General features: G+C 51.1%; 52 protein-coding genes and 1 riboswitch (2 of these 53 cut by a window edge). Of the genes, 27 read left to right on the forward strand and 25 right to left on the reverse strand.

What is annotated here, in order from left to right; genetic code table 11:
• The 4 genes from WDY75_RS27685 to WDY75_RS27700 all read left to right on the forward strand — a co-directional run.
• Window positions 1-527, forward strand: partial view of a TetR/AcrR family transcriptional regulator gene (locus WDY75_RS27685; protein WP_063478487.1) — the 3' portion only. It extends 58 nt beyond the left edge of the window; only the last 527 of its 585 coding nucleotides appear in the window; its start codon lies beyond the left edge, outside the window; its stop codon occupies window positions 525-527.
• Window positions 528-779: 252 nt separating this feature from the next.
• A complete protein-coding gene (locus tag WDY75_RS27690; protein ID WP_006207973.1) occupies window positions 780-1,727 on the forward strand; it encodes a helix-turn-helix domain-containing protein in 948 nt (315 codons plus the stop codon).
• Window positions 1,728-1,878: 151 nt separating this feature from the next.
• Complete coding sequence (locus WDY75_RS27695) at window positions 1,879-2,961, forward strand: Gfo/Idh/MocA family protein (protein ID WP_063478486.1); 1,083 nt, start codon at window positions 1,879-1,881, stop codon at window positions 2,959-2,961.
• A gap of 34 nt (window positions 2,962-2,995) precedes the next feature.
• Window positions 2,996-3,835, forward strand: a complete 840-nt coding sequence (locus WDY75_RS27700; RefSeq protein WP_063478485.1) for a hypothetical protein — start codon at window positions 2,996-2,998, stop codon at window positions 3,833-3,835.
• Window positions 3,836-3,970: 135 nt separating this feature from the next.
• Here WDY75_RS27700 and WDY75_RS27705 read toward each other — a convergent pair whose 3' ends face one another.
• The 6 genes from WDY75_RS27705 to WDY75_RS27730 all read right to left on the reverse strand — a co-directional run bounded on the left by WDY75_RS27705 (window position 3,971) and on the right by WDY75_RS27730 (window position 11,133).
• Window positions 3,971-4,705: an ABC transporter permease gene (locus tag WDY75_RS27705; protein WP_036643816.1), complete on the reverse strand. Its 735-nt coding sequence runs from the start codon at window positions 4,703-4,705 to the stop codon at window positions 3,971-3,973.
• Window positions 4,706-4,707: 2 nt separating this feature from the next.
• A complete protein-coding gene (locus WDY75_RS27710; protein ID WP_063478484.1) occupies window positions 4,708-5,424 on the reverse strand; it encodes an ABC transporter permease in 717 nt (238 codons plus the stop codon).
• Complete coding sequence (locus tag WDY75_RS27715) at window positions 5,421-6,335, reverse strand: ABC transporter ATP-binding protein (protein ID WP_063479733.1); 915 nt, start codon at window positions 6,333-6,335, stop codon at window positions 5,421-5,423. The genes WDY75_RS27710 and WDY75_RS27715 overlap by 4 nt, the downstream gene beginning before the upstream one ends.
• A 736-nt stretch (window positions 6,336-7,071) precedes the next feature.
• Window positions 7,072-8,460, reverse strand: coding sequence for a sensor histidine kinase (locus WDY75_RS27720; RefSeq protein ID WP_063478483.1), 1,389 nt, complete (start codon window positions 8,458-8,460; stop codon window positions 7,072-7,074).
• Window positions 8,457-9,131, reverse strand: coding sequence for a response regulator transcription factor (locus WDY75_RS27725; protein ID WP_063478482.1), 675 nt, complete (start codon window positions 9,129-9,131; stop codon window positions 8,457-8,459). Before WDY75_RS27725 ends, WDY75_RS27720 begins: the two co-directional genes overlap by 4 nt.
• A gap of 307 nt (window positions 9,132-9,438) precedes the next feature.
• Window positions 9,439-11,133 carry an alpha-amylase family glycosyl hydrolase gene (locus WDY75_RS27730; RefSeq protein ID WP_063478481.1) on the reverse strand — a complete coding sequence of 565 codons (1,695 nt, stop codon included), beginning with the start codon at window positions 11,131-11,133 and terminating at the stop codon, window positions 9,439-9,441.
• 589 nt (window positions 11,134-11,722) lie between these two features.
• Between WDY75_RS27730 and WDY75_RS27735 the strand changes: the two genes are divergently transcribed.
• The 3 genes from WDY75_RS27735 (at window position 11,723) to WDY75_RS27745 (ending at window position 15,930) form a co-directional block, all read left to right on the forward strand.
• On the forward strand, window positions 11,723-12,757 hold the full coding sequence (locus tag WDY75_RS27735) for a LacI family DNA-binding transcriptional regulator (protein ID WP_006207964.1): 1,035 nt from the start codon (window positions 11,723-11,725) through the stop codon (window positions 12,755-12,757).
• Window positions 12,758-12,883: 126 nt separating this feature from the next.
• Entirely contained in the window at window positions 12,884-13,534 is a 651-nt protein-coding gene (gene pgmB / locus WDY75_RS27740) for a beta-phosphoglucomutase (protein ID WP_063478480.1), read from the forward strand.
• A 92-nt stretch (window positions 13,535-13,626) separates the two neighbouring features.
• Window positions 13,627-15,930, forward strand: coding sequence for a glycoside hydrolase family 65 protein (locus WDY75_RS27745; protein ID WP_063479732.1), 2,304 nt, complete (start codon window positions 13,627-13,629; stop codon window positions 15,928-15,930).
• Window positions 15,931-16,169: 239 nt separating this feature from the next.
• Here the strand turns inward: WDY75_RS27745 and WDY75_RS27750 are convergent, their stop codons facing one another.
• The gene (locus WDY75_RS27750; RefSeq protein ID WP_063478479.1) at window positions 16,170-17,216 is read right to left on the reverse strand and encodes an EAL domain-containing protein; all 1,047 of its coding nucleotides are present in this window, start codon (window positions 17,214-17,216) and stop codon (window positions 16,170-16,172) included.
• A 209-nt stretch (window positions 17,217-17,425) separates the two neighbouring features.
• Window positions 17,426-18,955, reverse strand: a complete 1,530-nt coding sequence (locus WDY75_RS27755; protein WP_063478478.1) for a GGDEF domain-containing protein — start codon at window positions 18,953-18,955, stop codon at window positions 17,426-17,428.
• A gap of 320 nt (window positions 18,956-19,275) precedes the next feature.
• Between WDY75_RS27755 and WDY75_RS27760 the strand changes: the two genes are divergently transcribed.
• From WDY75_RS27760 to WDY75_RS27785, 6 genes are all read left to right on the forward strand, one after another.
• Window positions 19,276-19,665, forward strand: coding sequence for a VOC family protein (locus WDY75_RS27760; protein ID WP_036644123.1), 390 nt, complete (start codon window positions 19,276-19,278; stop codon window positions 19,663-19,665).
• A 173-nt stretch (window positions 19,666-19,838) separates the two neighbouring features.
• A riboswitch (TPP riboswitch) is annotated at window positions 19,839-19,950 on the forward strand.
• A gap of 113 nt (window positions 19,951-20,063) precedes the next feature.
• Entirely contained in the window at window positions 20,064-21,095 is a 1,032-nt protein-coding gene (locus WDY75_RS27765) for an ABC transporter substrate-binding protein (protein WP_063478477.1), read from the forward strand.
• A gap of 88 nt (window positions 21,096-21,183) precedes the next feature.
• Window positions 21,184-21,477 (forward strand): MTH1187 family thiamine-binding protein, encoded by a 294-nt coding sequence (locus WDY75_RS27770; protein WP_006207956.1) that lies wholly within the window; start codon window positions 21,184-21,186, stop codon window positions 21,475-21,477.
• On the forward strand, window positions 21,474-22,229 hold the full coding sequence (locus WDY75_RS27775; RefSeq protein WP_063478476.1) for an ABC transporter permease: 756 nt from the start codon (window positions 21,474-21,476) through the stop codon (window positions 22,227-22,229). The genes WDY75_RS27770 and WDY75_RS27775 overlap by 4 nt, the downstream gene beginning before the upstream one ends.
• A gap of 58 nt (window positions 22,230-22,287) precedes the next feature.
• Window positions 22,288-23,127, forward strand: coding sequence for an ABC transporter ATP-binding protein (locus WDY75_RS27780; RefSeq protein WP_006207954.1), 840 nt, complete (start codon window positions 22,288-22,290; stop codon window positions 23,125-23,127).
• A 93-nt stretch (window positions 23,128-23,220) separates the two neighbouring features.
• Window positions 23,221-24,036 (forward strand): TatD family hydrolase, encoded by an 816-nt coding sequence (locus tag WDY75_RS27785; protein WP_063478475.1) that lies wholly within the window; start codon window positions 23,221-23,223, stop codon window positions 24,034-24,036.
• Window positions 24,037-24,060: 24 nt separating this feature from the next.
• Here WDY75_RS27785 and WDY75_RS27790 read toward each other — a convergent pair whose 3' ends face one another.
• The 4 genes from WDY75_RS27790 to WDY75_RS27805 all read right to left on the reverse strand — a co-directional run bounded on the left by WDY75_RS27790 (window position 24,061) and on the right by WDY75_RS27805 (window position 27,945).
• The gene (locus WDY75_RS27790) at window positions 24,061-24,237 is read right to left on the reverse strand and encodes an aspartyl-phosphate phosphatase Spo0E family protein (protein ID WP_006207952.1); all 177 of its coding nucleotides are present in this window, start codon (window positions 24,235-24,237) and stop codon (window positions 24,061-24,063) included.
• Between the two features lie 184 nt (window positions 24,238-24,421).
• Complete coding sequence (locus tag WDY75_RS27795; protein WP_006207951.1) at window positions 24,422-25,975, reverse strand: extracellular solute-binding protein; 1,554 nt, start codon at window positions 25,973-25,975, stop codon at window positions 24,422-24,424.
• A gap of 71 nt (window positions 25,976-26,046) precedes the next feature.
• Window positions 26,047-26,931: a carbohydrate ABC transporter permease gene (locus tag WDY75_RS27800; protein WP_006207950.1), complete on the reverse strand. Its 885-nt coding sequence runs from the start codon at window positions 26,929-26,931 to the stop codon at window positions 26,047-26,049.
• Window positions 26,932-26,964: 33 nt separating this feature from the next.
• Complete coding sequence (locus WDY75_RS27805; protein ID WP_036643842.1) at window positions 26,965-27,945, reverse strand: ABC transporter permease; 981 nt, start codon at window positions 27,943-27,945, stop codon at window positions 26,965-26,967.
• Between the two features lie 354 nt (window positions 27,946-28,299).
• Here WDY75_RS27805 and WDY75_RS27810 point away from each other — a divergent pair, with 354 nt between their 5' ends.
• A complete protein-coding gene (locus WDY75_RS27810; RefSeq protein ID WP_063478474.1) occupies window positions 28,300-30,618 on the forward strand; it encodes a helix-turn-helix domain-containing protein in 2,319 nt (772 codons plus the stop codon).
• Window positions 30,619-30,721: 103 nt separating this feature from the next.
• Here WDY75_RS27810 and nfsA read toward each other — a convergent pair whose 3' ends face one another.
• Together nfsA and WDY75_RS27820 are read right to left on the reverse strand one after the other, a co-directional pair.
• On the reverse strand, window positions 30,722-31,462 hold the full coding sequence (nfsA, locus tag WDY75_RS27815; protein WP_063478473.1) for an oxygen-insensitive NADPH nitroreductase: 741 nt from the start codon (window positions 31,460-31,462) through the stop codon (window positions 30,722-30,724).
• Between the two features lie 177 nt (window positions 31,463-31,639).
• The gene (locus WDY75_RS27820) at window positions 31,640-31,843 is read right to left on the reverse strand and encodes a cation transporter (protein WP_006207945.1); all 204 of its coding nucleotides are present in this window, start codon (window positions 31,841-31,843) and stop codon (window positions 31,640-31,642) included.
• A 302-nt stretch (window positions 31,844-32,145) separates the two neighbouring features.
• Here WDY75_RS27820 and WDY75_RS27825 point away from each other — a divergent pair, with 302 nt between their 5' ends.
• The 8 genes from WDY75_RS27825 (at window position 32,146) to WDY75_RS27860 (ending at window position 40,158) form a co-directional block, all read left to right on the forward strand.
• Complete coding sequence (locus tag WDY75_RS27825; RefSeq protein WP_006207944.1) at window positions 32,146-32,763, forward strand: DUF5317 domain-containing protein; 618 nt, start codon at window positions 32,146-32,148, stop codon at window positions 32,761-32,763.
• A gap of 264 nt (window positions 32,764-33,027) precedes the next feature.
• A complete protein-coding gene (locus WDY75_RS27830) occupies window positions 33,028-34,884 on the forward strand; it encodes a diguanylate cyclase (protein ID WP_040680197.1) in 1,857 nt (618 codons plus the stop codon).
• A gap of 129 nt (window positions 34,885-35,013) precedes the next feature.
• Window positions 35,014-35,244 (forward strand): hypothetical protein, encoded by a 231-nt coding sequence (locus WDY75_RS27835; protein WP_006207941.1) that lies wholly within the window; start codon window positions 35,014-35,016, stop codon window positions 35,242-35,244.
• Between the two features lie 139 nt (window positions 35,245-35,383).
• A complete protein-coding gene (locus WDY75_RS27840) occupies window positions 35,384-36,520 on the forward strand; it encodes a glycosyltransferase family 39 protein (protein ID WP_235187488.1) in 1,137 nt (378 codons plus the stop codon).
• Between the two features lie 167 nt (window positions 36,521-36,687).
• Window positions 36,688-37,314: a hypothetical protein gene (locus WDY75_RS27845; RefSeq protein WP_006207939.1), complete on the forward strand. Its 627-nt coding sequence runs from the start codon at window positions 36,688-36,690 to the stop codon at window positions 37,312-37,314.
• A 55-nt stretch (window positions 37,315-37,369) separates the two neighbouring features.
• Window positions 37,370-38,131, forward strand: coding sequence for a stalk domain-containing protein (locus WDY75_RS27850; RefSeq protein ID WP_063478472.1), 762 nt, complete (start codon window positions 37,370-37,372; stop codon window positions 38,129-38,131).
• Window positions 38,132-38,404: 273 nt separating this feature from the next.
• A complete protein-coding gene (locus WDY75_RS27855; RefSeq protein ID WP_006207937.1) occupies window positions 38,405-38,905 on the forward strand; it encodes a sigma-70 family RNA polymerase sigma factor in 501 nt (166 codons plus the stop codon).
• Complete coding sequence (locus tag WDY75_RS27860) at window positions 38,902-40,158, forward strand: anti-sigma factor (protein ID WP_036643856.1); 1,257 nt, start codon at window positions 38,902-38,904, stop codon at window positions 40,156-40,158. Before WDY75_RS27855 ends, WDY75_RS27860 begins: the two co-directional genes overlap by 4 nt.
• A 123-nt stretch (window positions 40,159-40,281) precedes the next feature.
• On the opposite strand, the gene WDY75_RS27865 is transcribed toward WDY75_RS27860, so the two are convergent.
• Window positions 40,282-40,476, reverse strand: a complete 195-nt coding sequence (locus WDY75_RS27865; protein ID WP_036643857.1) for a hypothetical protein — start codon at window positions 40,474-40,476, stop codon at window positions 40,282-40,284.
• A 209-nt stretch (window positions 40,477-40,685) separates the two neighbouring features.
• Between WDY75_RS27865 and WDY75_RS27870 the strand changes: the two genes are divergently transcribed.
• The gene (locus tag WDY75_RS27870) at window positions 40,686-43,145 is read left to right on the forward strand and encodes a UvrD-helicase domain-containing protein (protein WP_063478471.1); all 2,460 of its coding nucleotides are present in this window, start codon (window positions 40,686-40,688) and stop codon (window positions 43,143-43,145) included.
• 94 nt (window positions 43,146-43,239) lie between these two features.
• Here the strand turns inward: WDY75_RS27870 and WDY75_RS27875 are convergent, their stop codons facing one another.
• The gene (locus tag WDY75_RS27875; RefSeq protein WP_338842221.1) at window positions 43,240-43,392 is read right to left on the reverse strand and encodes a hypothetical protein; all 153 of its coding nucleotides are present in this window, start codon (window positions 43,390-43,392) and stop codon (window positions 43,240-43,242) included.
• Between the two features lie 421 nt (window positions 43,393-43,813).
• Here WDY75_RS27875 and WDY75_RS27880 point away from each other — a divergent pair, with 421 nt between their 5' ends.
• From WDY75_RS27880 to WDY75_RS27890, 3 genes are all read left to right on the forward strand, one after another.
• Window positions 43,814-44,221 (forward strand): VOC family protein, encoded by a 408-nt coding sequence (locus WDY75_RS27880; RefSeq protein ID WP_063478470.1) that lies wholly within the window; start codon window positions 43,814-43,816, stop codon window positions 44,219-44,221.
• A gap of 287 nt (window positions 44,222-44,508) precedes the next feature.
• The gene (locus WDY75_RS27885) at window positions 44,509-46,011 is read left to right on the forward strand and encodes an MDR family MFS transporter (RefSeq protein ID WP_006207926.1); all 1,503 of its coding nucleotides are present in this window, start codon (window positions 44,509-44,511) and stop codon (window positions 46,009-46,011) included.
• 4 nt (window positions 46,012-46,015) lie between these two features.
• On the forward strand, window positions 46,016-46,621 hold the full coding sequence (locus WDY75_RS27890) for a PadR family transcriptional regulator (RefSeq protein WP_063478469.1): 606 nt from the start codon (window positions 46,016-46,018) through the stop codon (window positions 46,619-46,621).
• 86 nt (window positions 46,622-46,707) lie between these two features.
• Here the strand turns inward: WDY75_RS27890 and WDY75_RS27895 are convergent, their stop codons facing one another.
• The 3 genes from WDY75_RS27895 to WDY75_RS27905 all read right to left on the reverse strand — a co-directional run bounded on the left by WDY75_RS27895 (window position 46,708) and on the right by WDY75_RS27905 (window position 48,841).
• Window positions 46,708-47,538, reverse strand: coding sequence for an aldo/keto reductase (locus WDY75_RS27895; protein WP_063478468.1), 831 nt, complete (start codon window positions 47,536-47,538; stop codon window positions 46,708-46,710).
• Window positions 47,539-47,784: 246 nt separating this feature from the next.
• Window positions 47,785-48,156 carry a hypothetical protein gene (locus WDY75_RS27900; protein WP_006207923.1) on the reverse strand — a complete coding sequence of 124 codons (372 nt, stop codon included), beginning with the start codon at window positions 48,154-48,156 and terminating at the stop codon, window positions 47,785-47,787.
• A 100-nt stretch (window positions 48,157-48,256) separates the two neighbouring features.
• The gene (locus WDY75_RS27905) at window positions 48,257-48,841 is read right to left on the reverse strand and encodes a nitroreductase (protein WP_063478467.1); all 585 of its coding nucleotides are present in this window, start codon (window positions 48,839-48,841) and stop codon (window positions 48,257-48,259) included.
• Window positions 48,842-49,168: 327 nt separating this feature from the next.
• Here WDY75_RS27905 and WDY75_RS27910 point away from each other — a divergent pair, with 327 nt between their 5' ends.
• Window positions 49,169-51,169: an alpha/beta hydrolase family protein gene (locus tag WDY75_RS27910; protein WP_063478466.1), complete on the forward strand. Its 2,001-nt coding sequence runs from the start codon at window positions 49,169-49,171 to the stop codon at window positions 51,167-51,169.
• A gap of 242 nt (window positions 51,170-51,411) precedes the next feature.
• On the opposite strand, the gene WDY75_RS27915 is transcribed toward WDY75_RS27910, so the two are convergent.
• The 6 genes from WDY75_RS27915 to WDY75_RS27940 all read right to left on the reverse strand — a co-directional run.
• Window positions 51,412-52,572, reverse strand: a complete 1,161-nt coding sequence (locus WDY75_RS27915; RefSeq protein WP_063478465.1) for an N-acetylglucosamine-6-phosphate deacetylase — start codon at window positions 52,570-52,572, stop codon at window positions 51,412-51,414.
• A gap of 97 nt (window positions 52,573-52,669) precedes the next feature.
• Entirely contained in the window at window positions 52,670-52,792 is a 123-nt protein-coding gene (locus tag WDY75_RS27920) for a hypothetical protein (protein ID WP_006207919.1), read from the reverse strand.
• 88 nt (window positions 52,793-52,880) lie between these two features.
• The gene (locus tag WDY75_RS27925) at window positions 52,881-53,618 is read right to left on the reverse strand and encodes a glucosamine-6-phosphate deaminase (RefSeq protein WP_006207918.1); all 738 of its coding nucleotides are present in this window, start codon (window positions 53,616-53,618) and stop codon (window positions 52,881-52,883) included.
• Window positions 53,619-53,648: 30 nt separating this feature from the next.
• Window positions 53,649-54,923 carry a Gfo/Idh/MocA family protein gene (locus WDY75_RS27930; protein ID WP_063478464.1) on the reverse strand — a complete coding sequence of 425 codons (1,275 nt, stop codon included), beginning with the start codon at window positions 54,921-54,923 and terminating at the stop codon, window positions 53,649-53,651.
• Entirely contained in the window at window positions 54,916-57,036 is a 2,121-nt protein-coding gene (locus WDY75_RS27935; protein WP_063478463.1) for an alpha/beta hydrolase family protein, read from the reverse strand. The genes WDY75_RS27930 and WDY75_RS27935 overlap by 8 nt, the downstream gene beginning before the upstream one ends.
• Window positions 57,033-57,671 carry the 3' portion of a Gfo/Idh/MocA family protein gene (locus WDY75_RS27940; RefSeq protein WP_063478462.1) on the reverse strand. The gene runs 603 nt beyond the window's last position, so the window shows 639 of its 1,242 coding nt (coding positions 604-1,242); its start codon lies beyond the right edge, outside the window; its stop codon occupies window positions 57,033-57,035. Before WDY75_RS27940 ends, WDY75_RS27935 begins: the two co-directional genes overlap by 4 nt.

The raw sequence follows: 57,671 nt of genomic DNA on the forward strand, positions 1-57,671 counted from the left end.
AGGAAGCCGCCATGGATTTATTCATACATCAAGGCTACCATGCGACTTCCATCAGCGATGTAGCCAAACATGCGGCAATATCCAAGGGACTGCTCTATAACTATTTTTCAGGAAAGGAAGCGCTGCTGGCCGCCATGGTTGAGGATCGCGTTGCAGGTGTGGCCAAGGTTATGGAGGATGCCGCTTCGCTTAAAACTCCTGCAGAACAGCTGAGGTTCATCATTGAGCATGCGATCGACAACGTCTATCAGCAGCCGGAAGTCTTCCGATTCTACCTGCATCTTCAAACCCAGCCCGAGGCCGACCAAGAGTTGATACCTTACGGCAAGCGTCTTGTGGAAGAAGCCGCCCGGCAATTTGAGATTCAATGCGGAATCTTCCAGATGCTAAGGGTCCCCGAGCCGCGTAAACGTTCCATGTATTTTTCTTCTACACTTCAAGGCATTATGCTCATGATATCCACCTATCCCCAGCAATTCCCTATAGAAGAAGTGAAGGAGCAGATGCTGAAGGAGTTTTGCTCGTAAAGGAAAAGAGCCGCGGATTTCCCGTATTTTTGGAATCCGGGCTCTTTATCATGAAGCTATAGCTCCTCATCTACTTTCGCCAGCCCACACTTTCTCAAAATCCTCATCGTATCCTCACCTCTAAACATTCAGACGCATCACTCTGACCACAGGAATCCGCTAACTTTTTCAACTTTTCCTCTTCCTTCATGTAATGAATCAGTTATGCTATGAATAACAGGATCTTACACGAGCGCGGGGAGGGAACGAATCATGGCTATTCACTGGCTGGAACCGGATATCGCCGAATGTACCCGGAAAGGTATCGCCTACTTTACATCGGAGCTGGAAATGACAAACGGCCTGCCTTGCAAAATGTACCGAATTACCGAGAAGTTCGGGAGTTTGTCCGATCATATGCACGATTATCTCCAGATCTGGTATGTCAGCAAAGGTGAATTCATCCACACCCTCTATGGACAGAAATACCGAATGGTCCAGGGAAACATATTCGTTCTTCCTCCATATAGCGTCCATCGCGTGGAGATGATACCGGGGAAAGAGCTGGAGGTGCTCGGCTGCGAATTCATGCCTGCCTTCATTAATGAACGACTCGACGGGAAGCCAGCTGAGCCGAATCTGTTTGACCTCTCCTTCATCGAGCGTTTTATAACTACGGAAGACAGCGTTCCGCTCAAGATTACCTTGACCGGCAGCAGCGATCTGGCCGTGAAGGAACTGCTTACCGAAATGCTGGCCGAGTACGGAAGCCGGGGTCCATTCTTTGATATTTTGCTAAAAGCCAATCTGCTGAAGCTGCTGGCGATCTTGAACCGCGAGCATGCCGACCAGGGCAAGCTTAAATCGTCAAGCTCGAGCAGCGACCCGTACCGGGAGCCCATCCTGGAATCGGTCCAGTATATTCATGACCATTATGACCAGCCCCTGTGGCTGGAGGAACTGTGTGCCCGGACGATGATGTCCCGGACGAATTTTTGTCGCCGGTTCAAGGAAGTTACCGGCCGGACCTTCAGTCAGTACCTGGCCAATTACCGGATACGAATGGCGATGCGGCTGCTGACGGAGCCCGAACTGACGATAACCGATGTATGTTTCAAGGTCGGTTTTAACGAGCTTTCCTACTTCTGCCGCATTTTCAAGAAGTATACGGGAACGACTCCTGCTTACTACAAAAAGAACGCATTTAAAACCGTTGACTAGCGCCCTCGGTACGATAATCCAATAAATAAACACGATAGTGAAATCGAATAGATCGTTCCCATGCTATACTCTGGGCAAGCAAGAACGAAGAATCGAGTGACAAGTCCCTGTAATCACTGCATCATCAATCCACGATTTTGGAGGAGAACCGATGAACAAAATTACAATTGCCGTGATTGGCTGCGGTACGATTGCAAACAGCGCCCATATTCCCGCCTACATAGCCAACAAAGACGCCGAAATCAAGTATTTCTGCGATATCGCGAAGGAACGGGCCGATGCTGCCGTAACGAAATACGAGTGCGGCCAGGCCATTGAGGATTACAACCAGATCCTGAATGATCCCGAAGTGGATGCCGTATCGATCTGTACGCCGAATGATGTGCATGCATCCATCACCATGGATTGTCTGCGGGCAGGCAAACATGTGTTATGCGAAAAGCCCGCCGCCCGTACCTACAACGAAGCTCTGGAAATGCAAAAGGTTCAGCACGAAACCGGCAAAACCCTCAATATTGGGGTGGTCAACCGCTACAATGAAAGCGTAAACAGAATCAAGAAAATGATTCAGAACGGTGATCTCGGCGAGCTGTATCACGTATATGCCAGCTTCCGCTCCCACCGCTCGATTCCGGGTCTCGGCGGGGCCTTCACAACCAAGGCCATCGCCGGCGGCGGCGCGCTGATCGATTGGGGCGTTCACTTCCTCGATGTCGTGATGTACTGCACAGGCGACCCGAAGCCGAAGACCGTGTCCGGGCAGGCTTACTGCAAGCTGGGCAAGGATATGGAGAACTACACCTTCCTTAAAATGTGGGCAGGTCCTCCGAAATATGAAGGCACCTATGATGTCGACGATTTTGTCACCGCTCTGGTCCGCACCGAGGGCCCAACCATTTCCCTGAACGGCGCATGGGCGCAAAACATCGGCGCCGAAGAGATGTTCATCGACTTCCTCGGGGACAAAGGCGGCATACGGCTGAAGTATGGCGCAGACTTTACCTTCTACACTACGGAGGACGGTGCCTTGATTGAGACAACGCCAAAATTCAACCTCGGCAGCATGTTCCAGAATGAGATCGATAGCTTCATTCAGTGCATTCAAACCGGGGAAAAACAGCCGTCGCATATCGATACCGTCATCCTGTCCTCCCAGATTATCCAGGCGATCTACGATTCGTCCGACCAAGGGGCGGAAGTTTCGCTGCAACCCGTAGCCCAGAACAGCCATTAACCTATAGTTCGAAGCCAGGGAGGCCTATTTTACCATGAAAAAAATCGGATTCATCGACCTGCATCTGGACCAATTCCATGCGAATAAATATCCTGGATGGATCGATCAGGCTACAGGAAGTGCCATGAAGGTCGTTTACGCTTACGGCAAAAGAGATAAAGAGAACGGGCTCACAAACGCAGCCTGGTGCAAGGAGAATGAAATTGAGCTGCTGCCCGCTATCGAGGACGTGGTGGAGCGCAGTGATTACCTGATCGTGCTGTCCCCGGATAACCCGGAGTTCCATGAGGAGCTGTCCCGGCTTCCGCTGCAATCCGGCAAACCGACCTATATCGATAAAACGTTCGCTCCTGACCGAGAGACAGCGATCCGAATGTTCGATCTGGCCACAGCCCACGGAACGCCGATGTATTCAACGTCTGCCCTTCGTTTTGCCAGTGAGTACACGGAGCTGGACCGGAGCGGCATTCAGACCATTAGCAGCTGGGGGCCCGGCGGATTCGCCAACTATTCGATCCATCAAATCGAACCCGTGGTCCGTTTGATGGGAGCAGATCCGAAGAGGGTCATGTTCGTTGGTACACCGGACTCTCCTGCCCTGCTCATCGATTACGGTAACGGACGACAAGCTGCCGTGAATCATCTTGGGGAGAATTGCCCTTTTACTCTAGGCATTAAAAATGAAGATGGCAGCTTCAAGCAGGTCACCGCCAATTCAAATTTCTTTGCCTTGTTCATCGAGAATCTGGTAAATTTCTTCGAAACGGGCAAGCCTGCCGTTGACCCGGCTGAAACCATTGCCGTCATTACCATCATCGAATACGGATTAAAGGCAGCCGCCAACCCTTATGCGTGGGTAGAGCTGCCGAATTAGCAAGGGTTCGCTTCAACCATAGCAAGATAGCGTAAAGAGCTGCTCCAGCAGGCCATCAAGGACCTGGGGCAGCTCTTTTATCATTGGTGAACGCTTCTTCTCGGAATGCATCCGCTGCACTCCGGTTAGGAGTAATCACACTTCCTTGCGCTGAAAATAGATGAATCCTCCGAGGAAAAATAACAGAAACCCGCCAACAATCACGATCATAAGGCTCTCAAACGGAATATTGAAGGCGCCGAAATCGGCTTGACCCGCTGGCATCATCGCAAGAAACGGCTGCGTCCACGGATAATAAGGGGCATACGTCTGCGAGTTAGCCACCAAGATGTTCGGGATGGTGAATACAACGTTTAGTGCCAGCGGTGCGGCAAAGCTGCTCCAGGCCGTGGAAACACCAAGCTGAAGCGCGGCAAGCGGCAGACAAGCAACCCAGCCACCCACCAGGCTGCGCAGCAGCATCTCCCAAGGAATCGGAGCCTCGATCCTATGGAACCATCCAGCTCCCATGACAGCCACCAGAAACAGTACTTGCACGGCAGCAAGCAAGATAGCCACCACCGTGAATTTGGCAGAATAGACGACGCCACGCGACACCGGCAGGACCAGCAGCTGCTTCCATCCCCCACCGGTATGCTCGTAGCGGCACACCATTGCACTGAAAATCCCGGTCATGATCGGGAGCAGCAGCATCGCATGCAGAAAACACATCATGGATAGCAAATACTCCCATGGGGCTCCCTGGATCGGATTGCCACCTAGAATCCCCAGCATCAAAACCAGTACCCCATTCAGCAGAATCTGCGGCCATAATTTGGACTTCGACAGCTTGAGCCACTCTGCGGATATTGCTCTTGTATAAGACGCCATCTCTAGTCCACGTCCTTCCGGTTGAAATGTATGAGTCCAACTGCAGCAATGACGGCCCCAAGCAGTAAACCCGCTCCTATAAATGTCGCTTTTTCAGGACCGCTGTAAGCGAGCAGCGGCCATTTCAGCGGCACCCAATCCGGAAACTCCATGGCAAACATGGATACTACCGAAGCGGTAATGCCTATCGCCGAGGATATCCCTTGATTCTTGAGTGTCAGGCTTAGCCATAACTGAAAAGCCAAGACCGGCAGCGAGGCGAACATAGGCAAGAACCCAATACGCATCAGATCCATATACGGCATGCGATCCGCACCCATTCCTAGCAGCATGCCAAGCACGGCGACACTTACCGTCAGCAGGGTACAGGATACGCAGAGTATCAAGAAGGCCTGCACGAATTTTGCACTGAATACAGCGGTTCTTGAAATGGGTAATGCCAGCAGCTGCTTCCACGAGCTGAGCTGATGCTCCACGTTGGCCATCAGCGAGCAGATCAGCGTAATGCCCAGGAACAGGGCGATGGGAACAAAAAACGCAACATTCTCCAGCAGCCCGCCCCAGGGATCTGCCGCATACGATTTCATCAGATAATCATACCGAAGTCCAAAGTTCAGCCCTTGCATCGCCGCCAGTCCGATGGGACCGAGCGCCGCGAGAAACCAGATGCCTTTGCCCCTTATTTTCAGCCAATCGGCGGACAGCGCACGGAACATCATATCCGGCTTCCCTCCCCTACGATCTGCATGAAAATATCCTCGAGTGACCTCCGCTGCTCCTCGACACGGTACACGGCATGCTGATTCTCAACGAGCCGCTTCACGAGCAGGGCGACCTTGGCATCCTGCATACTTTCCAGCTCCAGCACATGGTCTCGCAGCACCCCTTGGCAGCCCAGGTCCAGCGCCAGTCCGAGCGCAGCCTCCGGCTCCGATACCGACAATCGGAACCCGCTGGATGCGGTGGATACCAGATGGTCGATGGTATCCTGGAACACCATCCGGCCGTCACGGATGATGCCGACTTTATCGGCCATCTGCTCCACCTCGCCCAGCAGGTGACTGGATACCAGCACGGTAATGCCGTATTGACGCGGCATGTTTTTGATCAGCTCCCGGATTTCATGAATGCCGGATGGATCAAGACCGTTGGTCGGCTCATCCAGGATAAGCAGCTCCGGATTGTTGAACAAAGCGGCTGCAATGCCAAGACGCTGCTTCATCCCAAGGGAGTATCCCTTGACCGGTCGCTTGGCTTCCTTCGTCAGGGAGACAATCTCCAGTACTTCCGCGATGCGGGACTTCGGCCCGCCGGTGATCCGGCGAATCGCCTCCAGATTCTCAATGGCCGTCAGATGACCGTAATAGGATGGGTATTCCACGAGAGATCCTGTCCGCTGCAAAATGTTCATTTTCTCGCGCTTCAAATCCTTGCCAAACAAATGAATCGCCCCGCGCGTGGGCTGGATCAGTCCAAGCAGCATGCGAATGGTCGTTGTTTTCCCTGCGCCATTCGGTCCCAGGAAGCCGTAGATATCGCCGCGGGCAATCTCCAGGTTCAAATCCACGACTGCCGCGCGTTTTTTATATATTTTATATAAGCCTTTCGTTTGAATGACGAGTTCCGTCACGTTCATCACCTCAGGTATACATCCTACATGGCCAAGGTTAAATGCCGGTCGACCTGAAGTTTAAATTTAATTTAAAAAAAGTTATGCATGAGTGATTGCGTGCTGTTCAAACCGCTCCGGGACCGGACCGCTGTTAAATCCGGGAAGCTGAGTTTGTCCAGAGGGGGTTTACCGGATTTAAAGGCGAACGCTTCGCTTCTCCAGCAACAATTCCGTTCCCTACGCCGATGCTTTTGCGCTTTTGCACGAATACAAGAGGCACTTCACTAAGCAGCGCTCATTAGTAATCCTGCATCCATGCCCATCGACTCGGAAATACTATCAGCGAGTGCCCGAATATGATATAATCACTTTGCCGAAACGCTGATTGCGTCCGTACAGGGGGGCTACCTGACGCTGATGATGGCATGCCAATCACTCTGCTCTCTCATAGGTAGATTAATCGTTACGATGGGGGCGTGGTTAACTATGGATATGAATGTACTGGTACATGTGGATCTCAAAATGGACTTCTCTCTCAGTCTAGCAACTGTAGCCTGCCTTGCTTATGAACCAAGTTCACTGACGAGCTCGTGAAACTCGAGCGAAAAGCAATTGTGCGAAGACACCCTGGAAGGGTGTCTTTCTTGTTAGTAACGCAAAAAAGAACCAGCCAACACGCCGGTTCCCCATTTTCAATTTGCCTACACCCTTTCACCATCCGAGCACGATTCTTATATCCTCGATACCTGAAACCTCACCGCCTCCAGATGCTGATCCTCGTGCCTTCATCCGAGCTTTCCACATGGCAGCCCAGGCCCATTTCCCTTGTCAAGTGATCCACGATAGCCAGGCCAATGCCCGTGCCTTTGTTCTGTGAGTCGCTTCCGACTCCCGGTCCGCGATCCGAAATGACAAGCATGCCCTCAAGCCCTTCTCTCTCTTCCGTATGAATACCGATATACTGTCCTGACTTGGCGTGACGGACGACATTTTGGAACAGATTATCCAGAAGCCTGCGGAACCACAGCACATCCACATTCCAATTGAGCGGCTCGTCGCGCACTTGGATATCGGGCTCGATTCCCGCCTTCTCCCATACCGGATACCAAGCAGCTGCACTTTCCTTGACCGTCCGCAGAACGTCCGTCGGTTCCATGTTCAGTTTCACTTTGCCGCTGGCCAGCAGATTGTAGGACAACATATTATCGATCAGTCCGCCCAAGTCCGCGATTTTCGACTCGATGAGGGACAATGATTCCTTCCCTTTCTCACTCAGCGGCTCCCGCTCCATGGAGAAAATATGGCTTCGAATCACCGTCAGCGGCGTTCTCAGATCATGTGACAGATTAGCAATCAGCGACTTGCGCAGCTCCTCCTCCTCACGCTGGCGGCGCTGCCCCTCCTCTAACTGGATGACCATATGGTTATAGCCCTCTTCCAGCTGCCCGATCTCGTCAAGCTTGGTTAAGGCGACCGGCTGCGGTAAACCTGTCACGGTGTGAGGGGAGGTCATAGCAGAACGAAGTCGCAGCAGCCGCTCGCGGATGCGCACGAAGAACAGCCAGGAGACCACAATAAACAGAACCGACATCAAGGTTATAAACAGGCCATACATCGCCGTTTCGCTGGCGATTGGCTGCTGGACACTGATATATTTTCTCGGTATTTGCATCACTATGAAGCCTTCCCCCGATGCCTCTCCACCGATAAAGGCCACCGAAGTGAACGGGTCTCCGTCCACGGCATTCTTCATGAATTGAACGGTGTAGGGTGCGCTCCATACCTCGGGGAGGCTTGGCTGCACCGGCATCTGCAGCCTCATCTCATTGCTGCCGTCCACCCAGAACATCGAGATCTCCGGATACTCCAGCTGAATGGAATGCAGCCTTCGCTCTATGGCTTCTGGCGAAGCCCCGCTTAATGTTGCTGCCTCCTCGTGCCACATCTTCTCTAACACAGCACCGCTTGTATACTTCTCGACAGGTACAGCCGGTTTCTCCGAGAACGTATCGTTCACGAACCAGTAGAGAATCGAGGCTAACGGAAACATAATCGGCATGAAAATCATGGCCAGCGAGATTAACAGCAAATACCGGTTGGTCAACGATTTGCGGAACCTTCCTCTGTTCCTTCTCCATCTCATGCTCTCACCCGATAGCCCAGCCCGCGCACAGTCTCAATAATCTCCGGTGTGGCGGGGTCCCGCTCCAGCTTCTCGCGAAGATAGCGGATGTGAACCATCAGCGTTTTATCCCCTTCGATATAGGACTCGCCCCAGACCGATTCATAAATCTGCTCCTTGGTCATCACACGCCCCTGATGCTGGAGCAGGTACATAAATATCTGATACTGTTTACCGGTCAGGAGTGTCTCCTCGCCGGTATCCTCGTTCACAACCCGATTCTCGGCCTCATACACGGATAAGTGCTTCACTCTCAAAGGCTCTGCAGACTTGACGACGGACCGCCGAAGCAGCACCTCAAGACGGGCAGCCAGCTCGTCCGGATGGAAAGGCTTCGTCAGATAGTCATCGGCAAATTCCAGCCCCTGCAGCTTATCGTCAATGGCAGTTCTGGCCGAGAGCATCAGGATAGGCAGACCGGGATATGCCTTCTTGATTCGCTGTCCGATCGTAAAGCCGTCAAGTCCCGGAAGCATGACGTCCAGAATGACGACGGCACATGCCGCCGCTTCCTCTACAGCCTTCTCCCCGCTGAGCTGCCACCGCACCTCATAACCCTTGTCTTTAAGAAATTCACTGACCCAACCGCCGATTTCATGGTCGTCCTCGATATATAGAATGCTTGCGCTCATCGTAATCTTCCTTTCGATGCAAATGTTCAATGTCTGCCAGGTGCTGCAACAGCCGCAAAAAGTGATTGCAGTCCATTGTATGCATGCACTGTGCTCCATCATTTGTCATTCATTGTAACACGGGATATCCGAAGTTCGGATAACGGATTGGGTATCCTCGTTCCAGTCAGCATCCTGCCTCATCACCATAAGGCACCTGTCCCCTCCCGACCTCATGAAAGTCCCTTCCCCAAAAAAGGACCCCGAGCACGCCTCCTTCCAGGGGCTCGGGGTCCTTGTTATGTTTCACTATAGGAATGAACGCAGCCTACTCCATTACAACGGTTGTATACGGCGGCAGCGTTAAGCTGCTGCCGTTTAATGCCGCACTGTCGTCCGTTGTTCTCGACAGTGACGAGAACCCGCTCTCTCCATTCCTCGATGCCACATCCACCGTCTGTTCCTTGCCGGACAGATTATGGACCACAAGCGCTTGGTTGTCGTTGGTACGGCGGACGTAAGCCATGACCTGAGCATTTCCGGAAGCATAGGATTCAATGGTTCCGTTCTGAAGCGCAGGCATTTCATTGCGCCAGCTGATTAGCGTGCGGTAACGGGACAGCAGGGAATTCGCATCCCCCATCTGCTGCTCCACACCCTGCACGGCATCCCCCCGGTTATGCTTCAAGGGCTCCCATGTCGTCTGCCCCTTATCACTGCCCGTGTTGGACCAGATCATCGGCTCCCGGATCTGCTCATCCGGCTTCGCCCCCTTCATGCCGATCTCTTCCCCATAATAGATAAATGGATTGCCCGGCATCGTCAGCAGGATGCCAGCAGCCATTTTGGCATGATTCTCATCATTGTTCAGCTGAGACATCACACGATTCATATCATGGTTTGTCAGGAATGTCGCATCCGTGAACTTGCCACCGGATACTTGACTGAATAAGCCGTACATCCGCTCCAGCGTGAAGGCAAGGTTGTTATCCTTCTCGTTGAGCGCTGCACCCACGATGCTCTCGCCCAATCCAAAGTTGAAGCCGGAATCGAAGGCGTTATCCAGGTACGGCGCAATAACGGCAGCGGAGTTATCCCAAATCTCACCCACGATATAAGCGTCCGGGTCCACCTCATTCATGCTGGTGCGGAATTCCTGCCACCAGGCCGTATTCTTTGCCGTGGTTGCCTCACCCTTGTCAGACATCAGATCCTCGTAGATATGCTTGGCGGCATCAATCCGGAAACCATCCACGCCGAGCTCCAGCCAAAACTTGCCGATATCCTTCATCTCCTCGCGAACCTTGGGGTTATCGAAGTTCAGATCCGGCATTCCGCCCCAGAACGTGCCCATGTAATGGGCACCGTTCATCTCGTGCCACGGGGAGCCGCTGCCGGCTGCGCTGGAACCGGAAGGTGCTTTACCCTGATCCTCAGCCCAGATATACCAATCCCGAATCGGGGAAGCTTGATCAGCCGCGGACTCTTTGAACCACGGGTGCTCCGTGCTTGTGTGATTGACAACCAAATCCATGATAATCTTGATTCCACGCTTATCCGCTTCCGCAAGCAGCGTCTTAAAGTCCTCCAGCGTCCCGTAATCCGGATGTATGGAGCGATAGTCCGTTACATCATAGCCATGATAGCTTGGTGAAGGATTAATGGGCATCAGCCAAATACCGGTCACGCCAAGATCATCCGATGTATCCGGATTTCCGTCATTCAGGTAATCCAGCTTCTCGATGACACCCTTCAAATCACCGATTCCATCTCCATCGGAATCATAGAATGAACGTACAAAGATTTCGTAATAAACATCGGATGGCTGCTCGCCCACCTTGTTTTCCTGCGGAGCAGGTGCCGGGATGTCAGGCTGCTTGGTTTCCTGTGTGGCCTTCGGCACAGCTTCCTCTTGAGGTGGAGTCGCGCCGCCGCTGCAGCCGGCAAGCAAACCTCCCGCAAGCGCGAAACTTGCCAGCCATAGAGGCACAGCCTTACGTGTACTCCTTTTTTTATGCACCATACCTATTTCCCCCTGTTGGATATATATTAAGTTCACTGAAATCCGCCTTGCTATGCTTGTAATTCGCCATCATCAGCGCAAACGTTTGAATAATATTAAACGAAATTTAGAAATAAAACGGTTACATAATACAGCATGTCTTGAATTCCATCTCAGATTCCCGGTATCCCTGGTTATTTAACCCAACTATATCATAACCCACTCTTCCATTTTGTTAAATCGTTTGCACAAGGCCGTATTAAGTTATTTTCCGGTTTTTTCACGTGATAATACCTGCCTTTCTCCTGATTTCTAATCCTTTCTTCTTTTTTAGTGCATTTGTGAATAATTGCGCTCAGCTGACTTGGATACGTATTTACAAGCATTTCGATAAACGTTAATATAGCAGTGTGAAACCGTTTAACATACTGTACCTATATAGCTTTAGATCTGCCTGTATCAAGTATACTCGGGGCCTGACAGACCCACAATTAAATAAAGAACAACGGACCGCGCTCTAGCGGAAGTTATTCTGGTGAAATAAGGGAGACTCCAGTAGTCGCTTTCTTATTTTCAAAAAAACGCAAACGGTTCCACTGGAGGTCCTACTATGTCTGTAACGATTAAAGATGTCGCAAAACGAGCGGGCGTATCCCCCTCCACCGTCTCACGGGTGCTTTCCAATCATCCGAGAATCAGCCGCGAAACCTCGCGCAAAGTGAAAGAGATTATGGAGGAAATGGGCTACCATCCCAATATTATGGCCAAGAGCCTGGTTTCCAAAACGACAGAAAGCATATGCGTCATCCTGCCAAAACCAGCGGAAGAGCTGTTCCTCAACTTGTTCTTCATGGAGCTGATCCGCGGTATTGTCACACAGGCGAACCGTTCCGGATACGATGTGTTAATCAGCTCGGGCGGCAACGAGAAGGAAGAGGTCGAAGCCGTATCCAGGCTTCTTAACGGTCGGCGTGTCGATGGTGCAATCTTGCTGTACTCCAGGCAGGATGACCAGGTCGTCGATTTTCTCAAGTCTAACAACTACCCGTTCGTGCTTGTCGGCCGAAGTGAGAAATATCCTGACTTGTTATCCGTCGATACCGATAATGTGCAGGCAGCCTATGACGCAACCAAGCATTTGATCTCCCTCGGGCATAAACGAATCGGCTTTGTCAGCGGTCCGCCTAACCTGATCGTGTCACAGGACCGGATGAAGGGTTATGGAAAAGCACTCGCCGATGCGGGGCTTGAGATGAGAAAAGAATGGATCGTCGAAGGTGAATTCCTTCAGGAAAGCGGCTATCGCGCCATGTCCTTTTTCATGAACCTGCCCGAGCGCCCGACTGCACTCGTCATTGTAGATGATATTGTATCCTTCGGCGTGCTGCGCGGACTTCACGAGCTCGGTTACAAGGTACCCGAAGACGTATCCATTATCAGCTTCAACAACATCTCGCTGACCGAACTGTCGACCCCGCCGCTAAGCAGTGTGGACATCGGCATTTACAACCTGGGTTACACTGCTTCCCAAGCACTGATCCAGACTGTTCGTAACGATGACAAGACGGTACTGCCGCACCGTTACATCATTCCGCACCGGTTGATGATCCGCGAATCCTCGATGTATTCGCTGCCCAAATCCTAGACTCGCCTGGTGGAATGAAAATGATAACGACGCGAAGTACTTCAAAATAAAGAAGCATCGTGGTGCTTCCTTTATTTTTGCTGCTTGGTTCAAACGTTTGCACTAATATTCTTAAGGAGGATTATCATGTCATCCATAACTGCTTGTTTATTCGATCTTGACGGCGTTCTGGTGGATACCGCCAAGTATCACTACATTGCATGGAAACGTCTTGCCGGGGAGCTTGGTTTTGATTTCACCGAGCAGGATAATGAACGCTTGAAGGGAGTCAGCCGGATGGCTTCCCTCGATATTCTGCTTGAAATCGGCGGAATGACGCTTGATGAAGAAGCGAAGCTGGCACTTGCGGAGAAGAAAAACGCCTGGTACGTCGAGTATATTTCCAAAATGGATGAATCCGAGATTTTGCCCGGAGCCCTCGACTTTATCCAGGCTCTCAAAGCCCGCGGTATTAAGGTTGCTCTGGGCTCGGCCAGCAAGAACGCCATGCTGATCTTGAACAATACCGGCCTCACCCCTTATTTCGATGCCATTATCGACGGAACGAAGACCAGCCAAGCGAAGCCGGATCCGGAGGTTTTCACCATGGGGGCCCATGAACTTGGCGTTCAGCCTGATACCTGTGTCGTATTCGAGGATGCAGAAGCCGGAATCGAAGCTGCCACTCGCGCCGGTATGCGCAGTGTCGGCATTGGATCCCCTGAAACCTTGGGACGCGCCAGCATCGTTCTATCCTCCCTGGAAGAGTTCACGGTGGACCGTCTGCTGGAATTGTAGAAGCATGAGTTCATACGCTTTGGGCAACTCTAGCAGCATCATCCCATATAGATATGCAACCATTTTCCCTACTTATAAAGGAGCCGATGATTGTGAAACAATATTTAAAGCTAGATGAATGGTCAATTATTGAAGAGGGCTTTGATCCTCATACGCATGAAATCTCGGAAAGTGTATTCAGTATCGGTAACGGATTTATGGGCCAGCGTGCCAACTTTGAGGAAGCCTACAGCGGTTCATCGCTGCAAGGCAGCTACATGGCCGGTGTCTACTATCCGGACAAAACCCGTGTAGGCTGGTGGAAGAACGGTTACCCTGAATATTTTGCCAAAGTGCTGAACAGCACCAACTGGATTGGCATTGGCATCGAAATCAACGGCGCGCCGCTTGATTTGGCGAAATGCACAGTGAAGAACTTTGTCCGTGAGCTGAATATGAAGGAAGGTTATCTCTCTCGCAGCTTTACCGCTGTCATGGAAGACGGTAAGGAGCTCAAAGTCGAAGCCATCCGCTTTGTGAGCATTGTGCGCCATGAGATCGGAGCCATCCGTTATGTTGTGACCCCTCTTAATTTCGGTGGTGAGCTGACCATCACGCCTTATCTTGATGGCGATGTGAAGAACAAAGACTCCAACTATGACGAGAAGTTCTGGCTGGAAGTGTTCAAGGAAGCGGCTCAAGGATCAGCTTCCTTAACTGTAAAAACCAAGAAACTCGATTTTCATGTGACGTCCGTGATGTCCTACAACATCGTGAAGAACGGCGAAAAGCTTGATGTGCAAGCAGAGCTGATAGAACAAGAGAAATATGCCGCCAACCGTGCAAGTGTATCCGTATCGGAAGGTGAGGTCATCACCGTCTATAAATATGTCGCCAACGTCACTTCCCGCAATCATGGCCTGGGCGAACTGGTGAACGCAGCGCGTGCGGTGCTGGAGCCGGCCGTCGAAACCGGATTTGAGCTGCTCTTGAAGGAGCAAGCTGCAGCTTGGGGCGACAAATGGAAGGAAAGCGATATCGTTATCGAAGGCGATGTGGCAGCCCAGCAGGCGATCCGCTTCAACATTTTCCAGCTCAACCAGACTTACAGCGGCGAGGACGACCGCCTGAACATCGGACCGAAGGGCTTTACCGGGGAGAAATACGGCGGCAGCACCTATTGGGACACCGAGGCTTACTGCTTGCCATTCTACCTGAGCACCGCGGATGCCAGCATCTCCCGCAACCTGCTCATCTACCGCTATAAACACCTGGAAAAAGCGAAGGAAAATGCCAGGAAGCTTGGTTTCACCAAAGGTGCGCTCTACCCTATGGTGACGATGAACGGTGAGGAATGCCATAACGAATGGGAAATTACGTTCGAAGAAATTCACCGTAACGGCGCCATTGCGTACGCCATCTATAACTATGTTAACTATACCGGCGATTTCTCTTATCTTGGTCAATACGGACTGGAAGTGCTCGTGGAAATTTCCCGTTTCTGGGAAGAGCGCGTGAATTACGTCCCCGCGAAGGATCAGTATATGATGCTGGGTGTAACCGGACCGAACGAGTACGAGAACAATGTGAACAATAACTGGTATACCAACCGGATTGCCAGCTGGACGATGGAATACACCCTTGATGTGCTGGAATATTTGAAAGAGAACGAGGATTCCCGCTATGCAGAGCTTACGGCGAAGCTCGAGCTGCAAGAGGTAGAAACGGACAAGTGGCAGGATATCATCAGCAAAATGTACTATCCGGAAGATGCGGAGCTCGGCGTATTCCTGCAGCAGGATGGTTTCCTCAACAAGGAACTTGTTCCCGTTAAGGAATTGGACCCTGTACATCTGCCGCTGAATCAGAACTGGTCCTGGGACCGCATTCTGCGTTCGGTATATATCAAACAGGCTGACGTATTGCAAGGATTGTTCTTCCTGGGCGACCAGTTCGATCTGGCAACGAAAAAACGCAACTTCGACTTCTATGAACCGTTCACGGTACATGAGTCCTCCCTCTCTCCTTGCGTACACTCCATTCTCGCATGCGAGCTTGGATATCAGGAGAAAGCGTACGAGATGTACCTTCGTACAGCTCGCCTGGACCTCGACAACTATAACAACGATACCGAGGACGGCTGTCATACAACCAGCATGGCAGGAACCTGGATGTCCGTTGTGCACGGCTTCGGCGGCCTGCGTGTAAAAGACGGCGTATTGCACCTGAATCCGTTCATTCCGGGTCACTGGTCTTCCTTCTCCTTCAAGGTCATGTTCCGTGGATCCCGACTGAAGGTCAACGTGAAAGGCAGCGAGACCATCATCGTGAACGAGACGGATACACCTGCTGTCCTGAACGTGAACGGCAAAGAATACAGTATTAGCGGACTTGGAGAGGTAAAAGCTGCAAGATAAGCGGTACGGGGACAACGGGGACATCATGTCCCTTCCCCTCCCATAAACAAGAGCCCTGGATATTATTCCAGGGCTCTTGTTTGTATATAGAGAATGGGCCCCTCAAGCATCCCTTCTCATTATGAAGGGGCCCATTCTCATCCTTGGCAGGTATCTGTATTTGCAGGGTCCAGCCAAGGCTTCACCAATCAGCTGCGAGCTTCATTCTCACTTTGGCAGGTATTTACCGATTATGTAGGCTATGAATAGATCAGTTGAGAATGCGGATCACGCGGAGGGCGCTCGGATGGTTTACCGAACAGATACCCCTGCGAGAGCTCGATCCCGATATCTCGGCAAAAATGAAACTCCTCCCGTCTCTCAATGCCTTCAGCCAGCACCATAGCCCCGAAATCATGAGCCATGTTCGTGATCATTTCAAGCTGCTTCTGCTGGGCGGCATTTCGATCGCAATGGTCGATAAGACTCCGGTCGATCTTCACATAATCCGGCTTAAGCCTGATCATCTGCTCCAACGTGGAATAGCCCGCCCCTACGTCGTCCATGGCTACCGAGATCCCGTGACTGCGATAAACCTCGAATATCGATTGGAGGTGCTTCACATCATCGATCTTCTCGGTCTCCACAACCTCAAACACGAAATCCCTCGGATCCAAATGGAGCCTGTCGATGGTATTAAAAGTATGACTGAGACACATCTGAGGATCATATATCGACGATGGCAGGAAGTTTACGAAACGTTTCACACCTAAAGGAAGCCACTCTGCGCTGGTTTCAATTGCACAGGTTCGTGCCGCTCGGTCCAGAAAAGAATGCAGTCCGGTTTTTCGGGCGGTCTCAAACAGCTCATACGGTTGGAACGCGACTCCCCCCTCTATCGGACGAAGCAAAAACTCATATGCAACGATCTGCTCAAAGTGATCTACAATGGGCTGCATATAGCTCGTAAACTGCTTATGTAAAATGACATTGACCATATCGTAATGCTCCATCTGCAGCTCGAACTTCTGCATAGGGGTCCACGTATGCCGGATCTGTGGAGCTTCTCCACCGGTAACACAGAAGGACAGCTCTTGACGAATCTTCAGCGGAAGGGGTTGCAGACACTTTATCATGGAGATTAGTTCCGCAAGTTCCTTATAGTTCACAGCACAACCCTCATTGTTCTTTTGTACCGTGTAGCCGTTCAGTGCAAGCAAGCCAATAAGCTCACCGCTTGCAGGCTTCATATGAACGGTCCCCTGGTCCTCAATCGGTTCAAAGGTGCTGCAATTGTCGCAAATCATGTTCGTCCTCCTTGGCAAGCTAGCTCTCACTATGCTTCTTATCGGCATTTTGAATATGATTTCTTTGCATTTTATGGATTTTATATCGAAGTTATGACCTGTTTTATGAGAAATGCGCAAGATTCGTGCAATGATAGGGTTTTAATCTACAAAAATCGACTTATATTGCTTTTAACAACGCATTGTCGATATTTCTGGTTATCCATCCCTTATTCAATCTTCTGATCCAAAAGCTGCAGCTGCATCGTCCGGTCCACATCGAAGTGCCAGCGGGCATTCCGCTCCTTCGCGGCATACATCGCTGCATCCGCACGGCCAATGAGCTCCTGATCGTTCCGGGCATGATCGGGATACACGGCAATACCGATACTCGGCGACGTTCTAACTTCATATCCCTCCAGTTCATAAGGCTCGCTGAGCAGCATCCAAATCTCCTCCGCCATCCAGATCAGCTCCTGATCCTCCCCGGCCGACTGGATCATCACGGTGAATTCATCTCCCCCTAGACGGGACACCAGAATCCCTTTGGATTCCAGCGACTGAAGGCGGCATGCAACCTTGCGGATCAACAGATCTCCGGCACGGTGGCCATAACGATCATTCACCTTTTTGAAACGATTCATGTCCATGTAGAGAAGCCCTACCCGCGATCCTGTCCGATCGGCCTCTAACAAGGAGCTGGACAGTCTTGCGTTGAAGTAACGACGATTATACAATCCCGTCAGATCATCCCGGTGAGCAAGCGATTCGCTCTGCCTCAGACTTTCATGCAGTCGATGTAACAAGCGGTCATTCTCATACTGGATCAGGATCTGGCGGAACAGAATCAGAATGACGCACAGGGATAGACCGGTAAACAGACCGTTCCAGCCACCGAACCGCTGCGCCATGAGGGCAAACATTCCGCCCAGCACGCCATATGGAAGCAAATATCTGACAATCAAGGTTCCTACAGGACGCGGTTCCCTCTCTTTCACCGTTTGATTTCCGGTATCGGGAGCGGGCTGTGCACCTGCAGAAGCAATGAAAAACACAGATAACGTATGTAAAGGATCAAGATATGCACGAACTTCGAGATTCACGAAATGGACGAGATAAAAGTGCAGTGCATCACCCATAATATAAGCGCTTCCGCCAAGACTTAATGAAATGACCGCCCATTTCCCTAATTGCCTGGTATTAAAATACAACACCACGGTAAATAAAATAAGTACCATTCCGCACAGCGGAAACAGCATATCCACCCATACGCTTCCCGTCCCCCCCGAATACGTACTGTCCTGAAGTTCGGGCTTGATTAAATACTCCCAGCCCACCGTCATGAACGTTACGCCAACGATGACGATATCCAGCATAAACCGCAGCCCCCTAAGCGGGCCTTGAACATGCCGGAACAAATAAATGAGGCAGCTGGCGAACAGGATCACTTCCAGTCCCCAGAAATAGCTGGATATCTGGAAAGCGCTCTCTTTCCCGAACCCGAAAAAAAAGGAGGAGACGATCCGGGCCGCTGCATCGGCCATCAGTCCGATACTTACCATAAACCAAAACCTGCGAAGATGTGCCTTATAACGCCGGCTGACCCGGATTAAATACACGGAGGCGGCCATAGGAGCAATAATGACTAGCACACGCTGAAGCGATAAAGCATCAGGCATCCACAGAACAGTCATTATCTGAATAAATGCATATATAATGGCGAGTCGAATCCACAGATGATCTGCTGGAGTTGGACTCATAAGCACTCCCCCTTGGCAAAAAGGTAAGCTTGTACACGATGGATGATTTAGGTCTTTTGAATTAAGCTCTCTATTCCTCATGATACTTTTTACCCATCCAAAAGTAAAGACGAGGAAATCAAAGAAAAATCATCTATCCGGCACATTGCTAGAAGATCTATATAATGAAGTTTTTCTACTGGACGGGTGTACTTCAAATGCAAGGACTACACTCAATTAAACACGTGAAAACCTGAAAAGTTTCTATATCAATCACCTACTTGACGTATAGGAATCATATGATATTATTCTTCATATCTTATACGAACCGGAAAGGGTGTATGGCAGTGTCACAGAAACGATTGGATCATGTTGGTATTGTAGTCCGAAACCTGGAAGCCACGATAGCGTTTTACACGTCGGTAGTCGGCCTTGAACTAAAGAATCGCCTGACTCATACCAATGGGGTCATTCAACTCGCGTTCCTCGGATTTAATGGAAGTGACGAAACGGAAGTCGAACTTATCCAGGGTTACAGCGACTCGCTGCCTTCGGAAGGAACGGTGCACCATTTTGCAGTCAGTACGGATGATATTGAAGAAGAGTATGCACGCGTCCAAGGACTTGAAGTTCCTCATCTGGACGAGGAAATCGTCACTCTCCCGAACGGCTATCGTTATTTCTTCGTGCATGGTCCCGAAGGGGAATGGATCGAGTTCTTCCAGCGTTAACCCGCACGCAGCACGGTATCCAACATTTCATCTCTTAAAATGTTCATATGCTGAACTCTTGGGCTGCCTAAACGCGGTTCCCTACATAAGGCCTGTCCTGTTCATGACCTTTTTCGAAAACTAGACAGGTCTTGGTGTTAGGACTATAATAACGGATGTACTGATCGAAACTTCATAAATATCGGGGGAGCTGGAATTTAGCCGGCTGAGAGTGTATCCGCTTTGATACTGACCCTTACACCTGATCTGGGTAATGCCAGCGTAGGAAGCCAATGTTTGCGGCAGCCATATTTGCCGTACTATACACTTACGCCGTCATGCGTCCTGAGATTATCGGGGCGTTTTTTTTGTGGAGTTACGAGGTAATAGAAATAGAACTCATAAGGAGAGAAGACACGATGAAGAAGGGAAGATGGGTCCCCCTGCTTCTCGCTTGTGTCCTGCTGATGGTTGCGGCCGGATGCGGTACAGGCGGACAGAACAAGAACACAGGCGCTGAAGGAGAAGACGCCAAGAGTCCTGGGAAACTCCGTGACGTGCAGCTGATGCTCGATTGGTCCGCCAATACCAATCACACGGGTCTGTATGCAGCGAAGGAGCTCGGATATTATGAGGAGGAAGGGCTCAACGTCCAGATCGTCCAGCCGGGAGCCGGTGGAACGGATACGCTGGTCGCATCCGGTAACGTGCCGTTCGGCATCAGCTATCAGGAAGGGGTAACCCTCGCCAGAACGCAAGGCTTGCCGCTCGTCTCCATTGCGGCGATCATTCAGCATAATACATCCGGCTTTGCCGCTCCCAAGGACAAAGGGATCGTGAAGGCTGGAGATTTCGAAGGTAAATCCTATGGCGGCTGGGGCTCCCCCGTTGAGGAAGCTGTCATGAAATCCATCATGGAGATCGACGGTGCCGATGTCAGCAAAGTCAATATGGTCAACATGGGCGATGCCGATTATTTTACTGCCGTCAAACGCGACATTGATTTCGCCTGGATATTCTACGCCTGGACGGGCATCGAAGCCGAGCTCCGCAATGAGCCGCTTGATATGATCTATGTGAAGGACTACTCTGACCAGCTCGATTATTACACGCCGGTCATCGTGACCAACGAGAAGCTGATCCAAGAGGACCCTGAGCTTGTCAGAGCCTTCATGCGGGCTACTTCCAAAGGATACAACCATGCTATTGAGCATCCTGAGGATGCAGCAGCGCTGCTCTCGAAGGCCGTGCCTGATCTGGATGCCGAGCTGGTTCTGGCCAGCCAGAAATGGCTGAGTCCCCGCTATCAGGATGATGCGCCTCGTTGGGGTGAACAGAAAGCCGAAGTATGGTCGGGGTATGCCGACTGGATGTTTGAGCGCAAACTGCTGGAGAAAGAGCTTGATGCAGACCGCGCGTTCACCAATGATTTTTTACCGGAACAACCATAAGGTCTTTTTCTATCAAGAAGAGAGTCGGCCTGACAGCAGGCTGTCTCTCTTTCATAATCATATCGCTGCACGAAAGGATGGATTATATATGGCGAACACCCTCTTGAGCATTCAAGTGATACCCCGGACGCCGGGTGGACGGGACAGCATCCCTTATGTGGATGAAGCGATCAAGGTTATTGAGGATTCGGGTGTGAAGTACGAGGTCCATGCACTGGAGACAACCATGGAAGGAGAACTCTCCGAGCTGCTAAAGATCGTCGAGCGCATGCATGAGGCGCTGGTGAATGCGGGAAGTCCCAGCATCATATCCCAGGTCAAAATCGCACATCATCCGAGCGGCATCAGCATGGATAAGCTGACTGAGAAATATCGTCCATGAGAAGCTGGTGGAGCTCCGTCTGGCCGCCTGTTGTGGCGGTCCTCTTCTTTTTGCTGGTATGGCAGGCGGCGGTATCGATCTTCGATATCGAAAAATTTATTCTGCCTGCGCCAACGGCGATCGGATCCGAGGCAGTTACCGGTGCTGCCGGTCTTTTCCAGCATACATTAGCCACCCTGCAGCTAACCTTGATCGGGTTTATCATCGGAACAACAATCGGACTTGTGATTTCACTGGCTCTGCATATGGTGCCTTTTCTCAAAACAGCTCTTTATCCGCTTCTGATTCTTAGCCAGAATGTACCGACTATCGCCCTTGCGCCGCTCCTCATGATCTGGTTCGGCTTCGGCATGCTGCCCAAGGTTATTGTGATTACCCTGGTCTGCTTCTTCCCGGTGGCCGTTGCGGCTCTGGACGGGCTCGCCCGAACCGATCGCACCATGATGAATTACATGCAGATGGCGGGGGCTACATCATGGCAAATCTTTACCAAGCTGGAGCTGCCTCATGCCCTTCCCTCCATCTTCTCCGGGATTCGGATCGCGGCCACCTATTCCGTCATGGGTGCGGTCATCGGAGAATGGATCGGCTCCGACCGGGGAATCGGTTACTACATGATGCTGCAAAAATCCGGCTACCGCACGGATCGGGTATTCGTTGCGATTCTGGTCATCGTCCTGCTCAGCCTGCTGATGGTTCTGCTTATCACCCTGCTGGAGAAACGGCTGATCCGTTGGAACCGGAAAAGCTAATGCCCAGCAGTCATGGGCCAATACACGATCATCCTTAATGAAGGAGGTATTTCGCGATATGACACAACAAGTTGCTCCGCCGGTCCAGGGTGGGCTTAATCCCCCCTCCGTGGAAGCCTCTCGGACGCCTGCGCTGGAGGTACGAAACCTTCGGAAAACCTTCCGCGACCGACGCAGCGAGGTTCATGTGCTGGATGACCTTGCGCTTCAGGTACAGCCCGGTGAATTCGTCTCGATTATCGGGCCGTCAGGCAGCGGAAAAAGCACACTTTTCCACATCATCGGTGGCTTAACGGCTCCTGATTCCGGCTCAGTCTTCATGGATGGTCGTGACGTAACGGGAAAAAAAGGGCTCATTGCCTACATGCCTCAGCAGCCTGCCCTGTTCCCTTGGCGAACGGTGGAGGACAACGTGCTGCTTCCCGAGGAGCTCAGAGGAACCCAGAAGGCCGTCGCCAGGGCAAATGCCCGGCGCTGGATGGAACGGGCCGGACTTGCCGGCTTCGAGAAGGCGTATCCGCATACCCTCTCAGGAGGGATGCAGCAGCGGGCCGCCTTCCTGCGCGCATTGATGAGCCCGCAGGAAGTGATGTGTCTGGATGAGCCCTTCAGCGCACTCGATGCACTGACACGCAGTGATATGCAGCGCTGGCTGCTCGATATATGGGAGGAGACGCGCCGTTCGGTGCTGATGATTACCCATCATATTGAGGAAGCACTTCTGCTCTCCGACAGCATCTATATTCTGTCGGCGCGGCCTGGGGCCATTTTAAAACGAATCGAGGTCCCGTTCCCCCGTCCACGCCGTGAGGAAATTCTGCTGGATCCATCCTTCATCACGCTGAAAACCGAAATATCCGCCATGATGCGGGAGGAGCAGCAAGAACGCGGACAGTAACAACGTTAACCGTAAACAGAATAATCATTCATCATCCAGCTTCCATCAATGCCACAGAGCTTCGAGAAAGCTTGGTAGAAAGGGTATGTAACGATGAAATCACTAACGCAAACAGGGGCCGGAGCTCCACTGTTAGACACCCACATTCATCTGGACCGTTATTCGTTATCCGATCAGGAAGCGATTGTGGCGGATATCCGGCATAGCGAGGTTCAGAGCATCATCTCTGTCTCTATGGATCTGGCTTCCTGCAAACGGAATCTGGAGCTGTCCCGGCTGTACGGAACAATGGTACGGGCTGCATTCGGATATCATCCGGAGCAGCCTGTCCCCTCCTCTGCTGAAACGAAGGCGATGCTGGACTGGATGGAAGAACATGCCGATGACATGATTGCCGTCGGTGAGGTGGGTCTCCCCTATTATGCAAAATTAGAAGCTGAATCCGAGGGCCGTTCGTGGGATAACCGTCCATATGAATATCTACTGGAACAATTTATTCTTTTTGCGAAAAAGCATCATAAACCTGTGATTCTGCATGCTGTATATGAAGATGCGGAAACCGCATGTCGCTTGCTCGAAAAATATGGCGTCACCCGTGCCCATTTCCATTGGTTTAAGGGCTCTCGTGACACCTTGCTGCGGATGGCGGGTAACGGATATTATATCTCCTTTACGCCTGATATCCTGTATGAAGATGAAATTCGTAAAATTGCTCGCCTGTACCCCGATCATCTTGTTATGACCGAGACCGATGGACCTTGGCCGTTCGAAGGTCCCTTTGCCGGGCAGATGACCCACCCTCGGATGACCTCCGCCGTTGCCGCTGCCTGGGCAGAGCTTCAAGGGGTATCCGTGCTTGCGGCGCGGGAGCGGTTATACGAGAATGCCGTACGCTTATACGGCCTATAAGAAAACCTACGCCAAGTCGATTGTTCAAGCAATCGGCTTGTTCTCTCTAAGGACTCGATTATATTGATTAATCAGTTCGTCGAGCACAATCGATTGTCTGAGGACTTTGGGATGATTAAAATCACGATACCGCTGCTTTATCTTGTGAAGCTTGTGCCGCTCTCGCTCGATATCAAACTTTATGCCTTCCTTCGTTTCCATGACTTTATGTCCTCCCCTCATGTAATATTTTATACTTTAATGTAAAATTATAGGATGTATGATATTAGACATCAAAGACTTAACATGAGGGGCTGTTTTCGATATTCATGCCTCTAGAAAAACATCCGCGAAAAACCCCGCAATGCGTGAATTCACACGCATAGCGGGGTTTGGGATCACTCCATTATTTTGCAAACTTCTCTTGATATACCTTCGTCATCTCTTCCGTAATTTCCGCCATTTTCGGATCATTTTTTATCGTCTCAATCAATTTATCGTACGACTCAACCGGTTCTTTCCCGGTGATGACCATGACACGCATATCCTCCACTTTCTTGGAGATTTCTGGATAGTATTTGTTATAGGCTTCCGAATACAACTCTCCCGAAGGATTCGGAACCTGCACCGTCTTGCGCTCCGTGACGATGTCTACGTTCCGTGTGTATACTTCATCCGGCATCCCTACCGCGTTGATGGCCATGTCGTCACTTACAAGGTGAATGAAATTGTTCAGGTTGCCGTCACCTGTCTTATCCTTGACGGCCTGCGGCGTTGCAACCTTCTTCCCGTTCTCGACCGTGTAATGGACGCCTTCAATCCCGTAGGTCAGCATCTCATTTCCTTCCGGGCTGTAGCCATAGTCGAAGAGCTCCAGAATTTTTTTCACTTTTGCCTCCGGCACTTTCTTCGGAATCAGGTACACTCCATAGTACGGAGATCCTGAAGGCGTATACTTCACTCCGTTTGGATTCTCCAAGTAGGCAAGCGGCATCAAATCAGCCTTGGGATCCACATTTTTCACCGCTTCGCCAGTTACCCACGCATGGTTCATGGACATGCCGCCTACCCCTGCCTTGGCACTTCGCATCGTATCCATCACCTGCGAGAACTTCATGATCGCAAAATCTTTGGGGAACAATCCTTCTTCATAGGCCTTTTTGATCCACAACATGGCCTCCTTGGACTCGTCCGACGTAAGGATAGGAGACAGCGTATTATCGGCCTCCAGCTTCCATGCCCCTTGTGTTTCATTAAAGAGATTATAAATGTAAGCAAGTGCGCCGGGATTCGCCGCATATGGAATTTCATCAGCCTGTCCGTTACCATTCGGGTCCTGCTCTTTGAAAGCTTTTAACACATTATGAAACTCATCCAGTGTCTTGGGCGTTTCCAGCTGAAGGGCATCCAGCCAGTCCTTACGGATCATCGGGAACACACCGCCGCCATAGCTTGGATAGTATCGCGGAATGACAATGTTCTTGCCGTCCACCTTGGTGATCTCCCACATGTCCTTCAACTCTTCGCGATTTAAATTCGGGTAGTCTTTGAGAAAAGGCGTCAAATCCCAGAACACCCCCTGCTTCAGCATCTTCTGAAGCTGAGGGTTCTGCATCGTTTCCACAAAAGTAACCTCTGGAAGATCACCGGATGCGAGCATGACATTGATCTTCTCTTCAGCCGTGGATGGGGACAGCCACGTAATGTTCAGTTTGGTATTGGTGTGTTTCTCCAGCTCCTTCCAAAGCGGATTGGTGTTGTCAATAAATTCGGTGGCATAGTTCAAGGTCTGGATCGTAATGCTGGTAGGTTCACTGCTGTCTGTTCCTCCCCCGTTATCGCTCGAGGCGCTACCAGCCCCGCTGCCGCAAGCACTAAGCAAGAGCGAACTTGCCAAGAGCAGCAGCCCTGTCATTTTTAAAAACGGCTTACCTGACTTTGGTTCCATGTTGTTCATCATTAGACCTTCTCCCTTATTTAGAATTATTCGACCTGATTGATCATGGTGGCAAAAACAGACCGTATATCGACTCATTCCTTGACGGAGCCCACCATCGCCCCTTTGGCGAAGTGTTTCTGCAGGAATGGATACACTAACATGATTGGAACGGTTGCAATAACAACCGCTGCCATCTTCAACGTTTCCGTTGGAACGGGGCGGTTCACTTGGAAGGCGAATCCTCCGCCACTGCCCGAACCCATTGTGGTTGGATCTACAAGCATATTCTGCAGCAGCACCTGCAGCGGCCACATTTTCTGGTCATTAATAAACATCAGTGCGTTGAAGTAGGTGTTCCAATAACCGACCGCAAAGAACAACCCGAAGGCTACCAGCGCAGGCAGCGACAACGGCAGGATAATCCGCCAAAATACCCCGATATCATTGGAGCCGTCGATCATCGCGGCTTCCTCCAGACTTTCCGGGATGCTGTCGAAGAATCCCTTCATGAGCAGCACGTACCACGCACTGGTCAAGCTGGGCAGGATAAGCGACCAAATGCTGTCAATGAGTCCCACGTTACGGACGACCAGGTACAGCGGAACCAGCCCTGGCGTAAAGAGAAAGGTGATTAACACCATAACCATCATGGCCTTGCGAAACCGAAGGCGTTTACGGGACACCGCGTAAGCCAGGCCCCCGGTCACGAGCAGGCTGAGCAGCGTGCCCACCGTAGCCAGAAACACGCTAACGGAGATCGAAGTGACAAACAAGCCGTTGGACAGCAGATGCTTATAAGCATCCAGCGTCCAAACGCGCGGCCACAGAATCAGGCTTCGTTGATAATACTCCACGGGATCGGTAAACGACAAAATAACGGTATAGTAAATGGGAAATATCGTTGCCAAACCGATGATCAGCAGTAGACTGTTATTTACAAGACCAAACAGCCTTGTTTTCCATCCTTTCTCATGCATGCTTTTCTCCTCCTTGTCTTCGCCGATCTGTTGTTAGTACAAGCTTTCTTGACCGTATCGCCTTGCCAATCGGTTGGCCGTAACCACCATAATGACACCGACAATCGATTTGAATAATCCGATAGCTGTACTGTAACTGAACTCACCCTGACGAATCCCGACCCGGTACACATAAGTATCGAACACTTCGGCTACATTGGTGACAGGTGCATTCATCATCAGATAGATCTGTTCGAATCCCGTATCGAGGATCGTGCCCAGGCGCAGAATCAACAGAATCAGGATCACGTTACGCATCGCGGGCAGGGTAATGTGCCACATCCGTCTCATCCGTCCCGCACCGTCCATGACCGACGCTTCATATAATTGCGGATCCACTCCGGCAATGGCGGCGAGGAAGATGATCGTTCCCCATCCAATCTCCTTCCAGATGGACTGCGCCGTCAGCATGCCCCAGAAGTAGTTCGGGTTGGAGAGAATATCAACCGTCTGCCAGTCCATGGAGATTAACCACTTATTGAACAGGCCCTCCGATTGCGAGAACATCAGGTAGGTCAGGCCATAGATCAATACCCACGACAAAAAGTGGGGGATATACACCAGAGATTGAATGGTCCTCTTATAGATGGAGCTTCGTACTTCGTTCAGCATCAAGGATAGAATGATCGGTGCCGGAAAAAAGAAAATCAGGCTCAGGAAGCTGATCGCTAACGTATTTCGCAGCAGCATCCAGAAGTCATGATTGGAGAAAAACCGGGTGAAATGCTCAAACCCTACCCAAGGGCTTCCGAACACCCCAAAGTAGGGAGAATACTCTTGGAAGGCTATGACGAGATTCGTAATCGGAATATATTTGAAAATGATAAAAAAGATAAGGCCCGGCAAAGCCAGCACATACAAATACTTGTCACGCGCAACATCCGACCATATTCGTCCCCATTTTGTTTTGGATTTCAATGGAATGGGCGGCCTCCTGTTTCCTTTTGCCGACCGAACGGTTTCTTGTGCTTTCATCGTTACTCCCTCACTTTCAGCCTTGTCGTGTCGTCCAACATACCGTTCTCGGAACGTAACCTTAATGTAAACGGTTGCAAAATTACCTGCAATTCTACTTTTTTTCCGCAGGACCTTGAATCCGGCTCCGGTCGATACAGTGCACGGCGAGTGCTGATTCTGCAAGGCATCTCTTATGTTCCATTTCCTTGGATTGCACTTTTTTTCCTGGGTGAATAAACAGCTTCTCACCAACACCAATAGGAAAATATGATCTTTTCAACCAATCCGCTCATTCGCTATGATAGTATTTAATCATTTCCGGCTTTCTACGATTTAGCCTTGAATTGTCTATGCCAACAGGGGGTTAAAGTAATGAGGCAGCAGAATCTTGAATCCGGTTTCAAAGGTATTATGTATTGGAGAAGCATCGCGCTTGCCGTGCTGTTGACATGCCTCCCCATCTCAGCCATAACCGCCGTTTACCTGTATGTGGGGAACCAGCATATGATCAACCAGTATCAGCAGCGCAACGAGGAAGCTCTGGTTGACACCGCGAGACAAGTGGACGAGCAATTCACCCAGTTGGTCCATTATGCGCTCAATATGGTCGTGAAGCCGCATTTTAAGCCCTCCTTGTCCGACATGGACTTTGTATCGAATATCGAGGAGACAAACGAGCTGTTTAATACACTGAACCTCGTGGAAAACGCCGATCCCCTGGTGGATCAGGTCTATCTCTACATCAAAAAACAAAATAAAATCATGGAGCCCGACCTCGGGCTTCGAACGCTGGATCAGGCTCAGGATGCGTTAAACTTTAACAAACTCATGGAAGGGGATTCGGATATGTTCTGGGTCCATGACCTGGAGCGGCCTTTCAATAAGGAGAGGTCCTCACACGCACTCGTCATGAGACTTCCGTTCAACGGTCATACACCCTACGGCGCGATTGTCATCTACATCGATCCGTCGAAGCTGCATGTGATCCGCAATAGCGAGAATCTCTCGTTCCTGCTGGATGACCAGGGCCATATCATCGGGGAATCCGGAATGAGCCGCAATATGCCAAAGGCGATGAGCGCGATTCTGGAACAGCTGAAGCTGCCTCAGAATGCCCAACACACAAATCATTTGCGGATGAAGGTGCCAGTCGATCAGGATGTACTGCTGGTGAATACCGTTCAATTTGAAAAAATGCAGCAGAATTGGACCTATGTGTCCGGAACACCGCAATCCAACATCATCGCTCCCACGAAGCCTTATACCCATATCATTCTGATCTGTTTTGCCTTTGCGCTTGCGGCTTCCCTGGGCGCAAGCTGGTTCGCCTCCAAGAGCATGTACCGTCCGATCCGCAAGATGCTGAATATCGTTGGCGGCGATCAGAGCAAGCAGAACTCGCGATACAATGAACTGGATTATATTGAACACGAGTGGAAACAGTACCGATTCTCGCATGATACACTGCAAAATCAATGGAAGCGATCCTTGCCCTCGATCAGAGAGGCTTATATCAATCAATTTCTGAGCGGACAAGCCTCTCACCTGACGGAGCCCGAGTATGTGGTCAAGCTGCAAGAGATGGAGCTTGATATTACCCATAAACATTTCTCCGCGATGGTGCTGCAGCAGCATACTCACGGGGAGGATCGCGCGCCTCTAACGGAAAACGATCAGCATCTACTTACCTATGCCGCATTGAACGTCATCCAGGAGCTGGCCGAGGACATAAGCGCGTATATGCATCCCATCAATTTCTTCGACGGCTCCTTCGGTGTCATCTTGATCGTTCCAGACTCCCACACAGCCGACGAGCAGATGCACAGGATGAAGCTGCTGTGCGATCAGATCATACGGGCACTGCGCGATACACTCCGCATGTCGGCAACCATCGTATTAGGGGGACCGAGCTCAACCTGGACCGATGTTCCTCATATTCTCGAGCAGGCCAAAAGGGCGCTGCATTACCGCTCCTTCGATGCAGGCAGCCAGCTGCTGGAAGCAGACACGGTGCTTTCCCAGAAAAATGACTGGATCGACTATCCGCTGGAATTGGAGCAGGATTTCATTCATGCCTTGAATCTCGGACTTCAGAGGGATGCGCTTCGATCCCTAAGCCGCTTCGTAACGTCGCTTCAGGCCGGAGGAGGCTCGGAGTGGCATGTCCATCATGGGCTCATGCGTTTAATCACAAGCGTTCACCGGTCTATGCTGCAGGCCGGTTTAAATCCGTATCAGGTGTATAATTTCTCCAATCTGCAGGAACAGATGTCCCTGCTTCGGGACCCGAAGGCTTGTGTGGACTGGTTCCAACGCGAAATCATCGGGCCCTACCTCGAGCAGCTGACCAAGAACTTCAGCAGCTCCATGAAATCGCTAGTCGAAAACGTGCTGGAGCAAATCGAGCAGAACGGGATGCAGGACCTCTCCCTGGATGTCATGGCGATGGAGGCCGGCGTCAGCGCATCCCAATTGAGCAAAGCATTCAAGCAGATGACGGGCACCAATTATATCGACTATCTGACAACGTTCCGAATGAACCGCTGCAAAGAGCTGCTGCTGACCACGGATCTTCGCATTCATGAGATTGCGGAAGCCGCGGGGTATCAGCCCCCTTATTTCAATCGGATGTTCAAAAAACTCGAAGGAATCACGCCTGGCCAATACCGTCAGCAGGGAATTGGCAAATGATATGGCACAGGCATTATGAAGAACCGCTCTCCATATAGGGAAACATTGAAAAAGCCGCTTTAGGGTTGCGGGAAGCAACCCTAAAGCGGCTCTGTTCATTATACTAACGCTTCATAAAACCCTTCCCGTTTAGAAAGTCCTTCATGTGCAGTCTTACCGGCTCCGCCAAGCGTTTGGCCATAAGTTCAGACCACGGCGTGCTGTTCTTGCCTGCTGTCCGCTTGGATAGATAATCCGCGGAAACCTGATCATAACTTCTTACTTCCTCAATGGCTCCCGGATTGTAGCTGTCCCGGTGCAGGAGCGCTTCTACCGGAAGGCGTGGACGAAGCCCCGGATCCTGGTCCGGGTAGCCGAGGCACATGCCAAATACCGGATAGACCAGGTCCGGCAGCTCCAATGCCTCGGAGAAATCAGCTATCGAGTTGCGGACCCCTCCGATGTACACAATGCCAAGACCCAGCGATTCCGCAGCAATCGCGGCATTCTGCGCAGCCAAAGCGGCATCCACGGTGGCCACAATGAAATTCTCGGTGGAATCTTCATACGTCTCCTTGTCACCCGAATGCGCCTCAGTACTTTTTTTCAAACGATACAGATCTGCGCACCACACAAGGAATACGGGGCACTCTATAATATAAGCCTGATTACCGGCCAAGCCGGCCAGCCGCCGCTTCTTCTCCTGATCGGTAACCGCAATGATGCTGTAGGCTTGAACATTACTGGATGTGGATGCCATCTGGCCTGCTGCCACAACGGCCCTAAGCTGCTCCTCCGACACCGGCTTGTCCAAGTATTTGCGAATCGATCGATGATTCATCAGCAGTGACAATGTATCATTCATCGGGTACTCACTCCTTCATGTTCTATAAGAATGGTTCCATTTATTATGAAACTTCAAATCTGGCTGCGCAAGCTCACACAGCCTGTGACTTTACAGCAAAAAAACCGGAATACCAGTATCCGGCATCCGGTTTCATATACAGCCAAGGCTCTCAGCTTTGGAATTTAACGGGCTCCATCAGGATACGATATCATACCCTTGCTCTTCAATCGCTTCTTTCAGTGCTTCAAGGCTAATCTTGCTCTCGTCATATTCGACAGCCACTGTATTGGATGCAAGATCGACCTTGCCTGACGCTCCCGCACTCTTCAGCGCGCCTTCAACCGAGTTCACGCAATGATTGCAAGACATGCCCTCCACTGTCAATGTCACCTGTTTCATGATGTTGTCCTCCTATTTACATGAAATTCGTTACACTTTAACTGTACTATACCCCCCATAGGTATGTAAAGTTCATGAATTTGCTTCTTTCTGCAATAGAAACACGAAAAAAGTAGGAAGATTTATCCTTTTAATCTGTTATAATGTATATAAACTCTTAGATTCAAACATAAAGGGACAAGCTTTTTAAATGATTCTCCGAAATTTTTCCATAAAATTTGAATCTGGTTGCAGGAATTACCACTTCGCTGTCGAACTATCTTATTACAGAGATACTGAACTATGAAAGTAGGAATTCTATCATGGTATTTGACGGCATTATACTAGGGTTAATTGTCGGACTGATACGAGGCGGACTCCGCCACGGACTGCTGCAATTCAGCAAGATACGTCTGAAGGGCGGCTTAATCTTCCCAATTCTCCTGATCGTACAGCTGCTCATATTCCGTTTTCAAGAGAATTCTGATTGGCTGGCAGCCGCAAGTGGATATATTTTTATGCTCATCTATGTTGCCGGCATGATCTTCCTCTGGATGAACCGGGATCAGAAAGGTTTCGGCAGTATATTAGCCGGTGTCTTCCTCAACTTTCTCGTCATGGCGGTCAATGGTGGCAGAATGCCCGTATCCATGAGTGCCGCTTCTGTTCTTGATCCAATATACGTGGACATGCTCATGGATGCGACAGCTACAACCAAACATTATTTAATGGATGCTTCCACTCGCCTGTCTCTTCTTGGTGATATCATACCGTTATCCCCACCCTATCCAAGAACGCAGGTAATCAGTATCGGCGATATTATTATGAACATTGGTATTTTTCTCTACATCGTGCATCTCATGACTTCCGGCAAGAATACCACCGTTCAAAATATAATTCGAAAATCCGATACTACTGAACAAGTTGAACCACAAAATTAATAATACATCATACCATCTGGAAAGGAGGGAGAACTATGAAGAAAACTGATAAAATCAAGTATAACCGCATCGTTTTGAATGCAATCATCGTTGCTTCCGTTGTTGTCGCTCTGACTTCCGGTTATAGATTGGGATAATAAGACTTATTTCAAAAAAACAGGCTGAGAACTCCAGCCTGTTTTTTTATATCTTTTTCGTTGTTTTGCGACGCATTATATCTTAAAATGTGGAGAATACACCATGCTTTTTTGAGGAGAAACCGTTATGTCCATATTTAAGCGTCCTAAGATTTCTCGAGAACTTCCAGGACAGCTGTATTTTGTGTTTATTTCACTTATGGGCTGTTTAACCTTTCTACTAGTACATCGAGGAGAATTTTTATATTACTCCCCTTCACAGTGGGTATGGGTTTATGCAATGTTAGGTGCCGCCCTAATATTAAATTACTTCACCTTTCAGCTACCGCCTGAGGGTAATTTGCAATCCATGGATTCGTCTGTTTATTTGGCTTGCATTTTCATATACGGAGCACCATTCGCTCTTTCTGTCATTCTGTTTAACACTCTGGCAATAGCACTATATGACAGAAAAATCCCATTCTGGAAGCATTTCGTAAACTTCTCTATATATACACTTATGATCGTCGGATCCTCCCTTGTGTTCAACGCCGCAGGAGGTCAGACAGGACCTATTCTAAACAATCATTTTGGAGCTTACCTCGGCGCCTTGCTCGTATATTTTATAATTAACGTGTTTCTCCTTGGTTTCTACTATTATTTGCTATATCGGGGATCTTTATATGACATCCTTAAATCCTTCATAAAAGACACCCTGCTTGTCTATTTAAGCACGCTCATCCTGTCCATGGTTCTTTCCGTTCTTATCGTTCATAATGGCGTGTTCGGCTTAACTTTGTTCATAGGTTTGAGTATTATGCTCTCCTATTCCTTCAAACAATTATTCTCCATGTACAATGAAGTTCAAGAAAAAGCAATCAAAGACCAGCGAACAGGATTATATAATCACAGCTATTTCGAAAATTTGCTTGAAGACGAAATCAAGAAAGCCAAGGCAAATGATACACCACTGTCTTTGGCCATGATTGATATTGACGATTTCAAGAAGTACAACGATCAGTTCGGGCATTTGAAGGGAGACATGCTCCTTGGTTTCCTTGGCAATTACCTAAAGGTGGAATCCGAAGTGGCAGAGGTAGTAGCCTCTCGCTTCGGCGGTGAAGAATTCACCATCCTCATGCCAGGCTATGATGAGAACAAAGCCCGTTCCTTCATTAACAGACTCCGCAAAAAGCTGAACGATACCTATTTCGAAGGGGTCGAAATTTTCCCGTCCGGTTGTCTCTCCTACTCTGCCGGCATTGCCACGTACCGGATTGACATCCATGACAAGTCACAGCTTGTCGAGCTTGCCGATCAGGCGCTGTACTACGCCAAGAAGCAGGGTAAAAACAACGTGCATGTATACGGCAGCGGTGCCAATAAAGAATCCGAGATTGACTTCGCGGATGACGTCCGCGATATCGAGCAGCAGCTTAAACTCTTTTTGTATAAAGACGTGGATACGTTCAAGCACTCCAAGCGCGTCTTCCGCTACGCCATGGATATGAGTGAAGTGCTCGGACTCGATAGTGTGGAGCGGCGCAATTTCGTACTCGGCGCACTCATTCACGATATTGGCAAGCTTGAAATCCCTTGGGGTATTTTAAACAAACGGGACAAGCTCACTGCCGGGGAATGGGAAACCGTAAAACGACATGTCAGCTGGGGTAAACGGATTGCGGAAACCAACGAGAAGTTCAAGGAACTGGTTCCTTATATTGAATTGCATCATGAACGTTACGACGGCGGCGGATATCCGCACGGGTTCAAGGGCATTCAAATCCCCAAGCTGTGCCGCATGCTGACTATTATTGATTCTTTTGATGCGATGACAACGGAACGCCCATACCAGAAAACCAAAACCTTCGAAGAAGGGATTGAGGAACTGCACCGATGCTCCGGTACACAATTTGATCCGGAACTTGTTGAACTGTTTGTTCATTATCTCAGGCTTAAAGCCGAAACACAGCAGCAGCCCGCAGCTGGTTTGGAGACATCATAAAGTGGATACTTTGAATGATCTCCTGTGATCTCCTGAGTGGACCATCCCCCTCCCTCCGTCATTCCGATGTTTGATGCTTCCTCAAATAAGGTATAAAGGTAGTATCACAATGATAGTGAGGTGAGATCAGTGGCTGATAAAAAGAAGGATCTACCGCTTGATAACGGTCCCGGCAACATGGATCACCCTGAACAATATCCAACGGAAAAAGAAAGCCTGTTCGATAAATTTGAGAGCGAGCAGCATGTGGACCCGATTCCGATGGAAGATGCCAGGCTGGAGCGCCAGGAAGAGAAGCAGCGGGACGGCACATCGAAGAAACGATCTTCCAGCGCCGATAAATATCACAGCGGCTTCTAGAATGGGACAGATCCTGGTTAAATCGAACGTCATTTGAACTTATGGCTCCGTTTTTTGCGGAGCCTTTTTATTTCCTTGAATTTTCTTTAATATATAAGGGTATGTATGTGATTAACCTACAGATTATATAAAGAGTGGAGTGGAGCCTTTGTTTTCCATATGGACGTTAAACCGTGTGCAGCGAAGGTTGCTGCTGATACTGATTGCAGCGGTTCTGGTGATGTCCTGTCTGCTGGTGCTGACTGGCCGACATGAACCCTCACCGAGCATTAGCAGTGTAATCGAAGAACGATATATCCAAAGTGCGGCCATGATCAGCCACCCCGGTGGAGACCTTGAAGACCATTCCTCCAGCGTCATGCCCGGTGTGCCGCTTATGATTGCCGGACTTGCTGCTCTATTCGGCAGCATGGATGCTGCTCTGGTCGCGTACCAGCTGCTCCAATGCATCTTTCATGCCTTTTCCGTTTACTTGGTATTTGTGCTGTCCCGCTACATGTTCAATACGCGAATCGCCTTTCTGTCGTGCTTCATCTATGCTCTGTTCTGGCCGGCTTACGGCGCAGTGCGTCTGATCCTGCCGGATATTACGATGCAAACCTTAATGCTGCTTCTGGCCTGCGCTGTAATTGGAGCGCTTGAATTGAGGCAGGCTGGCTGGTATGCCGCTGCCGGTGCACTTACCGCTCTTATGGCTTGTTACAATCTGCAGGCACTGCTGTACCCGGTATTGTTCATTCCCTTCTGGATCAAGTACCGTAGCCCGGTCAAAATCGTAACCGGAGGCATTATTCTGATTAGTGCCGGTTACTTGCTCATCCTGTCTCCATGGTGGCTGAACATCCCGCTTTTTAATCGGTTGAGGTATATGTCCGGGCCGTGGAACCTCGCCTCACTGTGGCTGGAATCCCGATACATTGAAGGCAACCCCTTGGTTCACCTCTTCCGAAGCATATTTGCCGGCCGCACCTCCAAGTATGCGGCTGCCATAGGTAATGAGGAAGCAAGAAGAGTCGTACAATCCGCATTGGATGCCGTACGCCTCGTTATGCTGTTCGCCGGGGTTGCCGGCGTGATCTGGTCTGTGTGGAAATACCGCCTGAAACGGCAGCTGCCGGTGCTGCTGACACTGCTGTATTTCATTGCCGCCGAATGGTTCGTTCCAAGCCTGGACGGAACCGGCTTTCCTTATTCGGTCTTTCTGCTTCTATACGCTGCATTTCTGGCAGACAAAGCGATCATATACGCGCATAGATCCCGCCTGCTCCGCAAATAGGCATCAATACGAAGCCGATCCTATCACAGCGGCCACCTACGCCTGAAAGCACTTTTGATTTCGTGCCTTCAGGTGTTTTTCCATAGTTTTGCATAACCTTTCCGGTTGATGAAACGTCTATATTAGTATTAAAGCTGCTATTTATTCATGCCAGGAGGATTGACAGCATGAAATTAAACCGTAAATTCATCACCATTCTCAGTGTCGCCGTAGCAAGCGTTCTGACGATAAGCACCATCCTGTGCTTTACCGATGCTTCCGATCGCTCCGGCCAGAAACATCGCATGCGCGAAGACCTGAATGGACAGACGTTGATTCAAGTCGACTCCACCTACATCACGCGTACAGATTTATCCGCCTATAAGAATAACCTCACACAGAGCGACACGCCGCTGCCTGATGACTCCACACTCCTCAAAGAGATGGCAACAAAGGAATTGATGCTGCAGCTGGCTGACGACGAGGGCGTTGCAGCAAGCCTTCAGGATGGAGTTAAAAGAGCAAGGCAGCTTCGAAAGACGCTTGAGAGCCAGCCGCGGCAGGTGCAAGAGCAGCACTTGCGCATGCTGGATACGATGGGCATCAGCGAAGATCAATACTGGGAAGACTACTCCCCGCCTGAATATCGGGATATGTTATCAATCGAACGATTAGTGAATAAACTGACGACGGAGATGAAGACAAACCAGCCTGACACCATTACCAGTAAGGAGCAGCTGAAGGCTGATCTGTTGACAATGGCTTTGGATGAACAGAGAATCGTCGTCTTTGATCCAGACATTCAATTGAGATAATACTGGATTGGTATATAATGGTGTAAAAGTCCATAAACCACCGTGGGAGGATATTATGAAAAAACGTTTCTCTTCTGTTCCTGCTTTTGCACTCGGCGCGATTGTCGGTGTGACGCTGACAGCGGGTACCGCCGTTGGCGCTGCTGTATATCTGAAAGCCGTCCCATCCCCTGCTAAAATTGTCGTGAACAGCTCGGAGGTCAAGCTGTCCGAACCTCCCGTTGTCATTCAGAACAAGCTGTATGTCCCTGTGCGGGACTTCTCGGAAGCGCTTGGGTATCAGGTCGGCTCTGTCGGTACCGAGGGGGTACAAATTATTCCAAAATCCTCGAACGGAGAGGCCATCCCGGTCGGCCCAACTGCACCTTCCGAGTCTGAAGGAGCACCTGCCCAAGAACGCCATTTGGTGAAAAATCTCGGGAAGCTGATCCAGGTCAACGGCGAATTGAATATGCAAAAGATTTATATTGTTATTGCTGCCGGGGAAGCCAGACTGTATTCCCAGGATGAAACAACCGGCAACGGGCTGCTGCACTATTTGATCGTAGACGGCGATTCCTCCCTATACGACCCGTTTGTTCAGATGGATGGGAAAGCCGGAGAGCTTGATTATAACCTGCGAAATTTCGACGGTCAGACACCGCTTCACCTGGCCGTCATCAACAAAAATGACTTTTACATCGACAAGCTGCTGAACCAGCACCATGTGGATGCCTCAATCCAAGATGCGTCCGGTAAAACGGCGCTGGACTATGCCGAAAAGGACAGCAAGCAGTACAAAGCGCTGACAGCTTACCTAGACAAGAACAGTAAGTGATACAAGGCGCTAACTGCTTGCCTAATGATATATGGATGCTGAATATCGCTTGCTTGAGCCCACTGCTTCTGGTGCTCAGGCACACTCCCTTGTCGTACCTACAGTTTGATACAAAGAGCCCGCTCAACTTGGCGGGCTTTTGCTTTTGCTTTTGCTTTTGCTCTTTTGCTTTTACTTTTGCCTTTGCGCTTTTCGAGCTTGAGCCTGCCTCCATTTTTATATCCCTTGTAACTTTTTGCTCCGGTTATACGTGTTTCATATAGAGAGGAGGACATGAAACTGAACAGTCTGGAGTCGATTTATCAACATTATGTGAAAGACGTTTACCGTTACTTGTACTCCCTCTCTTATGACCACCATACGGCAGAGGACCTGGTTCAGGAAACCTTCTACCGGGCTTATCTGTATCTGGAGGATTGGAAGGAAGAACGAATCAAGCCATGGCTATTTCGGGTTGCCCATAATGCTTATGTGGATTATCAACGCAAAGCCAGCCGCAGTACCGTGAAGGAAGCTGTTTTTTTCGAACAGGTGGTTGACCGTGATACGCCGGAGAACACCCTCCTACAGCAAGAAGTCCGGCATGAAATCGGCCAGATGCTGACGGCTATTCCGGAGAATCAGCGCCAGGCGATTATCTTGGTGGATTTTCATCAATTCACCTACCAGGAGGCGGCGGATATTATGGGCATCACCTTATCCCATATCAAGATTTTGCTATTTCGGGCCAGACAGCGGCTGCGAGACATGAAACGAAAGGAAGAGACGTTATGAGCGAAGAATTCAAGCAGCGACTGAAGGATTACGCAGACGGCCGTTTGAGTGACGAGGAAAAATTCGAAGTCGAGCGGGAAATGGAAAAGCTGGAAGAATACCAGGCTTTCCTGGATGAATGGATGGATAATACAGGCTCTAATAATGCTATGCCCAAGCGCCCCGACGATCAAAGCGCCCTCTCCCCCAAAAAAGAAAAGCGGATCGTCCGCCGAGGCAAATGGAGAGCACGGGTCTCCAACACGCTGACGGTATTATCCTTGCTTCTGATTGTTACGGTCATTAGTTCCATTGTAACGGCGCTATTTTATAGTGCTGGCGACCCGGACCGAACCGATAAATACCGGGATGCCATTGCTTCCGCCATCTCGATCTCCAAACCTAACATAGATGTTTCGCTAAGCAGTCAGGGCAAAACCTTCTTCAGTCAGGAAATGTCCGGGGACATGCTCAAACAAGTAGGGAGTGAACGGGTTGCAGTGGGTCAATACACCGTCAACTTCCTGTTTGGACTGCCGTCGGTCGAAATGGATTGGAGAGATGGCAGCTCGGGTTCGTCACAGATTTTCTATCGTCCAAAAGATAGCTCAGAGACTTCTTCTGCAGGCGAAGAGGAAGCTGAACGAGAAAAGCTTGAGGAACCAAAGAGCGGTGACTCTTCCACCAAGAGCGGTGACTGGTCCCGGCTTGAAAAACTGCCGGAGGGTACTGTAGCCGAGGCCTATGTTTCATTTAACCGTTTCTTCACAACCGACGAGCTGCTGAAGCAATTTGAGAACCGGAATATGGAGTCCGTCTGGTTTGCGGTTGACAACGGACCGGATACCCGATTCGGTGGGGAAGACGAAGTAATCTCGAATCCCATCGGCTTCCCGGCTTACCCTGTCTGGCATCATGACGACTTGACCGTGACCTCCTATAAGGAAGAAAAAAGAGGCTGGTTCGGCAAAGTCGTGTCCAGTGGCGGACACTACCCTTCAGTAGAAACCTACGGGGACGGGGAGCTTCGGAATGAGCATTTCAAGAAATCGCTGCGGCTTCTGCAGGAGTACAAACTGATTGCCGAGCGGGTTGCTCCGTTCGTAGACGTAGACGCTTCCTTAGCTTATGTGGAGCAAAACGGCGTTCACCTCTATGGCGCTGTCATAACCGGCCCCGTCAAGGAACTGCTCACCCTCCGGGAGGTCTCCTGGGTGCGTGACCTGCAGGTCGGGGAAGTACAGCTGTGGAATTGGAACGATTCACGTGAATGATGACTATCCTGTTACAGGAATTAGGATGAAATGACAGATCATATATCATCGTTACCTCATCCCGGGTCTCCCGCTTCTGAGAGGAATCCGGGATTTTTTTATTATTCATATAAATAATTCAGATCATAAAGGATCTTCATCCTTATCGCTGCTCTCATGCGACAAAGCCTCCATTCGCTGCTGCTTCTCCCGCTCCTCCCGTAATTTACGATCCCTCTCCATCGCTTCCGCAATGTAATCGCGCGGTTTAAGCTTGCCGTTTATGTGCAGCAGAATGCCGATGATAATGAGCTGTAATAATACAATAACAACCAGCATGTGGCCTCTCCTTTAGATTTCGCATGTTAAAATTTCTCCATCAATATAACACTTTCCGATCTATAAAGTTAGTCCTATTCACAGTATCAAGCTCCCTTTCAATGGCTGCCAGCCCATGTCTCATCCATATCCTGCGCTTTGCCAGACTTGCGAGAATCCGGTAAACTGGTTAAGACTATAACCGAAATACGAAATGATTGGTGAATTTCATGACATCCATACCCTTTTATAAACGCCCGTACGGCGGTGAGCGTCAGGATATTCCGTTTGCCAAGCTGGCTTCCTTCGAGAACAGCCAGGACCTGATCAGCGATGACGCGCCGGATGCGGCTTTTTTTCGCGGCTTGGAATCGCAGGGGCTGCTGCTGAACCGAGCCCAGATCCAGGCCGTACGACATACGCAAGGACCGCTGCTCACGCTTGCCGGAGCCGGCTCCGGCAAGACTTCCGTGCTGGTAAGCCGGACAGGCTACCTCATCGCTGCCCAGAGGGTCGATCCTGCTTCCATCCTGCTGGTCACCTTCTCATCCAAGGCAGCAGCCGAGATGAAGGAGCGTATTATGGCGCTTCCCGGCCTAAGAGCTAATGAAACCGCCAAGGTAACGGCAAGAACTTTTCACTCCTTCTTCCTGTACCTGCTGCGAACGCGAGGTTACAAACAAGAAATTCTCAGCAACTCCAGGCATCAGCAATTCATTATGAAGCGAATCCTGCGGGAAATGGGATTACAGGACAGCTACGAGGCGGAAACCCTGCTCTCGCTGTGGTCCGCTTACAGGATGAGTTTGACCGGTCTTGACGACTTGTCCGTGAAAACCCCTGCCGAAGTGGAGCAAAGACAAATCTTCGCCCGATATGAAGCATGGAAGGAAGATCATGGCCAGATGGATTTTGACGATATTCTGGTCTTGTCCTACCGTCTGCTGTCTAATGACCCCGGACTTCTTGCCTCCCTTCAGCGGCGGTATCGTTATGTCATGGTCGACGAGTTTCAGGATACAGGACTGCTGCCTTATGAGCTGCTGAAGAAAATCGTCGCTCCCCACCGCAACCTGATGGTGGTCGGTGACGATGACCAGACCATATACGGCTTCAACGGCGCGCGCAACGAATTCATTCTGGAATTCGACCAGACGTTCCCCGGGGCCAAGGTGGTGACGCTGGATATTAATTATCGCTCCCTCTCCTCGATTGTCGGGCTCGGGAATGAAATGATTCGCGTCAATGAACGCCGCCGGCCCAAGCAGCTGCGGTCCACCCGCAAGAGCAGCGGCGTGCCGCTGTATCTTCGTCCCGGCGATCCCGACCAAGAAGCGGAGCTGCTCCTGACCCATATCACCGCGCAGGTTCAGGAGCATGGGAAGCCATATCGTGATCATGCGATTCTGTACCGGACCGCGAATAACAGCCGAGCGATCTTCGAGCAGCTCGTGATGCGGGAGATTCCGTTCATTCATTACGAGAACGGAGATCTGTTCTATGAGCAGTGGATTGTCAAACCGCTCATGGACCATCTGCGGCTGTCGCTGGACCGCCGCAATTTCACGGCGATGGAGGGTATGCTCCACACCCTTTACATCAACCGGGACAAGGGCATGGCCTTCATCCGGCAGCAGGATGCTCCGCGTCCCAAGAAAGGTCCTCTTTCCCACCTGCTCACGTTTCCCGGTCTTAAGGATTTTCAGATCGAGAATATAAGGACGCGCTCCAAGCTCATCAAGGGACTTAAGGCGATGGAGCCCCTTCAAGCCGTGCAGGAAATGAGACGGCAATTCTACGACAAATTTCTGGAGGCGGACGAGCGTCAGGAGATGACCCTCCATAAGGAATTTATACAGGAGGGACTCGATGAACTGGAGGCTTCGGCAAAGCGCTTCAGCGAAATCAGCGAATTCGTCGAGTTCGTCGACCGGCTGATCATCGTTCATAAGGAAATGGCGGCTATGAAACGGGACGAGCACGCAGATGCGGTCCGGTTAATGACCATCCATAAATCCAAGGGGCTGGAGTTCCCCTCGGTCTGTCTCATCGGGGCAAGTGAAGGCATTCTCCCGCATACGTCGGCTCTGGATGCTGAGCGCAGGGACGATCAGCGCCCTCTATCGGGCAAAGAGGATAAGGCGCTTGACGCGCTGGAAGAAGAGCGGAGATTGGCTTATGTAGCCATCACAAGAGCACGGGATGAATTGATTATCAGTTCACCCGGCTTTTATCGGGGACGGAAAGCGGAGGTTTCCCGCTTCTTCCGGGATGTGTTCCTCACAGATGAACAGAGCAAGCAAGGCAATAGCATACCTGGCAAGGTCGGTGGATCGATGGCCCGCCCATCCTTTACGGCTAAACGGACGATTAGCATAGAAGCCTCGGCCAAGCACTCATCCCTATCCCCTTCTGCCAGACCAGCCCTTGCGAGTGCTGCTGGCCATAGAAACCAGAGCTCGCGCTCGGTTTCGGCTTCCAGCTCGCTCAGTCAGACTGCCAGCGTTGCTACAGAGATCGTTGATGTGTGGCTGTGCACCAGCACAAACTGTAAGGGCTGGCAGCGGGTCAGCCCCCCTACCTCTGCTGACATACGAAACCAGGAGAACAAATCCTGTCCCTTATGCCAATCGCCTATGAAACGGGGGCAAAAAGAGGTCCCGGTGCATCAGAGGCGCCCAAATTCGTAATGTTGAAAAAACCATCTTGATCAAAAAAAGGACTGAGCCTTCCCCGTTCTTCATCGAACGGTCAGGTTCAGTCCTTTATTCTCTTTCTCTATCACTAAAACAGCTTGATATAGGCATCAATTCGAGCCATGACATCTTGAGTCAGCGCAGCTATCCTCGCCTGTGCCTCCTCATTGGTGCTTCCCTGAGCTGCAAAATACATCTTGAACTTTGGGTTCCGTGCCGGATGGGCGAAGACAGAACGCATAGCCGATACGTCCATGGCTTGCGCTGAGTTGAACGTGAAGGAAATTTGGGATAGCCTGACTTACGAATAAAATGTCTGCCTGTCCAACAGGCCATGCTGATGGAAACACCGCATCATGTTTGTTGACACAGCAGCATGAAGATAACACCACTGCGTGATGTTGACACCCAAACCAAGGCCAGCTTTAGCAGGTCTTGGTTTTTTGGCATCTGCATATGATGGTATATTGATATCACACTACACGGGATGCCGAAATGACTTAGCCTGAAGAAGCACAGCTGCTGATCCCCAAGGATAACATCCGGGTTTATTTCTCCGATTTTGCAAATATATATATGGAAGCGTATACAAAATGGGCTACAATAGTCTTATGAAATCATCTGATCTCAAGCTTATATACATACCGAGGAGGAATGCCGTCATGATTAAAGGAATCGCCCATCTGGCGTTTGATGTTGCCGATATGGAGAAGTCCCTGCATTTTTACTGCGACGTTCTTGGCTTTACCCGCGCTTTTGATATCCCGAACGATCAGGGCGAGCCATGGATTGAGTACATTAAGGTGTGTGATGGACAGTTTATCGAGTTGTTTTACGGTGGTCAAAATAAACCGGCACATGTACAGCGGCCTGTCGGGTTCTCCCATCTCTGTCTTGAGGTTGAAGATATCGACAGCTTGGCGGAGCATCTTCGCAAGCTGGGCATAACACTCGACGTTGAACCCGTTCAAGGGAAAGACTTCAATATGCAGTGCTGGGCCAGGGACCCGGACGGTAACCGGATCGAATTCATGCAGCTAGACGCCAGATCCCCGCAGATGAACAGCTGAACACACTCGCTCTCATCCCGTTATCACACGAAATACCGCATAGGAATAACAAAATTTCTGCTAGGCAGCTTGATGTAAAGATACGCTCTGGCAGCTGCTTGATTGCGTCACAAGGTCATCCCGCAATTAGAGGGTTGGCCTTGTTTTTTCTTGTCCAGAATGTAAGGACAGGCAGTGTCATTAAACATCTTGCCAACATCTGCTAATCCGGCTACAATATAACCACCGAATTATTCAAATTTGAATAATATATACATAGTTGAATATGGAAAAGGAGTATTCTTAACATGAATGCACAACAAAGCAACATCAAATTGGTCGTGGCCGGTCTGCTGCTGGGCATCTTCATGGCCGCCATCGATAACACGATTGTAGCCACGGCTTTATCGACGATTATCCGCGATCTTCAGGGCTTCGACCAAGTCGTCTGGGTAACCTCGATCTACATGGTTGCCGTAATGGCCGGCACACCGATCTTCGGCAAGCTGTCCGATATGTACGGGCGGAAACGGTTCTTTATATTCGGGCTGGTTGTCTTCCTGATCGGTTCCGCCCTCTGCGGGATGGCCAACAACATGACAGAGCTTATTATTTACCGGGCGATTCAAGGAATCGGCGGCGGTGCTCTTATGCCGATTGCGTTTACCATCGTGTTTGACCTGTTCCCGCCGGAGAAGCGCGGTAAAATGACGGGTTTGCTCGGTGCCGTATTCGGTACCTCCAGCATTATGGGACCGCTGCTGGGTGCTTTTATTACCGATAGCGTTGGCTGGGAATGGATATTCTACGTCAACGTTCCAATCGGGATCGTATCCTTTATTTTCATCATGACTTCCTATAAGGAGACCCGTTCCCATGCCAAGCAAAAGATTGACTGGACGGGAGCCGCAACGCTTGTAGGTGCCATCATCTGCCTAATGTTCGGTCTGGAGCTGGGCGGGCAAACCTATGCATGGGACTCACCGCAAATTTTGGGCTTATTCGGGGGATTCATTGCCCTGTTCGTTGTGTTTCTCTTCGCGGAGACCCGGGCAGCTGAGCCGATCATTTCGTTCCAGATGTTCCGCAAGCGCCTGTTTGCCTCGAGCAATATCGTGGCCTTGTTCTATGGCGCAACCTTTATCGTGGCAACCATCTACATTCCGATCTTTGTTAGCGGGGTGTATGGCGGAACCGCAACCAATTCCGGCCTCATTCTGATGCCGATGATGCTCGGCAGCGTTGCCGGCAGCCAAGGCGGCGGTATGCTCACAACTCGAACTTCGTTCAGGAACATTATGATCCTGTCGGTGTTTTGCTTTATTGCGGGTATTTTCTGCCTGAGCACGATAAATCCTGATACGCCTCGCTACCTGTTGACGATCTTCATGGTCCTGACCGGCTTTGGCGTCGGGTTCTCGTTCTCCACCCTGAGCATGGCCTCCATCCATAACTTCGATGCCAGACAGCGTGGTGCAGCCACTTCGACGAACTCCTTCCTCCGCTCGTTCGGCATGACGGTCGGGATCACCATTTTCGGTATCATTCAGCGCAATGGCCTGAACAGCCGACTTGCTGAAGCCGCAGGGAATGCACCGGCCGGTGTCCCGCTGAATGCGGATGTGGTGCTTTCGCCCGAGGTGATGGGCCAGCTTCCTCCGAACGTACGCGAGCAAGTCACGGTTTCATTGGCCGATTCCATCGCAAATACGTTTATGTGGGCGCTTGTGCCAGCGGTGCTGGCTCTGGTGTTTGTGCTCATGATGGGCAACGAACGGGTGGCCGTTCCTAGTAAGGCCAAGGGAGCCTAGTGGAATGTCGATGAAACTAGCCATTCTGGGTTTGCTGCTGGAGGGTGACTATCATCCGTACGAGATCCGGATCAAGATGAAGGATCGCGGGATGGATCGGTATACCAAACTTCAGATGGGCTCTCTCTATTACGCAGTAGACCGGCTCGCCGAGGACAGATGCATTGAGGCGGTCGAAACCATACACAGCGACAGCCGGCCGGACAAAACCATCTACCGGATCACGGATGCCGGACGCAAGCTTTTTGAACAGCTGCTGCTCAAGAAATTCAGGGACATCGAGCCTGTGCACCACCCGCTCTATATCGCCCTGCCTTTCTCACGCCACGCAGACCCAGCCGTACTTGCCCCTATCCTGCAATCCCGTATCCGGGATGCGGAGCATCGGGTGAATCATGCGTACCAACTGTATGAGGAACACAAACATATCGTTCCCCGCAGCGCCCAGCACCTCATGATCGGGCTGTATGAACACGCCAGGACCGACTTGAACTGGCTAAAAAGACTGCATGAAGACCTCGTGCAAGGAAAGCTTGGCACGATAGGCGAACCGCTGTTTCCGGAGGATGCCTCCGATGAGGAGGATCGCGGAGCCAATTCATCCCTGTAGGTCCTATCTCGGAATATGCAAAAAAAGAGCGAGAACTTCCCGTCAAAAGGGTTGTACTCGCTCTTTTTATAAGATAGAGGCAGATTCTAGAACAGGAATTCGTCCGGATTGGAGCCAAAACGTTTGTTTTGGTTCAAACCGTCAATGGCCGCCATATCCGCTGCGGAAAGCTCGAAATCAAAAATGCCGGCATTCTCACAGATACGATGGTCTTTAATCGATTTTGGAATGACAATAATGCCATTCTGAATATCCCAGCGCAGAATGACTTGCGCCGTTGTTTTTCCGTATTTCTCCGCGATCTGGGCCAGCACCGGTTGATCCAGGTTGCCTTGCATCAATGGACTCCATGCTTCCAGAACGATATGATTCTCGCGCGCGTACCCCAGGAGCTCCTTCTGGGAGAGCAGCGGGTGCAATTCCACCTGGTTCACAACCGGAACAACGCCGGTGTCCTCCATGATATGCTGCAAGTGGCGGATTTGGAAGTTGCTGACGCCGATGGAACGGACAAGGCCTTCCCTTTGCAGATGAATCAAGGCCTTCCACGTATCGAGGTATTTATCTTTTCCCGGCCAGTGCACGAGGTACAGATCAATGAAATCCAGTCCCAGCTTCTTGCGGCTCGTCTCAAAAGCTTGCAGGGTCTTCTCATAACCCTGGTCTTCATTCCATACCTTGGTTGTGATGAACAGCTCGTCCCGCGAAACGCCGGATTCGCGAATAGCTTGCCCCACGCCCTCTTCATTGCCATAGACAGCTGCGGTATCGATGCTGCGGTATCCTGCAGCGATTGCTGATTTTACGGATTGAATAACCTCTTCGCCTTCTTTGGTCTTCCATACGCCGAGGCCCAGCCACGGCATTTTGACGCCGTCATTCAAAGTAGGTCCATCGGTAAAAGTTTGATTGGCCATTGAAGAAATCCCTCCCTGATGTGTAATACTGCGGTTAAAAGCCGCTCTCTTAAGTATATCAAAAGCCCAGTATCCCGCTCAATGTTACATCACATGCCAGGGCTTCATGTTCGGTTTGTGTTTTTTTCCATCTGATCCGGTTGTGATCACGCTTAATAGAGAAAAAAGGGCCGTCCCCAGCAGCCATCAGCCACTTCCAGGTCCAGCCCTTGATTCTTATAATTTGCAGGTGCATGCAGCAGGAATCTAATATTTGCGTTTGAAAATCCCAAAACTCAGCAGCCCGCACGATACCATGAACAGATACGGCCCCGCAGCAGCCCCTCTGATTGTCTGCCCAAAAAAATCGACCGTTTTGGACGATACGTACATCATGGTCAAGATAATCGCTGCAAGCGCAAAAGCGTATGCAATAATCTTGTTCATCTTCTTCTCGCGAACCACTTTCAGAAATGGATAGATAAAACATACTATGAAAAACGCGCCGCCCTGCAAAAAGCCGTTCTCTGCAGCCACGCCAATATCCAGCCATTTAAAAAAGAAGGAAGCCAGCGCTAAACAGGTTGCTATAAAAATAAGTTTACTGCCCAGATCCCACAACTTGAATCGAAATTTCATCCATGTACACTCCCCTAGTGTCAATCGCCCGGATGCCATTACACCCTTCGACAAACTTAGGGTTAATTATACCGGATTTTCGCTGCCGAGGGTAGATAAACTACAGGTCTGCAGCACTATTCAGCCATACGGTCTTACTCGCTGCCGGTTGACGTTTTCCTTGCTTCGGCTCCATATCCGGATATCCGATGTACAGGAAGCCCAGCATTTTATCGTCTGGTTTCAAACCAAACGCTTGGTTCATCAGGGCATGAAAGCACGGCTCACCCGTTCTCCACACGGCACCAAGACCAAGCTCATGGATTTGCAGAAGCATATTCTGAGTTGCTGCAAACACCGCTCCGTACTCTTCAAGCTCAATCACCTTCGGGTCCGTGGAAGGCTCAACCGCCACACCGATGACAAGCGGTGCACGATAGGCCTTCGTGCGTCCCGATTCACGAGCTGCAGCTACCACCTCTTCGCTGGTATCGTCGCCACCTGCAACCTGTATGTCTCCAAGAGCATTACCCAGAACGTCCCGTCCCTCTCCTTGCATCACAAAAAACTTCCACGGCTCCGTGAGCTTGTGGTTCGGCGCCCAGGTCCCTGCTTCTAAGATTTGCTCAATCCATTCCTGCGGCACGGCGTCAGGCTTGACTTTGCCAAGGCTGCGGCGCGTACGGATCGCTTCACTTACATTCATATCTGATTCCTCCCGAGCTATATATAGTTGATCTTTTTTACATACTCCTAATTGAGAGTCTATCTCAATTATAACAAAAAGAGAAGAGGAACTGCTGCGGAGTCTATCAACCACATTTCATATATAAATTGACCAGCAGAAAATTAACTGGACCTTTTCACTACGAAACCGCTATCTCATTACCTAGTATTATTGTAATTTCCCCCTCTATTTTACTAGCATTTGGATTGAAATGTTCGCAATCTACCTCTCTCTTTTGTCTAGATTTTCATACCATTATCTGGGATAATAAGGGTTAACTCACAGAGAAGATTAGGAGGATGATTCATGACTGATAAGCGACTTATAACCCCGGAGGATTTGTACCGGATGCACTGGGTAAATGACCCCGTTGTCTCTCCCGCAAGCGGAGCTATAGCATACGTACATAAATCCGTCAGCGAAAAGTTCGACGGCTACCGCTCCCACATCCGTCTGCTGCCTGCAGTTGGAACCCAGGACATTCCCTTCACATCCGGCGAAGCCGATGCTGCACCTGCTTGGTCCCCCGACGGGTCAGAGCTCGCCTTCCTGCGTAAAAAAGGCGACAAGCCACAGATATGGATCATGCCTGCCAACGGAGGGGAAGCCCGCCCGGTTACCGACATGAAGCATGGTGTCAGTGCATTTAAATGGTCACCGGACAGCACGCGCCTTCTGATTCGAAGTGAGGCGGAAGCAGCGGAGTCTACCGAAAGCGAAGACCAAGGCAAAGACGATAAAAATAAGCTGCCCGAAGAAAAGATCATTAACCGCATTAAATATAAAGCCGATGGCGGCGGATTGTGGAATGGACGTAGAAATCATCTATATATCGTGAATCCGGCAACGGAGGAATGCAAGCAAATAACTGATGGCGATTATGACGTATATGCCTTCGCCTGGTCGCCGGATGGCGGCCACATCGCATACAGCAACAGTCTAGCCACGGAGCAGTTCCCGGATCCCGATCTGCGTTTGACTAACGATGTATTCGTGATGGACCTCACGGACAAATCCGTAACCGAAATAACGGACGGAACACTGTCGATCGGGTCCATTGTTTTCACTCCGGATGGGCAGTATGTTCTTATGCTCGCCAGCGATCTCAGCTGCGGGTTTGCCACGCTGACCAAGATTCATCTCGTTCCGCTCTCCGGTGGAGAATCCCGTGTCCTCTTTACGGACATGGATGTTCAGCTAGGGCACGCCGCTGTAAGTGATATGAGATCCGGTGCAGGAACGCCTCCTCTGTTCAGCAAGGACGGTCAATCGGTATACCTCCAGCTTAGCCAGGACGGCGGCGTGCATATCGGACGCTTTGCTCTGGACGGCTCATCTTTTGACCTGGTGGTATCGGGTGAACGCGAGGTATATCAATTTGCTTTAACTCCTGAGGATACAATCATTTTTGCCGCTGCTGACCTGCTCCAGCCCGGCGATCTGTTCAGCTACTCTGCAGCCGAGGACAAAGAACGCCGCCTGACCCACTGCAATGAAGAGCTCTGGAATGAGATTACGTTAAGCACGCCGGAGTCCTTTACGTTCCATACCTCCGACGGCTGGCCGATTCAAGGCTGGATCATGAAGCCTGCAGGCTTTACCGAAGGCTCCAAAGTTCCGGCCGTGCTTGAGATTCACGGTGGACCTCAAGCCATGTACGCTCACACGTTCATGCACGAATTCCAGCTGCTTGCTGCAGCCGGTTATGCTGTATTCTATACAAACCCCCGGGGCGGGCACGGGTACGGTCAGGTACACGTTAATACTGTCAGAGGAGATTACGGCGGATGTGACTATCAGGACCTGATGGAAGCTGTGGATTATGTTCTCGATACCTACACATATATTGATGCCTCCCGTCTTGGTGTCACCGGCGGCAGCTACGGCGGCTTCATGACCAACTGGATCGTGGGTCATACCGACCGCTTCCAAGCGGCAGTAACCCAACGTTCAATATCGAACTGGATTTCCTTCTACGGGGTCAGCGATATCGGTTACTCATTCACGCAGGATCAGATTTGGGGCAATCCGTGGGATGACCTGGAGAAGCTGTGGAAGCATTCACCTCTCGCTTACGTGAAGGACATGAACACCCCGCTCCTCATCCTTCATGGAGAACAGGATCTCCGCTGCCCGATCGAGCAGGGCGAACAGCTGTTCATCGCCTTGAAGCGGCTCGGGCGGGAAACCCAGCTGATCCGCTTCCCGGGAGCGGACCACAACTTGTCCCGTAGCGGCCACCCGCATCTGCGGGTAAAACGCTTGAGCCATATTGTCCGCTGGTTCGAAGAACATATCGAAAAATAGAACAAAGCCAAAAAACATCCCCGTGTGTGTCGCGCCACATCGGGGATTTTTTATGGCTGTTCGGCTGGGCGAAGGAGCGCGGCTGATCTGTAGAGCCTGCGAGCGCGGCGGTCGCTCTGCAAGTCCCTTTTAGGGACTTGCGCGGCCTGCGGGCGCGGCGGTTCGCGCTCATACTTTACACTCACACCCCGACGGAAAGTGAAATACTTCCCACGCTCCCCCTCTCGTTCACCATCCGGACATCAAACAGATCTATACACCGTCTCACCTGCAACTACGGTCTCCCGGACAGACATATTCGTCCCGTCCGCATGGCAATCGAACAGTGTCAGGTTCGCCGGACGACCAATGTCCAGCTCACCTAATTGCGGCACATTCAACACCATTGCCGGGCGGCTTGTGACCGCGCTTATCGCTTCCGCCAGCATCATGTCCGTATAGCGAATCGCATTCGCAACACCGACGTCCAGGGAAGAAGCGGAACCGGCCAGTATCGCCGGATTCTCTACCGTATGCAGGCGGCCGTCTGCCGTCAGTTCCACTGCGCCTCCGATGAGGCTGCTGTACTGTCCGGGGGCCATGCCGCCGAACATGACGGCATCGCTAACGAGCACTGCTTTCTCCCGTTTAGCTCGCAGCATGGCTTTCAGCACGGACGGTGCCAGATGGTGTGTATCCGGGATAAAGGTTGCCCATAACCGGTCATCAGCCAGCTGATGCCAGATATAGTTTGGGTGCCGCGGCAGAATCGGCTGTGAGCCGTTCCCCAGATGGGTCGACACCGTCGCCCCTGCCTGCACCGCTTGCTCGATCTGCTCCCCGGTAGCCATCGTATGCCCGATCGCTGCCACAACGCCTGATTTAACCAGTTTCTCAATAAAAGGAACCGCCCCCTCACGCTCCGGCGCAAGTGTTACCATCCGAATTAGCCCGTCCGCCGCATCCTGGAGCCGCTGAAACTCATCCCAATCCGGATTTCGGACGTACTCTCTCGGATGCGCCCCACGACTGCCGTCTTCACCGGATAGATAAGGTCCCTCCATATGAATGCCTGCAATTGAGGCACTTCCCAAATGCCTGGATTGGACATATTGGGATAAAGCGGTGAATGCCTGACGCATCCGGTCGTAACTGCCTGTAATGACGGTTGGCAAATAGGAAGCAACGCCCCGGCGATGCAGCGCCAGCGTCACGCCTTCGATATCACTCCTCGATGTCACGGTGCCGTTCAAATCGTAGCCGCCAAAACCATTGACCTGCAAATCGATCCAGCCGCAGCTGATCCAGGGCAGCTTCGCCGATGTCTCATGCTGACCCAACGGCCGCACATCCGCGATTCGTCCATCTAACGCCTCTATTTCTACCAGTGCCCCGGTGTGCGGGAGCTTACCTCGCCACAACATAGGCGTCCCCCTAACTGTTCTATACTTGTTCTTCGCATAAATGAACTCGATATCTGTGCAAGTTCATTAAATTACACAACTACCCTCACAGGTTTGTTCATATGACGCTTTCCCAGGCAGCGGAAGCGGTGATCATGGCTTCATCGACATGCTCCTCCGCTCCAGACAGAGAACAGATGAGCATAACTTTCGGTTCACCCGCTTTGCGCGCTCTTTTCATGCTGCCGAGCACACCGGATGGTTTACACACTCGTATAACGGAATCAGCAGCTCTGCACGCATTACACCAGCATCCCTAATCTGAATAATTAAGCCCACTGATAAATCGGCGCTGCCGATGCTTTATCCAGATACAGCATCCAGCTTGGATGGGTCTTCAATATCGTGGCGGGCACCTGGTTATCTACTCCGCCTTGAATGGTATTCAGAATAGCAGCCGCCTTTGCCTGATGAGGCACAACCGATACGATATGGCGGCTCTTCAAAATCTGTTTGACCGTCATCGTAATCGCTTGCTGAGGCACTTTCTCATTCGATGCAAACCAGCCCTCCCTAACCTGCTGGTTCTTGCACGTATCGCTCAGGTTCACGATTGTATAAGGCGACTCGTTATCAAAATCAGCCGGCGGATCATTAAAGGCAATATGCGCATTTTCTCCGATTCCAATCAAGGCTAGATCCACAGGCGCTTTCACAATTTCCTCATTCAACCGCTTCACCATGTCCTCAGGATCGCCTTCGCCGTTAATCAGCCATGCCTTGCCGACATTCGCGTAGGCCAGAAAGCGTTCCTTCAAATATTTACGGAAGCTCGCGGGGTGAGATTCCGGCAGTGCGATATATTCATCCAAATGGAACATCTCGATCTTATTCCATTCCATATCCAGCTTCACAAAATGCGACAAAAACTCAAACTGTGACGCGCCTGTTGACAGGACGATGCGCGCACTTCCTTTTTCCGCGATCGTATCGCGAAGAATGGCCTCGCAAGCGCGGGCTGCCTCTAAACCTGCTTGCTCCGCATGCTCCAATATGTTCAACTGCATAATGATAATTCCTCCTTGTTGTACAGAAATTCAAGCCAGAGCGCCGCTATGCAAAAATTCCTCCAGCCTCACCATGCGCTTCTCTACTCGGGAACGCTCGGCGGCAAACGCCATCAGGTGGCTCTGTATCGACGCCTTGGCCGAAGTGGAGCTGTCATGCTGGCCCTGGGACCCCACCGACTTCACAAAATCCTGGATCAAGCGCATATCCCCGCCGCCATGGCCTACATGGCCTTCCGGATCGACGAGTTGAATCACTTCCGACTTGCCGCTGCCAAAGCGGCGGATCTCGATTTCATTGGTCTCCATCGTGGCCCGAATCTCGCCTTCGGTACCCATAAGCTTGATCGTGCGGTTGCATTTTTCCGTGAATGCACTCATCGTGAACACGGCCGTAATGTCATGCTCGAACTCCATGCTGACCACCTGATGGTCCACGACATCGTTATCGCAATGATAGACGCACCGGCCAAAAGGCCCCTCCAGCATCGCTTGGTAACGGGCCTCATAACTTGGATCGTTGCTTGCCGCCTCGCCCTTCCAGCCTGCGTTCTCGATCAGATAGGTGTTCGGCGCATAATACTGGCATTCATGAGACACCGGACATCCGTCCAGGCAGCGCTTCGGCGCGCCGGGCGGAGCGGATTCCGGGCGAAAATGAGACAGATGGCCATAGGATGCCACACTCAGGCATTGGCCTCCGGCCAGCCATTGCATGATGTCGAGATCATGACAGGATTTCGCCAGAATCATCGGGCTGGAGGACTCGGTGTTATTGAAATATCCACGCACGTACGAGTGCGCCTGATGCCAGTAGCCGACGTTCTCATTATGCTGGATCGACATCAAACGGCCGATCCGTCCTTCATCGAGCAGCCGCTTAAGCTCCTGGAAAAAGGGGGCGTACCGAAGAACATGGCAGATCGTTAGCGTACGGTCATAGGCTTCCGCCTGCCGGCCCATATCGATGCATTCCTGCCATTCCGGCGACATCGGCTTCTCCAGCAGCACATGGTATCCCGCCGCCAACGCCTTCATGGTCGGCTCATAATGATCCCGATCCCTTGTGCAGATAAAGACGGCATCCGATTGCCGCGGCCTTGCAAACAGCTCATCCCAGCTCGTAAAGCATCGCTCATCGGCCAGCCCGAACTTGGCCTGGCAGCGGCTTCGCCGCACCTCATCCGGATCGGCAACCGCCACAATCCGCATCTCATCCGGCCGCTGGAGTGCATAACTGCTATAGATCATGCCCCGGAGTCCGGCTCCGATCAGTGTGACGGTCAGTGGTTTTGATTTACTCATGTCCTTCCACTTCCTTTCTCTCTCGTTGCCCGCGGTCATCGCCCTGCGGTTCGTTTAGCTCGGGAAGATCAAGCACCTTCAACATGCCGGGAAACACAACGCTCATCGCTCCCTCTTCCTCAAGCTGCCGTGCACTGGCCAACTTCGAGATGCTGCTCAAAGAGTCAACGGCCTTAACCTGTCCAATCCCCGGATCGATCACAGCCGCAAGCTGCACGTAAAGCCCTTCCCGTCCCACGGCATAGAACGGGATGACTCCTCCCTGCCATTCATCAAAGTGCGAGACGGCTTCTACACATCGAAGTACATCGAACGTGCGCAGTGCGGCCAGGCTATCCCCGAGCCAGATCAGATCATCGGCCAGCTTATGCAGCACCCCGAAATAGGAATGTGCAGGCTTTCCGTATATCGGATAAGGCTCATGGGGACCGACCCCGGACGTATTCAGCACCAGTACAGCGCAGCCGGATCGACACGTCTCCTGAATCCATTCCCAGTGCTCCTTCAATCGGCGGGTCCCTCCCCGCCAAACAGCAACGGTCAACGGCTGTTTTCGCCCGACTGCACCCCCGGCAAGTCGGAATACATAACCGCTGTTCATGATGCCTTCCTGCGACCACCACAGACGGTAATCGGCCTCAAGACCCTCCACCACGCCTAGCCGGATCACGCGCGGATTCAATTCGCAAGGCTTGCGGAAAGCGTAGATCCTCTCCTGCAGCCACTTCCTTGCTTGATCCTGTCTTTGCTGCGTGGGCAGCAAGGACCGCGCCTGGGCCAGTCGATCGCAGCGATCCTCATTGAAATTCCTGATCGATCTTGCATCCGCATAATCCCGGTACACCTGACCGCTGGAGCAGCACCACAGATTTTCCGACGGCAATGCCTCTATCTTCATTTCATAAGCTGCATTCACCCTCACCTGAAGATGCTGAACAAAAAATGCTGCCGCGGCCTCTGCCAATCGGTCCGTATAGCGATGCGTGGAGGCATCGGTCACAAGCTGCACATGGTCTGGGTGACCCAGCAGCTCCCAGAAACGCCGGCTGCGATCAACGGTACGCCGCGTACCTTCAATCGGGAAGAAATCATATTCCACCGCCAGCACAAGCAGCGGCTTCGGCGCAAAAGCGATGAGCAGATCCTCATGGTCATAACCAAGTCTGGTTAATCCCGGCCATACCTGCTCGGCATCCTGCACGCCCCCGGCATGCATATACAGCTGCCGGTTCATGATGAAGGTGGCGGGAGCTGCCGCCGCAATGCGTTCATCGCAGACCATCATCATGGCCGTCTGGGTTCCGCCGCCGGAGTTTCCCGTTACGCCAATCCTTGCCTCATCCACCTCAGGCCGCTCGCACAAATAATCCACGGCCCGCATGGCATCATGAACGAAATAGCGTGCAATGCTGTCTCCGAGCCAGTGACACTGAAACCCGCATTGCTGATGCTCTTGCGTGCCCCAAATGCGGCTCCCTTCCTTCTCCTCCGAGTTACAGAAGCTAAGGCGCTCTCCCTGTCCTATCGGATCGATAGCCATCACAATCAGGCCCGCCCGGACAAATTGCTGGATGACACGCTGATAATAAGCGTTGTGCTTGCCTTCGAACTCGTGACCGCTCAGGAAGAGGATGGCCGCGGACCGCTCCTCCCGATGATCGGGCAGGTACAGATTCGAGGTGACATAATATCCCGGACTGGACTCAAACACGACTTTCTCTACCTGAAAGCCAGCCCCACGAGTCACACCGGTCGTGCGCCCCTTAAGGAAGGGATCCGATCTGACACCTGACGCTTCACCGAACCCCCTCGCCGTCCGGATCGAACGTCCCTTAAGCGGAGCGCTGTCAAGCGATTTATCCTCCCCGGTTGTCGGCCCTTCCTCCGTTTCCGGATTCGCAGAGACATCGGGGAGCCCGCCGATGGACCTCAGGAAAGCCTCCCTGATCTCCACCTGTCGCACTCTTGCCGCCTCGGGCGTGACGATGGCATCCCGCATGGCGTCCCCGGCTGCAAATGCAGCATCGGAGCGGTCAAATACATGCGTCTTCAACTGATCCCGTGTGTCATATAAAGTACAGATATACTGCTCCAGTTCCTGCACGCTGTTCATCTCAACGAGCTCCCATTAACGAAATTCGGTGATATATCCGGGAGCGTAAGGGCCCTGCCTTCGGCAATGGAGCGGTTGGCCGTAGCGCCGATCAGAAGGGATTCCGCGCCTACCGAGCTATCCGCTTGCTGCCCCAGCGGGTCGTCAATTCCCCCTTCAAACAGCGCCTTGCGCAGCTTCGCATCACCGCCACCATGACCGGCGGCCGAGGTATTAACCTCTACAACCTCCTCGGAGCCATCGGTTCGGTAAATATGAATCCTGCTTGCTTCCACTTGCTTCATATCCGCATTACTGTATATATTTGAGACTTCAATTCGCCCTTTACTGCCGTTGATTGCGGCGCGCCATCCCTCATACGGGCTGTACGCGACCAGGGAATAGGTAAGCATCGCATCATTGTCATACCGGACGTTGACCGACATCGTATCGTAAATATCGATCCGGCTGTCAAACAGGCAGCGGTCCCGAATATATCCGTCCTCTTCTTCAGCCTGATGATAGTATTGTTCAATGAACGGGTCCTTCTCAATATCCATATAGAACTCGCAATCGGCTTTCCGGTGACAGGTCAGACACCTTGCTCCATGCTCCTGCCGATCGTCACCATACACCCGTCTCGTTCCGAAAGCATG

Origin of the sequence: Paenibacillus glucanolyticus (assembly GCF_037333485.1) — a bacterium.
GTDB classification, from domain to species: Bacteria; Bacillota; Bacilli; order Paenibacillales; family Paenibacillaceae; genus Paenibacillus_AQ; species Paenibacillus_AQ glucanolyticus.

Coding starts and splice junctions, on each gene's coding strand:
- WDY75_RS27690 (WP_006207973.1), top strand. CDS start 780: ATGGCTATTCACTGGCTGGAACCGGATATCGCCGAATGTACCCGGAAA.
- WDY75_RS27695 (WP_063478486.1), top strand. CDS start 1,879: ATGAACAAAATTACAATTGCCGTGATTGGCTGCGGTACGATTGCAAAC.
- WDY75_RS27700 (WP_063478485.1), top strand. CDS start 2,996: ATGAAAAAAATCGGATTCATCGACCTGCATCTGGACCAATTCCATGCG.
- WDY75_RS27705 (WP_036643816.1), bottom strand. CDS start 4,705: ATGGCGTCTTATACAAGAGCAATATCCGCAGAGTGGCTCAAGCTGTCG.
- WDY75_RS27710 (WP_063478484.1), bottom strand. CDS start 5,424: ATGATGTTCCGTGCGCTGTCCGCCGATTGGCTGAAAATAAGGGGCAAA.
- WDY75_RS27720 (WP_063478483.1), bottom strand. CDS start 8,460: ATGAGATGGAGAAGGAACAGAGGAAGGTTCCGCAAATCGTTGACCAAC.
- WDY75_RS27725 (WP_063478482.1), bottom strand. CDS start 9,131: ATGAGCGCAAGCATTCTATATATCGAGGACGACCATGAAATCGGCGGT.
- WDY75_RS27730 (WP_063478481.1), bottom strand. CDS start 11,133: ATGGTGCATAAAAAAAGGAGTACACGTAAGGCTGTGCCTCTATGGCTG.
- WDY75_RS27735 (WP_006207964.1), top strand. CDS start 11,723: ATGTCTGTAACGATTAAAGATGTCGCAAAACGAGCGGGCGTATCCCCC.
- pgmB (WP_063478480.1), top strand. CDS start 12,884: ATGTCATCCATAACTGCTTGTTTATTCGATCTTGACGGCGTTCTGGTG.
- WDY75_RS27750 (WP_063478479.1), bottom strand. CDS start 17,216: ATGATTTGCGACAATTGCAGCACCTTTGAACCGATTGAGGACCAGGGG.
- WDY75_RS27755 (WP_063478478.1), bottom strand. CDS start 18,955: ATGAGTCCAACTCCAGCAGATCATCTGTGGATTCGACTCGCCATTATA.
- WDY75_RS27760 (WP_036644123.1), top strand. CDS start 19,276: ATGGCAGTGTCACAGAAACGATTGGATCATGTTGGTATTGTAGTCCGA.
- WDY75_RS27765 (WP_063478477.1), top strand. CDS start 20,064: ATGAAGAAGGGAAGATGGGTCCCCCTGCTTCTCGCTTGTGTCCTGCTG.
- WDY75_RS27770 (WP_006207956.1), top strand. CDS start 21,184: ATGGCGAACACCCTCTTGAGCATTCAAGTGATACCCCGGACGCCGGGT.
- WDY75_RS27775 (WP_063478476.1), top strand. CDS start 21,474: ATGAGAAGCTGGTGGAGCTCCGTCTGGCCGCCTGTTGTGGCGGTCCTC.
- WDY75_RS27780 (WP_006207954.1), top strand. CDS start 22,288: ATGACACAACAAGTTGCTCCGCCGGTCCAGGGTGGGCTTAATCCCCCC.
- WDY75_RS27785 (WP_063478475.1), top strand. CDS start 23,221: ATGAAATCACTAACGCAAACAGGGGCCGGAGCTCCACTGTTAGACACC.
- WDY75_RS27790 (WP_006207952.1), bottom strand. CDS start 24,237: ATGGAAACGAAGGAAGGCATAAAGTTTGATATCGAGCGAGAGCGGCAC.
- WDY75_RS27795 (WP_006207951.1), bottom strand. CDS start 25,975: ATGATGAACAACATGGAACCAAAGTCAGGTAAGCCGTTTTTAAAAATG.
- WDY75_RS27800 (WP_006207950.1), bottom strand. CDS start 26,931: ATGCATGAGAAAGGATGGAAAACAAGGCTGTTTGGTCTTGTAAATAAC.
- WDY75_RS27805 (WP_036643842.1), bottom strand. CDS start 27,945: ATGAAAGCACAAGAAACCGTTCGGTCGGCAAAAGGAAACAGGAGGCCG.
- WDY75_RS27810 (WP_063478474.1), top strand. CDS start 28,300: ATGAGGCAGCAGAATCTTGAATCCGGTTTCAAAGGTATTATGTATTGG.
- nfsA (WP_063478473.1), bottom strand. CDS start 31,462: ATGAATGATACATTGTCACTGCTGATGAATCATCGATCGATTCGCAAA.
- WDY75_RS27820 (WP_006207945.1), bottom strand. CDS start 31,843: ATGAAACAGGTGACATTGACAGTGGAGGGCATGTCTTGCAATCATTGC.
- WDY75_RS27825 (WP_006207944.1), top strand. CDS start 32,146: ATGGTATTTGACGGCATTATACTAGGGTTAATTGTCGGACTGATACGA.
- WDY75_RS27830 (WP_040680197.1), top strand. CDS start 33,028: ATGTCCATATTTAAGCGTCCTAAGATTTCTCGAGAACTTCCAGGACAG.
- WDY75_RS27845 (WP_006207939.1), top strand. CDS start 36,688: ATGAAATTAAACCGTAAATTCATCACCATTCTCAGTGTCGCCGTAGCA.
- WDY75_RS27850 (WP_063478472.1), top strand. CDS start 37,370: ATGAAAAAACGTTTCTCTTCTGTTCCTGCTTTTGCACTCGGCGCGATT.
- WDY75_RS27855 (WP_006207937.1), top strand. CDS start 38,405: ATGAAACTGAACAGTCTGGAGTCGATTTATCAACATTATGTGAAAGAC.
- WDY75_RS27860 (WP_036643856.1), top strand. CDS start 38,902: ATGAGCGAAGAATTCAAGCAGCGACTGAAGGATTACGCAGACGGCCGT.
- WDY75_RS27865 (WP_036643857.1), bottom strand. CDS start 40,476: ATGCTGGTTGTTATTGTATTATTACAGCTCATTATCATCGGCATTCTG.
- WDY75_RS27870 (WP_063478471.1), top strand. CDS start 40,686: ATGACATCCATACCCTTTTATAAACGCCCGTACGGCGGTGAGCGTCAG.
- WDY75_RS27875 (WP_338842221.1), bottom strand. CDS start 43,392: ATGCGTTCTGTCTTCGCCCATCCGGCACGGAACCCAAAGTTCAAGATG.
- WDY75_RS27880 (WP_063478470.1), top strand. CDS start 43,814: ATGATTAAAGGAATCGCCCATCTGGCGTTTGATGTTGCCGATATGGAG.
- WDY75_RS27885 (WP_006207926.1), top strand. CDS start 44,509: ATGAATGCACAACAAAGCAACATCAAATTGGTCGTGGCCGGTCTGCTG.
- WDY75_RS27890 (WP_063478469.1), top strand. CDS start 46,016: ATGTCGATGAAACTAGCCATTCTGGGTTTGCTGCTGGAGGGTGACTAT.
- WDY75_RS27895 (WP_063478468.1), bottom strand. CDS start 47,538: ATGGCCAATCAAACTTTTACCGATGGACCTACTTTGAATGACGGCGTC.
- WDY75_RS27900 (WP_006207923.1), bottom strand. CDS start 48,156: ATGAAATTTCGATTCAAGTTGTGGGATCTGGGCAGTAAACTTATTTTT.
- WDY75_RS27905 (WP_063478467.1), bottom strand. CDS start 48,841: ATGAATGTAAGTGAAGCGATCCGTACGCGCCGCAGCCTTGGCAAAGTC.
- WDY75_RS27910 (WP_063478466.1), top strand. CDS start 49,169: ATGACTGATAAGCGACTTATAACCCCGGAGGATTTGTACCGGATGCAC.
- WDY75_RS27915 (WP_063478465.1), bottom strand. CDS start 52,572: ATGTTGTGGCGAGGTAAGCTCCCGCACACCGGGGCACTGGTAGAAATA.
- WDY75_RS27920 (WP_006207919.1), bottom strand. CDS start 52,792: ATGAAAAGAGCGCGCAAAGCGGGTGAACCGAAAGTTATGCTCATCTGT.
- WDY75_RS27925 (WP_006207918.1), bottom strand. CDS start 53,618: ATGCAGTTGAACATATTGGAGCATGCGGAGCAAGCAGGTTTAGAGGCA.
- WDY75_RS27930 (WP_063478464.1), bottom strand. CDS start 54,923: ATGAGTAAATCAAAACCACTGACCGTCACACTGATCGGAGCCGGACTC.
- WDY75_RS27935 (WP_063478463.1), bottom strand. CDS start 57,036: ATGAACAGCGTGCAGGAACTGGAGCAGTATATCTGTACTTTATATGAC.